Origin of the sequence: Stenotrophomonas sp. 57 (assembly GCF_030291075.1) — a bacterium.
Classification (GTDB): Bacteria; Pseudomonadota; Gammaproteobacteria; order Xanthomonadales; family Xanthomonadaceae; genus Stenotrophomonas.
In genome coordinates this window covers 1,846,290-1,903,481 of the sequence record NZ_CP127407.1, presented here as the reverse complement: position 1 = coordinate 1,903,481, position 57,192 = coordinate 1,846,290, and the positions used below count along the sequence as shown (strand labels likewise).

General features: G+C 64.2%; 53 protein-coding genes (2 of these 53 running past the window's edge). 20 read left to right on the top strand and 33 right to left on the bottom strand.

The window, feature by feature from the left end; translation table 11 throughout:
- From QP512_RS08840 to QP512_RS08805, 8 genes are all read right to left on the bottom strand, one after another.
- Positions 1-1,140, bottom strand: partial view of an amino acid ABC transporter permease/ATP-binding protein gene (locus QP512_RS08840; protein ID WP_286071754.1) — the 5' portion only. 606 nt of this gene lie to the left of the window's left edge; the window shows 1,140 of its 1,746 coding nt (coding positions 1-1,140); it begins with the start codon at positions 1,138-1,140; its stop codon lies off the left edge, out of view.
- Positions 1,137-1,688 carry a GNAT family N-acetyltransferase gene (locus QP512_RS08835; RefSeq protein ID WP_286071753.1) on the bottom strand — a complete coding sequence of 184 codons (552 nt, stop codon included), beginning with the start codon at positions 1,686-1,688 and terminating at the stop codon, positions 1,137-1,139. The genes QP512_RS08840 and QP512_RS08835 overlap by 4 nt, the downstream gene beginning before the upstream one ends.
- Positions 1,685-2,905: a M20 aminoacylase family protein gene (locus tag QP512_RS08830; protein ID WP_286071752.1), complete on the bottom strand. Its 1,221-nt coding sequence runs from the start codon at positions 2,903-2,905 to the stop codon at positions 1,685-1,687. Before QP512_RS08830 ends, QP512_RS08835 begins: the two co-directional genes overlap by 4 nt.
- A 4-nt stretch (positions 2,906-2,909) precedes the next feature.
- Positions 2,910-4,253 carry an LLM class flavin-dependent oxidoreductase gene (locus tag QP512_RS08825; RefSeq protein WP_286071751.1) on the bottom strand — a complete coding sequence of 448 codons (1,344 nt, stop codon included), beginning with the start codon at positions 4,251-4,253 and terminating at the stop codon, positions 2,910-2,912.
- A 19-nt stretch (positions 4,254-4,272) separates the two neighbouring features.
- Positions 4,273-5,250 (bottom strand): MsnO8 family LLM class oxidoreductase, encoded by a 978-nt coding sequence (locus QP512_RS08820; RefSeq protein WP_286071750.1) that lies wholly within the window; start codon positions 5,248-5,250, stop codon positions 4,273-4,275.
- Between the two features lie 14 nt (positions 5,251-5,264).
- Positions 5,265-5,627, bottom strand: a complete 363-nt coding sequence (locus QP512_RS08815; RefSeq protein WP_286071749.1) for a DUF3088 family protein — start codon at positions 5,625-5,627, stop codon at positions 5,265-5,267.
- A gap of 157 nt (positions 5,628-5,784) precedes the next feature.
- Entirely contained in the window at positions 5,785-6,366 is a 582-nt protein-coding gene (gene msuE / locus QP512_RS08810; RefSeq protein ID WP_286071748.1) for an FMN reductase, read from the bottom strand.
- Between the two features lie 116 nt (positions 6,367-6,482).
- Positions 6,483-9,059, bottom strand: a complete 2,577-nt coding sequence (locus QP512_RS08805; RefSeq protein WP_286071747.1) for a TonB-dependent receptor — start codon at positions 9,057-9,059, stop codon at positions 6,483-6,485.
- Positions 9,060-9,405: 346 nt separating this feature from the next.
- Between QP512_RS08805 and ftrA the strand changes: the two genes are divergently transcribed.
- The 3 genes from ftrA (at position 9,406) to QP512_RS08790 (ending at position 11,511) form a co-directional block, all read left to right on the top strand.
- Positions 9,406-10,407, top strand: a complete 1,002-nt coding sequence (gene ftrA / locus QP512_RS08800; RefSeq protein ID WP_286071746.1) for a transcriptional regulator FtrA — start codon at positions 9,406-9,408, stop codon at positions 10,405-10,407.
- Between the two features lie 95 nt (positions 10,408-10,502).
- Entirely contained in the window at positions 10,503-10,946 is a 444-nt protein-coding gene (locus QP512_RS08795; RefSeq protein ID WP_286071745.1) for a BLUF domain-containing protein, read from the top strand.
- Between the two features lie 97 nt (positions 10,947-11,043).
- On the top strand, positions 11,044-11,511 hold the full coding sequence (locus tag QP512_RS08790; protein ID WP_286071744.1) for a chemotaxis protein CheW: 468 nt from the start codon (positions 11,044-11,046) through the stop codon (positions 11,509-11,511).
- 11 nt (positions 11,512-11,522) lie between these two features.
- On the opposite strand, the gene QP512_RS08785 is transcribed toward QP512_RS08790, so the two are convergent.
- The 3 genes from QP512_RS08785 to QP512_RS08775 form a co-directional block, all read right to left on the bottom strand.
- The gene (locus QP512_RS08785) at positions 11,523-12,023 is read right to left on the bottom strand and encodes a hypothetical protein (protein WP_286071743.1); all 501 of its coding nucleotides are present in this window, start codon (positions 12,021-12,023) and stop codon (positions 11,523-11,525) included.
- Between the two features lie 92 nt (positions 12,024-12,115).
- On the bottom strand, positions 12,116-12,703 hold the full coding sequence (locus QP512_RS08780; RefSeq protein ID WP_286071742.1) for a TetR/AcrR family transcriptional regulator: 588 nt from the start codon (positions 12,701-12,703) through the stop codon (positions 12,116-12,118).
- 142 nt (positions 12,704-12,845) lie between these two features.
- Positions 12,846-13,943 carry an NAD(P)/FAD-dependent oxidoreductase gene (locus QP512_RS08775; RefSeq protein WP_286071741.1) on the bottom strand — a complete coding sequence of 366 codons (1,098 nt, stop codon included), beginning with the start codon at positions 13,941-13,943 and terminating at the stop codon, positions 12,846-12,848.
- Positions 13,944-14,080: 137 nt separating this feature from the next.
- Between QP512_RS08775 and QP512_RS08770 the strand changes: the two genes are divergently transcribed.
- From QP512_RS08770 to QP512_RS08740, 7 genes are all read left to right on the top strand, one after another.
- Positions 14,081-14,479: a MarR family transcriptional regulator gene (locus tag QP512_RS08770; RefSeq protein ID WP_286071740.1), complete on the top strand. Its 399-nt coding sequence runs from the start codon at positions 14,081-14,083 to the stop codon at positions 14,477-14,479.
- A gap of 184 nt (positions 14,480-14,663) precedes the next feature.
- Positions 14,664-15,119 carry an SRPBCC domain-containing protein gene (locus tag QP512_RS08765; protein WP_286071739.1) on the top strand — a complete coding sequence of 152 codons (456 nt, stop codon included), beginning with the start codon at positions 14,664-14,666 and terminating at the stop codon, positions 15,117-15,119.
- Positions 15,120-15,130: 11 nt separating this feature from the next.
- Complete coding sequence (locus QP512_RS08760) at positions 15,131-15,445, top strand: metalloregulator ArsR/SmtB family transcription factor (protein WP_286071738.1); 315 nt, start codon at positions 15,131-15,133, stop codon at positions 15,443-15,445.
- Positions 15,446-15,447: 2 nt separating this feature from the next.
- On the top strand, positions 15,448-15,906 hold the full coding sequence (locus QP512_RS08755; protein ID WP_286071737.1) for an SRPBCC family protein: 459 nt from the start codon (positions 15,448-15,450) through the stop codon (positions 15,904-15,906).
- A gap of 133 nt (positions 15,907-16,039) precedes the next feature.
- Positions 16,040-16,459 (top strand): helix-turn-helix domain-containing protein, encoded by a 420-nt coding sequence (locus tag QP512_RS08750; RefSeq protein WP_058982586.1) that lies wholly within the window; start codon positions 16,040-16,042, stop codon positions 16,457-16,459.
- Positions 16,456-17,322: an alpha/beta fold hydrolase gene (locus QP512_RS08745; protein ID WP_286071736.1), complete on the top strand. Its 867-nt coding sequence runs from the start codon at positions 16,456-16,458 to the stop codon at positions 17,320-17,322. Before QP512_RS08750 ends, QP512_RS08745 begins: the two co-directional genes overlap by 4 nt.
- Positions 17,315-17,686 (top strand): DUF4180 domain-containing protein, encoded by a 372-nt coding sequence (locus QP512_RS08740; protein ID WP_286071735.1) that lies wholly within the window; start codon positions 17,315-17,317, stop codon positions 17,684-17,686. The genes QP512_RS08745 and QP512_RS08740 overlap by 8 nt, the downstream gene beginning before the upstream one ends.
- On the opposite strand, the gene QP512_RS08735 is transcribed toward QP512_RS08740, so the two are convergent.
- The 5 genes from QP512_RS08735 to QP512_RS08715 all read right to left on the bottom strand — a co-directional run bounded on the left by QP512_RS08735 (position 17,683) and on the right by QP512_RS08715 (position 22,471).
- A complete protein-coding gene (locus QP512_RS08735) occupies positions 17,683-18,465 on the bottom strand; it encodes a 3-hydroxybutyrate dehydrogenase (protein ID WP_286071734.1) in 783 nt (260 codons plus the stop codon). The genes QP512_RS08740 and QP512_RS08735 overlap by 4 nt on opposite strands.
- Before the next feature lie 501 nt (positions 18,466-18,966).
- On the bottom strand, positions 18,967-19,509 hold the full coding sequence (locus QP512_RS08730) for a hypothetical protein (RefSeq protein WP_286071733.1): 543 nt from the start codon (positions 19,507-19,509) through the stop codon (positions 18,967-18,969).
- A gap of 221 nt (positions 19,510-19,730) precedes the next feature.
- Positions 19,731-20,210: a hypothetical protein gene (locus QP512_RS08725; RefSeq protein ID WP_286071732.1), complete on the bottom strand. Its 480-nt coding sequence runs from the start codon at positions 20,208-20,210 to the stop codon at positions 19,731-19,733.
- Between the two features lie 85 nt (positions 20,211-20,295).
- A complete protein-coding gene (locus tag QP512_RS08720) occupies positions 20,296-21,027 on the bottom strand; it encodes a hypothetical protein (protein WP_286071731.1) in 732 nt (243 codons plus the stop codon).
- Positions 21,028-21,118: 91 nt separating this feature from the next.
- On the bottom strand, positions 21,119-22,471 hold the full coding sequence (locus QP512_RS08715; protein ID WP_286071730.1) for a DUF1963 domain-containing protein: 1,353 nt from the start codon (positions 22,469-22,471) through the stop codon (positions 21,119-21,121).
- Positions 22,472-22,869: 398 nt separating this feature from the next.
- On the opposite strand from QP512_RS08715, the gene QP512_RS08710 reads away from it, so the two are divergent.
- Positions 22,870-23,445, top strand: a complete 576-nt coding sequence (locus tag QP512_RS08710) for a hypothetical protein (RefSeq protein ID WP_286071729.1) — start codon at positions 22,870-22,872, stop codon at positions 23,443-23,445.
- Positions 23,446-23,541: 96 nt separating this feature from the next.
- Here the strand turns inward: QP512_RS08710 and QP512_RS08705 are convergent, their stop codons facing one another.
- On the bottom strand, positions 23,542-24,381 hold the full coding sequence (locus QP512_RS08705; protein ID WP_286071728.1) for a type 1 glutamine amidotransferase domain-containing protein: 840 nt from the start codon (positions 24,379-24,381) through the stop codon (positions 23,542-23,544).
- A gap of 96 nt (positions 24,382-24,477) precedes the next feature.
- On the opposite strand from QP512_RS08705, the gene QP512_RS08700 reads away from it, so the two are divergent.
- The 6 genes from QP512_RS08700 (at position 24,478) to QP512_RS08675 (ending at position 32,160) form a co-directional block, all read left to right on the top strand.
- Complete coding sequence (locus QP512_RS08700; protein WP_286071727.1) at positions 24,478-25,395, top strand: LysR family transcriptional regulator; 918 nt, start codon at positions 24,478-24,480, stop codon at positions 25,393-25,395.
- 549 nt (positions 25,396-25,944) lie between these two features.
- Entirely contained in the window at positions 25,945-26,301 is a 357-nt protein-coding gene (locus tag QP512_RS08695; RefSeq protein ID WP_286071726.1) for a hypothetical protein, read from the top strand.
- 420 nt (positions 26,302-26,721) lie between these two features.
- Entirely contained in the window at positions 26,722-27,372 is a 651-nt protein-coding gene (locus QP512_RS08690; protein WP_144435377.1) for a hypothetical protein, read from the top strand.
- A gap of 52 nt (positions 27,373-27,424) precedes the next feature.
- On the top strand, positions 27,425-29,410 hold the full coding sequence (locus QP512_RS08685; RefSeq protein WP_286071725.1) for an AAA family ATPase: 1,986 nt from the start codon (positions 27,425-27,427) through the stop codon (positions 29,408-29,410).
- Positions 29,407-31,314 carry a UvrD-helicase domain-containing protein gene (locus QP512_RS08680; RefSeq protein WP_286071724.1) on the top strand — a complete coding sequence of 636 codons (1,908 nt, stop codon included), beginning with the start codon at positions 29,407-29,409 and terminating at the stop codon, positions 31,312-31,314. The genes QP512_RS08685 and QP512_RS08680 overlap by 4 nt, the downstream gene beginning before the upstream one ends.
- A 117-nt stretch (positions 31,315-31,431) precedes the next feature.
- Positions 31,432-32,160, top strand: coding sequence for a hypothetical protein (locus QP512_RS08675; RefSeq protein WP_144435376.1), 729 nt, complete (start codon positions 31,432-31,434; stop codon positions 32,158-32,160).
- 226 nt (positions 32,161-32,386) lie between these two features.
- On the opposite strand, the gene QP512_RS08670 is transcribed toward QP512_RS08675, so the two are convergent.
- The 14 genes from QP512_RS08670 to ndk form a co-directional block, all read right to left on the bottom strand.
- Complete coding sequence (locus QP512_RS08670) at positions 32,387-33,493, bottom strand: PIN domain-containing protein (protein ID WP_058982559.1); 1,107 nt, start codon at positions 33,491-33,493, stop codon at positions 32,387-32,389.
- A 1,272-nt stretch (positions 33,494-34,765) separates the two neighbouring features.
- On the bottom strand, positions 34,766-36,331 hold the full coding sequence (gene guaA / locus QP512_RS08665) for a glutamine-hydrolyzing GMP synthase (protein WP_130768165.1): 1,566 nt from the start codon (positions 36,329-36,331) through the stop codon (positions 34,766-34,768).
- The gene (locus QP512_RS08660) at positions 36,328-36,804 is read right to left on the bottom strand and encodes a hypothetical protein (protein ID WP_286071723.1); all 477 of its coding nucleotides are present in this window, start codon (positions 36,802-36,804) and stop codon (positions 36,328-36,330) included. The genes guaA and QP512_RS08660 overlap by 4 nt, the downstream gene beginning before the upstream one ends.
- 107 nt (positions 36,805-36,911) lie before the next feature.
- Positions 36,912-38,369, bottom strand: coding sequence for an IMP dehydrogenase (gene guaB / locus QP512_RS08655; RefSeq protein ID WP_005416248.1), 1,458 nt, complete (start codon positions 38,367-38,369; stop codon positions 36,912-36,914).
- Positions 38,370-38,602: 233 nt separating this feature from the next.
- Entirely contained in the window at positions 38,603-39,481 is an 879-nt protein-coding gene (gene folD / locus QP512_RS08650; protein WP_049402332.1) for a bifunctional methylenetetrahydrofolate dehydrogenase/methenyltetrahydrofolate cyclohydrolase FolD, read from the bottom strand.
- Positions 39,482-39,562: 81 nt separating this feature from the next.
- Positions 39,563-41,398, bottom strand: coding sequence for a monovalent cation:proton antiporter-2 (CPA2) family protein (locus QP512_RS08645; RefSeq protein ID WP_286071722.1), 1,836 nt, complete (start codon positions 41,396-41,398; stop codon positions 39,563-39,565).
- 324 nt (positions 41,399-41,722) lie between these two features.
- Positions 41,723-42,859 (bottom strand): molybdopterin-synthase adenylyltransferase MoeB, encoded by a 1,137-nt coding sequence (moeB, locus tag QP512_RS08640; protein WP_286071721.1) that lies wholly within the window; start codon positions 42,857-42,859, stop codon positions 41,723-41,725.
- A gap of 182 nt (positions 42,860-43,041) precedes the next feature.
- Positions 43,042-44,439 carry a ribosome biogenesis GTPase Der gene (gene der / locus QP512_RS08635; RefSeq protein ID WP_012479950.1) on the bottom strand — a complete coding sequence of 466 codons (1,398 nt, stop codon included), beginning with the start codon at positions 44,437-44,439 and terminating at the stop codon, positions 43,042-43,044.
- A gap of 17 nt (positions 44,440-44,456) precedes the next feature.
- Positions 44,457-45,665 (bottom strand): outer membrane protein assembly factor BamB, encoded by a 1,209-nt coding sequence (bamB, locus tag QP512_RS08630; protein ID WP_125432811.1) that lies wholly within the window; start codon positions 45,663-45,665, stop codon positions 44,457-44,459.
- Positions 45,665-46,303, bottom strand: coding sequence for a tetratricopeptide repeat protein (locus QP512_RS08625; protein ID WP_286071720.1), 639 nt, complete (start codon positions 46,301-46,303; stop codon positions 45,665-45,667). The genes bamB and QP512_RS08625 overlap by 1 nt, the downstream gene beginning before the upstream one ends.
- A gap of 65 nt (positions 46,304-46,368) precedes the next feature.
- A complete protein-coding gene (locus QP512_RS08620; protein ID WP_286071719.1) occupies positions 46,369-47,244 on the bottom strand; it encodes a RodZ domain-containing protein in 876 nt (291 codons plus the stop codon).
- An 18-nt stretch (positions 47,245-47,262) separates the two neighbouring features.
- On the bottom strand, positions 47,263-48,048 hold the full coding sequence (locus tag QP512_RS08615; protein ID WP_286071718.1) for a tetratricopeptide repeat protein: 786 nt from the start codon (positions 48,046-48,048) through the stop codon (positions 47,263-47,265).
- Positions 48,035-49,240: a 23S rRNA (adenine(2503)-C(2))-methyltransferase RlmN gene (rlmN, locus tag QP512_RS08610; RefSeq protein ID WP_286071717.1), complete on the bottom strand. Its 1,206-nt coding sequence runs from the start codon at positions 49,238-49,240 to the stop codon at positions 48,035-48,037. The genes QP512_RS08615 and rlmN overlap by 14 nt, the downstream gene beginning before the upstream one ends.
- A 10-nt stretch (positions 49,241-49,250) precedes the next feature.
- Positions 49,251-49,676, bottom strand: a complete 426-nt coding sequence (gene ndk / locus QP512_RS08605; protein ID WP_008265389.1) for a nucleoside-diphosphate kinase — start codon at positions 49,674-49,676, stop codon at positions 49,251-49,253.
- A 346-nt stretch (positions 49,677-50,022) separates the two neighbouring features.
- Here ndk and QP512_RS08600 point away from each other — a divergent pair, with 346 nt between their 5' ends.
- The 3 genes from QP512_RS08600 to QP512_RS08590 all read left to right on the top strand — a co-directional run bounded on the left by QP512_RS08600 (position 50,023) and on the right by QP512_RS08590 (position 54,394).
- Positions 50,023-50,676 carry a TetR family transcriptional regulator gene (locus QP512_RS08600; protein WP_005409294.1) on the top strand — a complete coding sequence of 218 codons (654 nt, stop codon included), beginning with the start codon at positions 50,023-50,025 and terminating at the stop codon, positions 50,674-50,676.
- 39 nt (positions 50,677-50,715) lie between these two features.
- Positions 50,716-53,088 carry a 3-hydroxyacyl-CoA dehydrogenase/enoyl-CoA hydratase family protein gene (locus tag QP512_RS08595; RefSeq protein WP_286071716.1) on the top strand — a complete coding sequence of 791 codons (2,373 nt, stop codon included), beginning with the start codon at positions 50,716-50,718 and terminating at the stop codon, positions 53,086-53,088.
- A 97-nt stretch (positions 53,089-53,185) separates the two neighbouring features.
- Positions 53,186-54,394 (top strand): acetyl-CoA C-acyltransferase, encoded by a 1,209-nt coding sequence (locus tag QP512_RS08590; protein WP_005416236.1) that lies wholly within the window; start codon positions 53,186-53,188, stop codon positions 54,392-54,394.
- Positions 54,395-54,942: 548 nt separating this feature from the next.
- Here the strand turns inward: QP512_RS08590 and galU are convergent.
- On the bottom strand, positions 54,943-55,821 hold the full coding sequence (galU, locus tag QP512_RS08585) for a UTP--glucose-1-phosphate uridylyltransferase GalU (protein WP_021204148.1): 879 nt from the start codon (positions 55,819-55,821) through the stop codon (positions 54,943-54,945).
- Positions 55,818-57,192, bottom strand: the 3' portion of a protein-coding gene (locus tag QP512_RS08580; RefSeq protein ID WP_286071715.1) for a nucleoside-diphosphate sugar epimerase/dehydratase. The gene runs 539 nt beyond the window's last position; the window shows 1,375 of its 1,914 coding nt (coding positions 540-1,914); its start codon lies off the right edge, out of view; its stop codon occupies positions 55,818-55,820. Before QP512_RS08580 ends, galU begins: the two co-directional genes overlap by 4 nt.

Sequence of the window (57,192 nt, the reverse complement as noted above, 5' to 3'; positions counted from 1 at the left end):
GTGGTTGATCAGCCGCAGCAGCGTGGACTTCCCTGCACCGGATGGACCGATCAGCACGGTCACGCTGCCGGCGCGCAGGTCCAGGTTCACGTCTTCCAGTACCGGCTGCTCGCCGAACGCCTTGCCCACGCCCTGCAGCGATACCGCAGCACCCTCGCCCGCTTCGACCTGGGTGGCGATGCGCGGGCGGTTGGCCATCCGCGGCGGAGCATCGCTGGATGTACGCACCGGCGATGACACCCGCGACACCGAGCGCTCACGCTGCAGCTGGCCGCGCGCGAAGCGCTGCTCCACGCGCCGCTGCAGCAGCGACAGCACGGTCAGGATCACCAGGTACCAGACCGTGGCCACCATCAGCAGCGGCACCACCTCCAGATTGCGGCGGTAGATCACCTGCACGGTGTAGAACAGTTCCGGCAGCGCCAGCACGTAGACCACCGACGTGCTCTTGGCCAGGCCGATCACATCGTTGAACGCAGCCGGCAGGATCGAGCGCATCGCCTGCGGCAGGATGATGCGCCGCACCTGGCGGCCACGCGGCAAGCCAAGCGCGGCGGCCGCCTCGTACTGCCCATGGTCGACCGAGAGAATGCCGCCACGAATCACCTCGGCCGAGAACGCCGCCTGGTTCAGAGTCAGACCCAATACAGCTGCCGTGAACACGCCGATCAGCTGCGTGGTCGGGTACGAGAACAAGCTGATGCCGGTGAACGGAAGGCCCAGCTCGATGGTGCTGTACAGGTAGCCCAGGTTGTTCAGCAGCAGCAACAGCACCAGCAGCGGAATCGAACGGAACAACCACACATAGCCCCACGACACCGCCGACAGCAGCGGCGAACCGGACACCCGGGCCAGCGCCAGCAAGGTACCCAATGCGAAACCGAGGCCGGTACCAAGCGCGGTCAGCAGCAACGTGCGGCCCAGGCCCTCGAGCACCGGGCGTGCGAAGAACCATTCGGCAAAGGTGCCCCAGCCCCAACGCGGATTGCCCAATACCGATTGAAGGCCGATCAGGATCAGCGCGAGCGCCAGGACCGTTCCGACCACCTGCAACGGATGGCGCGCCGGCACGATCTTCAGCGCCGTCGTCGGTGAAGGACGCGCAGTGATTCCCTCAAGCGCGGACGAAGGCGTACTCATGCGTGGGCTCCGTGCAGCACGGCCTGCGACGGCGAAAGTACCGCCGCCGGTTGTCCAAGATGCTTCTCGAAGGGCAGATGCGCGATGGTCTCCGGATCCGCGTCCAGGTCGAACAGCGCGGTGTAGCCATGGCTGAGGTACAGGCCGACCGCCTCGGGCTGGCGGAAGCCGGTGGTCAGGAACACCCGCCGATAGCCCTGGCGTGCCGCCTGGTCTTCCAGCTCCTGCAACACGCGCCGCGCGATGCCCTGCCGGCGCAGGCCCGGCAACGTCCAGATGCGCTTGAATTCGGCGGTATCCGGATCGCGGTGCGGCATGAAGGCGCCACCCGAGACGGCACTGCCATCACGCAGCAGCAGCACGAACGCCCCTACCGGCGCGGCGAAGGCCTGCGCCGGGTAGCGCTGCAGCTCCTCGCGGGCGCTACCGCCGATGCGGCGGCGCACGTCCGCGTAGCGGCTGTCGTACTCCTGCTCCAGGCCATCGAACAAAGGCCGCGCCAGCGCGTCATCCACCGAGGTATAGAGGAAGCGTTCGTTGCTGCTCATGCTGCGTCCTTCACCAGATAGTCCTCGGCCAGCCGCGCCCACAGGCTGGCAGCGGGTGCGATGGCGGCATCGTTGAACACATAGCGCGGGCTGTGCAGTGGTGCACTGTCGCCGTTGCCGACGAACACGAAGGTGCCGGGCCGCGCCTGCAGCAGGAAGGCGAAATCCTCGCTGGCGGTGCGCGGCGCAAATTCGGGAACGACCTGTTCGGCTCCGAAGCCCTGCACCGCCACCTCGCGGATGTAGGCGGTCTGCTGCGGGTGGTTGATCACGCTGGGGAAGCCACGTGGGAACTCGATCTCGGCGCGCGCCCCGAACGCCGCAGCGGTCTGCTCGGCAAGCTCGGTGACCCGGCGCCGCAGGGTGTCGCGCACTTCCGGCAGGTAGGCGCGCACGGTCAGCTTCAGCTCGACCACGTCCGGAATCACATTGGCCGCCTGCCCGCCATGGATCGAGCCCACGGTAACCACGCCCATCTGCCGCGGGTCGACATTGCGCGACACCACGCTCTGCAGCGCAGTGATGATGTGCGCGGCGACCAGGATTGGATCGACGCTGCCCTGTGGCTCGGCGCCGTGGCCGCCCTTGCCGATCACCTTCAAACGCGCCCAGTCCACCGAGGCCATTGCTGGGCCATCGACGAAGCCGAAATGGCCCACCGGCACGCCCGGCCAGTTGTGCAGGCCATAGATCGCATCCACCGGGAAGCGCTCGAACAGGCCGTCGGCCATCATCTTCGACGCCCCCGAGCCGGTTTCTTCGGCCGGCTGGAACACCAGCTGCAAGGTGCCATCGATATCGCCGTGATGGGCCAGATAGTGCGCCGCGGACAGAAGGATGGCGGTATGACCATCGTGGCCGCAGGCATGCATCAGGCCCTCGGTCTGGCTGGCATAGGCCAGGCCGGAGTCCTCATGGATCGGCAGTGCGTCGATGTCGGCACGCAGGCCGAGGCGACGGCTGCCCCGCCCGCGCTGCAGCGTGCCGACCACGCCGGTGCCGCCGAGCCCGGTGGTCACCTCATAACCCCAGTGCTGCAGCAGCTCGGCCACGCGGGCACTGGTGCGATGCTCCTCGAAGGCCAGCTCCGGGTGCCGGTGCAGGTCATGGCGGATCGCGATGGCGGCCTCGGCGCGTGCTGCAATTTCCGGCAGCACGCCGATGGACGCGGGATCCCGCCGGGCATGGCCCGGCGCGACCGAGTTCTCTCCGCTCATCGTCTTATCCCGCCTTTCGCGCCGGTTCGGCGTCGGTCGCATGGCGGCTGGCCTTGTACGGCAGGCCAAGGTGCTCGCGCAGGGTCTGCCCTTCCAGTTCACGCTGGTGGTAGCCACGCGCCTGCAGGATCGGCAACACCTGGGTCACGAAATCGTCCAGGCCCTCGCGCTGCGCGGCGAAGCCGAGGATGAAGCCATCGCTGGCACCGGCATCGAACCAGCGGATCAGCTCATCGGCCACATGCTCCGGTGTGCCGATGAAGTTCGGCCGCAGGCTCACCGCTTCCAGTGCCACCCGGCGCAGGCTCAGGCCCTTCTCTCGCGCATCCTGCTTGATGCGGTCGGTGGTGGAACGGAACGAATTGCTGCCGATGTCACCCAGCTCCGGGAACGGTGCGTCCGGGTCGTACTGGCTGAAATCGTGGTGATCGAAGAAGCGCCCGAGGTAGGCCAGCGCATCTTCCAGCGTGGCCAGCGCGGCAATCGCCTGGTACTTGGCCTCGGCCTCCTCGACGGTGCGGCCGACGATGGGGCCGATGCCCGGGAAGATCTTCACGTCGTTGCCGCTGCGGCCATGCGCGATCGCCGAATTCTTCACCTTCTGGGTGAACGCGCGGGTCTCCTCCAGCGACGGCGAATGGGTGAACACCGCATCGGCATACTTGCCGGCCAGCGCGATGCCATCGTCGGAAGAACCGGCCTGGAAGATCACCGGCTGTCCCTGCGGCGAGCGCTGGATGTTGAGTGGCCCTTCCACCTGGAAGAAGCGGCCCTTGTGATCGAGGCGGCGGAACTTCTCCGGTGCGAAGAAGGTGCCACTGTTACGCTCGCGCACGAAGGCATCGTCATCCCACGAATCCCACAGCCCCTGCACGACATCCAGATACTCATCGGCGATCTGGTAGCGCAGCGCGTGCTCCGGGTGCGGCCGGCCGTAGTTGCGGCCCGAACCTTCCAGTGGCGAGGTCACCACGTTCCAGCCGGCGCGGCCGCCGCTGAGTAGATCCAGCGAAGCGAACTGCCGTGCCACGGTGAACGGATCGCTGTAGGACGTCGACAGCGTGCCCGCCAGGCCGATCTTCTTCGTTGCCGTGGCCAGCGCCGACAGCAGCGAGATCGGCTCGAAGCGGTTGAGGAAGTGCGGGATCGACTTCTCGTTGATGTACAGGCCATCGGCCACGAAGCCGAAGGCGATGCCGTTGTCCTCGGCGGTGCGCGCGATGTCGATGTAGAACTGCAGGTTGACGCTGGCGTCAGCCGGATTGGACGGATGTTTCCAGGCATGCATGTGGCTGCCAGGACCCTGCAGCATGATGCCGAACGGAATGTGGCGCGGGGTGGTGCTCATTGGGAATCGCTCCTGCTGGTCAGGCCACCGCCGCGCGCGGCGCGGGCGACAGCAGCTCAAGGGAAGTCAGGCGTGCGTCGAGGTCGGCCACCGGCGCGTCGAGGATGAATTCGCCCACGCCGAAGCGCCGGTGCAGCACATCCAGTTCGTCACGCACATGCTGCGCATCACCCGACAGCACGCTCGGGCGCGTTTCCTCGATGCGGAAGTCGGCCACGCCCACCTGGCGCGCATATTCGGCGGCCGCCTCGGGGCTGGGCAGGTTCACCGCCTGGCCGGGGCCGAGGTGCAGCTTGTAGACCCGCAATGCGCCGATATGGCGGGCAGCCGCTTCGGCGGTCGGAGCTGCGAAGGCTACCGTCGCCAACAGCGGTAGCTGCGTGGAGACATCGCGGTAGGCGTCGAACGCCGCCTCGATGTGTTTCGGGTCGCCATCAAAGTGCGCGGCGTAGACGAAGCGCCAGCCCAGTTCGGCTGCCTGCCGCGCGCTCTGCGGGCTGGCACCGAGCAGGAAGCGCTCCGGTGCCTGCCGCGGGATCGGGCGTGCCACCGCCTCGGTGTCGGTGCTGGAAAGATAGTCCTCCAGGTCGCGCAGTTGCTGGTCGAAATCGGCAAACGCCGGTCGCCCCGCTGCCAATGCCGCCGTAGAGGCCGGCAGGCCACCGGGCGCCTTGCCCACGCCCAGATCCACGCGCCCCGGCGCCAGCGCGGCCAGCAGGTTGAAGTTCTCCGCCACCTTGTACGGCGCGTAGTGGCGCAGCATCACTCCGCCGCTTCCGATGCGGATGCGGCGGGTCTGTGCCAGCACCCAGGCCGCCAGCACTTCCGGCGCCGGGCTGGCCAGCGTCGGCGCGGCATGGTGCTCGGCAAACCAGTAGCGGTGATAGCCCAGCTGTTCGGCGCGCTGCGCCAGCTGCAGGCTGTTGCGCAGCGCCTGTTCCGGCGACGCGCCCTCGGCTACCGGGCTCTTGTCCAATACGCTGATCTGATAGCTCATCCTCGCGTCCTCGCTCAGGGGTGGGCCACGGGGATGCCGAGCAACCCGTTCAGCGCGGCCAGGATCGGTTCGGCACCGGAAACGTACTGGCGGTCCCGGTGCGCGCCGCTGGCCAGTTCGCTGCGCACGCCCTGCGGCAGCACCAGCTTCGGCAACGACTGGTCCTGCTCGCCGATCTCGGCGATCACCTCGCGGCGCGGCCGCGCGAAGCCGATGCGGCGCACGTCCAGCTGCGCATCCAGGCCGTCGATGCTCGACAGCGCCCCTTCCAGCAGCAGGCTGTGCCGGCAGAAGAAGCGCTGGCCGGGAATCTGTCCATCCTCGAACTCACGATCGAGCAGGAACAGGATGGGCTTATCGGTTGCGTCCAGACTCACGGGGTCGTCCTCATCGGGGGGCGGCAATGCGATGCCGCTTCGATATCGATGCTAGAGATGACCGCGACCGCGACAGCGATGCCAGGCGACAATCGACGGTCAGATCCGGCCACGCAGATGCGCCTTGGCCATAAGCAAAGCGCCGCCGGTTATGCCGTCAGGCGATGCGGCGCAGCGGCGCCGGTACCGCCAGCGTCCGTGCGGTCAGATGCGCGGCCGCACGCTCGGTCGCCAGCGCGATCCGCGCCTGCAAGGCCACACTGGTGATGTGCTCGCCCTCGAAGTCGGCCGGCGTGGCGTACACCCCGATTGGCAGCGTGTGCGCCTGCAGGAAACTGAACAATGGCCGCAGCTGGTGGTCGATCACCAGCGCGTGGCGCTCGCTGCCGCCGGTTGCCGCCAGCAGTACCGGCGTATCCACCAGCGCTTCAAGCCCGATGAAGTCGACCAGATGCTTGAACAGCCCCGGATACGATCCCCGATAGACGGGCGCAGCCACTACCAGCAGCCCGGCCGCCTCGATCGTCCGCAGCGCCTGCTCCACGGCGGGCTCCGCTTCATCGCGCGACAACGCCTGCCCCAGCAAGCGCGCGATCGGCGCCAGCTCCACCAGGTCCACACTGGCATGCACCCGCTGCTGCAACGACGCCAGCAGGTGCCGTACCAGCAGCAATGTGCGCGACGTCGCCGAACTGGTCGGCGACCCCACCACTGCAACCACCTTCAATGCAGAAGACATGAAATGCTCCTCGATGATGCCGAACTACCGCCGGCCGCCTTTCGCCTTGTGTAGAGCCGAGCCATGCTCGGCTGCTTTCGCCTTTGCAGAGTCGAGCCATGCTCGACTGCTCCAGATCAGAACCGGTAATTGATCCGCCCGTACCAGAACGCTCCGATCCGGCTCAGCACGTCGCCCGAATCCCACGTCGTCTCGATGCTGGCCACATCGGTGGCACTGCGCGCGTAGTCCAGCACCTTGCGCGTGCGCTTGTCGAACACGTTGTTGATACCCAGTGCCGCACTCCAGCCCGCACCCAGTTCCACCCCACCGGACAGGTTGGTCACCAGTACCGGCGGCTGCCTGTACTCCACGCCATTGTTCAAGCGCTTGATCTGGCCGTAATAGGTGAAATCGACGTTCGAGCGCCAGCGCCCGTTCTGCCAGCCCAGTCCGGCCACCTGCGTGTAGCTGGGCGTGCGGAAGCGCAGCGCGTACTCGCTGCTCCTGGTCAGCAGGTTGATGTTCGGCAACCCCTGCAGCGCCGCCGGAATGTCGCTGACCTTCTGGATGGTGGTGCGGCCCACGTTGGCCGCGTAGCTCCAGCGCAGCTTGCCCCACGCGGTTTCCTGGTTGGCCTCCAGGGTCAACTCGACACCGCGCGTACGCGTGTTGCCCACGTTGGTGAAGTAGCTGGCATAGAAGGCATCACCCGGCAGGATGCTGATACCCGCCGATCCCAGCAGTGCATCGATGGTGTTCTTCTGCGCCGCACTCAGCACCGTGCCGCTGTTGTCGGTGATGCGCGCCGGGTCCTGCGCGTTGTAGCCGATCTGGCTGGACTGGCCGAGCTGGCCACGGATATCGATCTGGTACGCATCCACGGCCAGGTGGAAGGCCGGGCTCGGGTCCCAGGTCACGCCGAGGCTGTAATTGGTGGCTTTCTCAGGCTTCAGCGGCGTGGCACCCAGTGCGATCGCCGCCGGCGACGACACCTGTGCCACCAGCGTGGTGCCGCAGGGGCAGCTGCCGGTGGCCTGGTAGAACTGCGCGCCCAGGCTGGGCGCATGGAAGCCGTTGCTGACTGTGGCCCGCACGCCCAGCGCATCGGTGACGTCGAAGCGCGTGGTCAAGCGCCCGGTGGACACGCTGCCAAAGTCGGAATGGTCTTCCCAGCGCGCGGCGGCATCCAGGTACCAGCGCGAGGTGATGTTGGTGGCGGCGCCCACATAGACCGCCTTGCTGTTGCGGGTGGCCTTGACCGCATCGGCGGTGGAGTAGCCCACGAAGGCGGCCGCGCCGAAGCCGGTATACGACTCCCACTGCCCTGCCCCGCGTTCGTACTGTTCGTGCTGATACTCCGCGCCCGCGCTCACTTCCAGCGGCGAAGCGAACGCCGCCACCTCGAAACCTCGGCGCAGGTCCAGGTTGGCGATGCCCTGCTGGTAGTCCAGCTTGCCGTCGTAGAAGTCAGTGGGCGATCCCGGGTAAGGCAGCGAATAGTTCACCGAGTTGCGGGTGTAGGTGCGCACTGTACTGCGGTTGCCGGTCAGGCTGGCGTCGTAGTCCCATCCCGCGACCTGGCCTTTCACGCCCGCGGTGCCGGTGTACTGCTTCTCCTTGGTTTCCAGCACCGGCAGGAACCCATCGGGAAACACACTCAGCACGCCGGGTGCCTTGTAGGTGGTGAAGATGGTCGCCGGCAGGCGGAAGTTCTGGATTGCCTGCGCAGTGCGGTCGCTGGCGGTGGCATTGGCGTAGAACTGTGCGCTCTCGCCCAGGCCATGGCCCACGTTCACCGCGAACGCCTTCAACGCATACGACGGCGAGCTGAGGATGGTGTTGGCCTCAGGATCACGCGTGGCCTCGGCCGGGCTCGGCGACGCACCGGCAGGCAGCCGGTTGTTCGGCCGCAGCGCCACCCGATTGCCGCTGGCATCCACCGCTGGATAACTCAGGTAGCCATCGATATAGCGCCGGGTGCGGATCGCGTGGTGCTGGCGCGTGGTCTCACCGGAGAGGTTGACGAAGCCATCGGCGCCCCACGGCAGACCCACATTCGCGCGCACGCTGGTGCGTGAACCATCGCCATCGATGCTCTGCCCGCTTTCCACGGCGAACTCGCCACCGTGCGCCTGGGACTTCAGGATCACGTTGACCACGCCGGTGATCGCGTCCGAACCATAGATGGCCGATGCACCGTCGCGCAGCACCTCCACATGGTCGATGGCCGAGACCGGAATCAGCGCCAGGTCGGCCCAGGCATGGCCCGGAAAGCCGCCACCGTTTGCGCCACTGACGTAGGCGCTGGCATTGCGGCGCTTGCCGTTCACCAGCACCAGCGTGTAGCCCGGCGACAGGTTACGCAGCTGGTAACCGCGGATCAGGCTCTCCTGGTCGCTCTGGTAGCCACCGATCTGGCTGAGCGACGGCAGCGCGCGTTGCAGTGCTTCGAGCAGGTTGGCCTGGCCGGTGGCGGTGAGGTCTTCGGCGGAGATCACATCGATCGGCGTGGAGCTGTTCTTCACTGTACGCGTGCTGGTACGCGAGCCCGTCACCACCACCGCATCCAGCGTGGATGCCGCCACATTGGCGGTTGCCGCCGTGGTGGCAGGATCCGCATCGGCTTCAGCGGCATGGCTGGGCGACGGGGCCAGGGTGGCCGCGATCAGGACAGCAAGAGAGCTCAGGACAGGAGTATGGGCGGCAGGCATGGGGGCTCGTGGGGGTGGGCCGGAGACACGCTTCCATTCAAGGGCCTGTTCACCCACCGCGACAGGCGCGATCGCGTCACCCAGGCGTAACATCCGGCCACCCACATGACTGCTGGTAATGAGGTTAGGCAGCCCGCGCCGGTGCACTGCTGTCTGTAGAGCCGAGCCCACGCTCGGCTGCTCTTCGCGACGGCGTCAGATGCATCCACTTCTGCCAGTTTTGAGCCGAGCGTGGGCTCGGCTCTACAGGAAGGGATCCGCCGCCGGGGCCGCACATGCTCCACAGGCATCACCTCATGCCCGCGCACCTCTCCGCACCGCGCATCACCGCCCGTAGCATCACGCCATGCCCAGCCCACCTGCCGATCCCACCGCGCCGCTCGTCGCCATCGTCGCCTGCCACGGCCAGGGGCTGTTCGAGTTCGGCTGTGCGGTCGGCCTGTTCGCGCCTGTGCGGCCGGAACTCGGCGTGGCCTGGTACCGCACCCAACTGTGTGCGGGCGAACCGGGTGCGCTACGCATGCTGGGTGGCACGCAGGTACAACTGCCCTACGCGCTGGATACCGTCGACGACGCCGACATCATCGTCATTCCCGGCTGGCGCGAACCCAGCGAGCGTCCACCGCAGGCGCTGCTCGATACGCTTATCCGCGCGCACGGCCGCGGCGCACGCATCGCTTCGATCTGCTCCGGTGCGTTCGTGCTGGCGTGGGCCGGGCTGCTCGATGGGCGCCAGGCCACCACCCACTGGCGCCTCACCGAAGCGCTGGCACGCGACTTCCCGCGCATCGACGTACGCGAGGATGTGCTGTACGTGGACACCGGCAGCATCATCACCTCCGCAGGTTCGGCCACCGGCATGGACATGATGCTGCACATGGTGCGCAAGGATTACGGCGCACGGGTAGCCAACCTCGTCGCCGAACGGCTGGTGCTGGCGCCGTGGCGCGATGCCGGGCGCAGCCAGCGCGTCAGCCGGGCCATTCCCAACGGCGAGCCCACGCGGTTGGCGAAGTTGATGGAGTGGATGCGCCGCAATCTGCGTGAACCGCACTCGCTCGGTAGTCTCGCCGAGCAGGCTGCACTCAGCCAACGCACCCTGCAACGGCAGTTCCTGGAAGCCACCGGCCTGTCACCCATCGACTGGCTGATCCGCGAGCGCGTGGCGTTTGCGCGCGAGCTGCTGGAAACCACGGACCGGCCGCTGCAGTGGATCGCCGAACAGGCCGGCTTCGGCTCGCAGGAGTCGTTCCGCCGCCATTTCCGCAGCCAGGCCGACGCCAGCCCGACCGCGTACCGCAACCAGCACCGCGGCGGTGTCGGCGCGGATCGGTTGCTGGGCTGCTGAGCCAACGCACTGCTTGCCAGCACCACGTGAGGAAAGGCTCACGGCGGGCTGCGGCGCCGCACGTATAGTGATGAGCGTCACAAGAAGCCCCTTCCATGCTCCACGCATTTGCTTACGCCAGCCATATGTCGGCTGGGCTTTCCGATGAATTCCTCCAGCAGATCGTTTCCCGATCTGCCGCGTTCAACCGCCGGGTGGACGTGACCGGTGCATTGCTCGTTGATGGGCAGCGGTTTTTCCAGTACGTCGAAGGTCCTCCCGACGGGCTGGAGGCGGTCAAGCGACGCATCCATGACAGCCGAGCACATGCTGCCATCGTGCCGGTCCTGGACATGGCGATCAGCACGCGTGCTGTCCCCTATTGGGCCATGACCCGCATCGAGACCGGGCAGATCATGGTGTCCGGCCTGGTCAATGCGCGATGGGACGAATTTGGCCATTCCGTTCCGGGCATGGATCAGCTCGTCGGCCTGCTGCGTCCGCACTTCCCGCGCATCGGCACCGTCGGCGCTCAACGTGCGTGCGCTGGATACAGCTGAACCACCGCCTTGCGCGCGCGCGCCCGCGCAACCGCGTCTTCCCTGCACGCGTCATCATTCAAGCCGCGCAGTCCATCGTCTTTGCCACCTACACCGCATGCCTGTACCTGCTCAACCTTCAACGGAAACACGCACCTCGCCCGCCGAGCTGTTCGAGGTCGTCGTCATGCGCGCAGGCACGGCCCTGTTCGCGATCGATGTCCAGACCGCCCTGGAAATACGCGGCCCCGAGACCTTCGGCCCCGCAGATCATCAGGGCCGGCGGACCCTGGAGGTACGTGGGCAGCCGTTGCCGGTGGCCGACCTGCGCAAGCTGAGCGGTCAACCGGCATTCGATGGCGGCAGCCCGGCCATGCTGTTGATCAACGCCGGTACTGCAACCTTGGCGCTGGGCGTGGATGAAGTGCTGGAGATTGAGACACCGGACGCGACCACACGCGTCCCCGAGCGTGCCACAGGCCGATCGTTCGGCTTCTGCAGCCGGCACATTCAACTTGACCCGGCGCGCTCGGCTGCACTGATCGAACCGCTGGCACTGCTGGGCGCACTTGCGACGCGGGGGTGACTGGCGGCGTCTCAGGATCGTCCTGCCAAGGCATGGTTTCGCAGCCTCCAGCACTGCGCGGCAAAGCCGATCACGAATACCACCAGGCAGGCCAGCAGCGTGTGCAGCACCACCGGTGCCATCGGCGCCGCGGCAATCGGGTGCGCAGCCGGCAACCGCGTCAGCGTTTCATTCACGCCTGGCACCAGCGACAGCAGGAAGCTGAAAGACAGTGCAAATGGCGACACGTAGCGCGCTGCGCGACCCAGCCAGCGCAGCCGCGCGGCCAGCACGCCGCCGAACGCCACCAGCAGCACGATCACGCCGAACGCGTGGCCTGGATTGAGGCCACCCGTGCTGGAGACGGTGAATGACGTCGCCACCGACAGCACCAGTCCCGTCAGGTACACCTTGCCCGAGCGTGTGGCAGGGTCGATGGCGCGATGGCGAATGAAGGCATACAGACCGCTGAGAACCGGGATCAGGCTGACAACGGTATGGAACACACCAAGCGTGGATAGAGGATGCGACATGAAACATCTCCAGGGAGTGATTGAACCTACTAGTAGGTAGGTGTCGAGTTCAGAAAAAGGGCCTGCGTTGCCGCAGGCCCACCACACGCCGCTCAGGCAGTCGCGCTCACCCGCGCGATGGCCAACCGCGCCAGTGCAGCGAAGGTCGCCGCATCGCCGAATCCGCGCGCGGCCAACATCGCGCCATGCACCGATGACATGAACGCCCTGGCTTCGTCCGCAGCCGAACCCTGCAGTCGCAACTGGCCCTGCGCTGCGCCCTTCTCCAGCGTCACGGTCAGCCAGCCGCTCAGATCCTCGAAATGCCCGCGCACTTCTTCGGCAATCTCGGCAGGAATCATCGGTGCCTCTGCCGCCAGCATCGCGCAGATGCAGAACGAGGACGTGCCGCCGGCAATACAGCTGGACCAGTAGTCCACATAGGCGTTGAGCTCCTGCAGCGGGTCGGCCAGCTGCCGGTCCAGCAGCGCCAAGCCTTCGCGCGCCTCGGCCCGGTACAGCTCAACCACCGTGCGCACCAGATCCGCCTTGCTGGGGAAGTGGTGATGGATGCTGGCCTTGCTGATGTTCACCCGCGCCGACACGTCGGCGTAGCTGAAGCCGTTGTAGCCGCCGGCCTCCAGCAGCGAACGGGCGTGGGCCAGGATCTCCTGGGCCTTGGGGGACAACGATTCCTTCATGCTACCAATCTACTAGTCGGTAGACTCGCCCGTCAACCCCCGGAAGCTTACGCGGAAAGACCGACGCTGCAACCGCTCGACTTCGGCGCCGGGCGTCGCCCCCGCACGGCGTCGGGCAACCGGTCGATTGCCAGGCGAGCGATCATCGACCACCGTCAGCAGCGCCTTCCGTAATGAACCAGCGCTGGAACCCCTCGATCGCATCCGGCATCAGCGCGCGGGCGCGTTCGCACACCAGCGCTTCGGCTTCGTGGATGGCGCTGATCGCATCCGGCTGCGCGCACAACGCCATCGCCACATCCGACGCGTCCAGCATCGCCAGGTTCACGCCCACGCCCACCGGCGGCATCAGATGCGCCGCATCGCCGATCAGGGTCACGCCATCGCGCGGGGTCCAGCGGAAATCCGCCGGCAGGCTGTAGATCGGCCGCCGCACGAAGTCCGTGCAGGCCACCAGCACGCGCCGAAGGTTCGGGGCCCACCCGGCAAAGCTGCCTGCCACCAGCGTCCGCATGCCGTGCTGTGCAATCCGTGCATCGAGCCACTCGGAGGAGCGCTTCAGCGCCGCATACACGCAGAGCCGATCGCCGCTGTTGCGTTGCACGAACAGGGCTTCCTCGCCGCCAAAGCAGAACAGGCTGCCCTGCCCGACCATCGCTGCGATGTCCGCTGCTGGCCGCTCGATCCAGCCCTCGAAAAACGTAATGCCGGTTGGCAGCGGCTGGCTGGCACTCAAAGCCGCGCGCACTTTCGACCATGCACCATCGGCACCGATCACGATGTCAGCCTCCCGCTGCACGCCGTTGGCGAAGCGCAGGCGGTGGCCGCCCGTCTGTGCAGGGACCAGTTCGGCCAGGCGGTGGCCCCACTGCACCGTGTCCGCCGGCAGCGCGTCCAACAGCAACTGGCGCAGATCGCCGCGGTCGATCTCCGGCTTGTCCTTGCTCCCCTCCGGCCCGAACCCACCGGGGGTGATCTCCCCTGACCACGGGTCGCCCATCCGCGCCTCCTGCCCCTCATGCCGTGCGATCGCACGGAAGGCCTCAAGCAGGCCCGCGCGTTGCAGCGCCACCTGGCCGGAATCGTCGTGCAGATCCAGGGTTCCTCCCTGTGTGCGCTGCTGCCCGGACGATTCACCCTCGTACACGCTCAAGCGGTAGCCACCGCGATGGAGGATCAGCGCAGCGGTCAGGCCAGCGGGGCCTGCGCCGATGACGGCGATGCGGGGAGGGTGCTGCATGGCGCGATCCACGTGAGTTGATATGTCAACCGTAGAACGAGCAAGTTGACATGTCAACCATGTCCCGGCAACGTGCAGCCATGACCTCCCCCAGCATCACACCCGACGAATGGGCCGCTTGGCGCGGCTTCCGGCGCATGGCCGAGATCACCTCCGGCCGCATCGTTCAGGACATCACCCGCAGTACCGGGCTGTCCAAAGCCGACTTCATCGTGCTGATGGAGCTGAGCCAGGCCGAGGATCGTTGTCGCCGCCAGCGCGAGCTGCTGGACTACCTGGAATGGGACAAGACGCGGCTCTCGCATCAGCTGACGCGCATGGCCGCCCGTGGGCTGATCGAGCGCGATACCAACAGCGACAAGGTCGTAGTGATCCGCATGACCGCAGAAGGTCACGCGCAGCTGAGCGCAGCACGGCCGCTACACATAGCCGGCATCCGCCAGTATTTCCTCGACCATCTCTCTGCCGATGACCTGGCCGCTCTGCAGCGGATCACCGACAAACTGCATGCAGCACTGCAGGACGCGGAAAACTGACGCATCACCCGGGTAGTGCCGCCGCTGGCCGGCAACTGCAGTCACCCAGCGCCATGGGTATGCCGGCCAGCGGCCGGCACTACCACGGCCGTAGCTCCATGGGCCGGATTTTACATGCAGGCATTTACCTGCATATAGTTCATCCCAAGGGCGGCGCCCGCCTGCCCATCGCGAGGAACCTGCAATGGTGGATATCGCACACAGGGTCGGCATCAAGGCCCCTGCAAGCCAGGTGTACCAAGCCCTCGCCACCCCCGAAGGCGTCGCCGCCTGGTGGGCCGAAGACACCCACGGCGAACGCGAGACCGGTGGCACGGTCAAGGTCCGTTTCACCAACAACGGCCAGGAAATCGGCGCCATGGAAATGCAGCTCGAACAGCTCATTCCCGGCGAGCTGGTGCTCTGGAAGTTCCTGGCGGGCCCCGCCGAATGGATCGGCACGCATGCGCGTTTTGCACTGAAACAGGAAGGCGACTACTGCATCGTGCTGTTCAGCCACGAAGGCTGGAAGGAACGCGTCGAGTTCACCTCCCACTGCAGCACCAAGTGGGCGGTGTTCCTGATGAGCCTCAAAGCCCTGCTGGAAACCGGCAAGGGCCAGCCCAACCCACACGACATCAGGATCGACAACTGGAACTGAAGACGCCCCGCATGAATGCAGACAAGGTGTTCAAGGCACTGGCCGACCCCACGCGCAGAACGCTGCTGGACCTACTCTGCGAAACCAACGGCCAGACCCTGGGCCAGCTGTGCGAACACCTGGACATGGCCCGGCAATCGGTCACCCAGCACCTGGGCCTGCTGGAAGACGCGAACCTGATCAGCACCGTGCGCCGTGGCCGCGAGAAGCTGCACTTCATCAACCCGGTGCCGCTGCATGAAGTCTATGAGCGGTGGGTACGCAAGTTCGAGCAGCAGCGCCTGAGCCTGCTGCATGACCTGAAACGCGAGCTGGAAGGAGAATGACGATGTCCGTTGAATCGACCCGCTTCATCCACGTGATCTACATCGCCTCCACGCCACAGAAGGTGTTCGAGGCCATCACCCGCCCCGAGATCGCCCGCCGCTACTGGGGCCACGAGAACGTCTCGGACTGGAAACCCGGCTCGCGCTGGCAGCACGTGCGCGCCAACGAAACGCGCTCGGTCGAACTGGTCGGCGAGGTGGTGGAAAGCACCCCGCCCTCGCGGCTGGTCATCACCTGGGCCGCCGCCTCGCAGGCCGACAATCCCGCTGCCTACAGCCGGGTGACCTTCGAGATCGTGCCCTACCAGGACATGGTGCGGCTGACGGTTACCCACGACGAGCTTGAACCCGGCAGCGGCATGGATACCGGCATCCGCCAGGGCTGGCCGATCGTGCTGTCGAGCCTGAAGTCGCTGCTGGAAACGGGCAAGGGGTTGGATGTGTTTGCCAAGCCGGCGTAGTCATCGGGATGGTTGGCCCGCGCGAGCGGCACCGGGCAGATGGCCCCTGTCGCCGCCGCCGCGCAATCCCCAATTGCTCTCTAAAACTACACTTCATGTAACAATAGGGAGCACATGGTTCTCGAGTTCCGATATGTCCCCCGCGTTGCTGACCGTCGATCAGGCTGCCCAGCAGCTCAGCCTGCACCCCAAAACCGTCCTGCGGCATATCCGTAGCGGCCAACTGCGCGCGACCCGCATCGGCAAGTCCTATCGCATCACCGCTGAAGACCTCGACGTGTTCACCGGCACCGTGCGTGAGCCCTCCGCTGCGCGCCCACAGCTGACCACGGTGGTGGATATTCCCGGATGCGGTGCGGCACGTGCCGCCGACCTGGTCCGTGCCCTGCATGCGCGCGTCACCGGCCGCGAGGCCGACGATGAGCCGCTGCGCATGGAGACGATCTATTCGCCTGAGCACGATGTGCTCAAGCTGATCGTGATCGGTGGCCTGGCGGGTTCCACGGCGCTGCTGGTCAGCCTGCAGCGTCTGCTGCAGGACCGCAGCGCATGAAGCGGCAGCGCCCCGGCATTCCCACGCAGCACGTACTTGCCGCCTACCGCCAGGTGCTTTCGGACTGGCCGGGACCCCACGAATCGCACCATCTCGCCACCCGCGCCGGCTCGACATTCGTGGTCAGCTGCGGCCCGGAACACGGCCCTGCCCTGGTGCTGCTGCATGGCACCCTCAGCAATGCCGCCAGCTGGATGTTCGATGCCGAACGTTGGAGCGAGTACTACCGCGTGCATGCCGTCGACATCATTGGCGAACCGGGCCTCAGCGAAGGCACGCAACCTGCGCTGGACAGCGATGCGCATGCGCAATGGCTGGATGATGTTCTCGACGCACTCGGCATGGAAAGTGCAGCATTCGTGGGCCTGTCGTTCGGCGGCTTCCTGGCACTGGACTACGCGCTGCGAAGGCCTGCCCGGGTCAACGCACTGGTCCTGGTCAGCCCCTCGGGTATCGGGCGCCAGCGTGCATTCCTGCTCAAGGCGCTGCCACTGTTGCTGCTTGGCCGATGGGGACGCGAGCGCCTGCGCCGCGCGGTCATGGGTCCCGCGCCACTGCATGCACCTGCACGTGCGCAGCCGCTGCTCGACCTGTTGGCATTGATCCGTGCCGAGGTTCGGCCACGTCCGCTGCGCATTCCCCGCATCAGCGACGAGCGCCTGGCTGCGTTGCATCCGCCGGTAGCCCTTGTCATGGGCGCGCGTGATGCCCTCATCGACACCCCTGCCGCCGCCGAACGCATGAAGCGGCTCGTCCCGACGGCGGACGTCACCCTGCTCGCAGACGCCTATCACTACATCCCCGGCCTGCGCGAAGACATCCTCGCCCGGCTGCGTCAACTGCAGAACCTCCAGCATGAATGATTCCATTGAACACTTCGGCACCACCCGCCTCCTGCGCATCGCGCCGCAGGGCCCCGCACTCCATGCCAACGGCCTGCGCCATCTGGTCGGCGACGCCCTTGGGCATCAGGCCGAGTGGATTGCCGTGCCGGTGCAGCGCCTTTCGGCAGACTTCTTCGAGCTTCGCTCCGGCATGGCCGGGCAATGGCTGCAGATGCTGGTGAACTACCGCCTGCGTTTCGCCGTGCTGGGCGATGTCAGCGCCTACCGCGCACAGAGCGAATCACTGGACGCGTGGATCACCGAATGCAACCGCGGCCACAACGGCTGCTTCGTGTCCGACTGGGATGCCCTGCTGGCACGTCTTCCCGTGTCGGCCAGCTAGCGCGCCGTCCAGCCCCCATCCACGGGCAGTGCCGTGCCGGTGATCTGCGCTGCTGCGTCCGAGGCCAGGAACACCACCATCTCGCCCAGCTGCTCGGGCGTCACGAACTGCAACGAGGGCTGCTTCTCGGCCAGCAGCGCGCGGGCGGCGGTCTCCTGATCTGTGCCCTCGCGGTCGGCCAGCGCAGTGATCTGCTGCTCGACCAGCGCCGTTCGCACCCAGCCCGGGCAGATGGCGTTGGCGGTGATGCCGCTGCCCGCATTCTCCAGCGCGGTCACCTTGGTGAACCCCACCACGCCATGCTTGGCCGCCACATAGGCGGACTTGTTCACCGAGCCCACCAGGCCGTGAACCGACGCGATGTTGATGATGCGGCCGGCGCCCTGCTGCTTCATGTGCGGCAAGGCCGCCGCCGTTGCATGGAACACCGCCGACAGGTTCAGCGCCAGGATCGCATCCCACTTCTCAACAGGAAACTCCTCGATCGATGCGGTGTGCTGGATGCCAGCATTGTTCACCAGAATGTCGATGCGCCCCATCGTCGCGACGGCGTGGTCGATCATCCCTCGCACCGCCTCGCCCTTGGACAGGTCGGCACCGTCATGCACCACCCGTACGCCGAACTCGGCTTCCAGGCGGGCACTGGTGCGTTCGATCGCCGCCGCATCGCCGAAGCCATTCAACACGATGTCGGCCCCTTGCCCGGCCAGCGCGGAGGCAATGCCAAGACCGATACCACTGGTGGAGCCGGTAACCACCGCAACCTTTCCACTGAACATGGGTGAGCTTCCATTGGGCGTAGGTGGTCAGTGTAGCTTTGCCGGCGCCCCGCTTCAGCGACGCTACATTGGTCAATTAACGGTCAGAACGCGTTGGGTAGCCGCCGAGGGAAGTGTCCAGCGTTCTTTCAAAACGGACGGTACGCCTCAGAGGGGACGCATCCGTGGCCCGCTGGCGATGCTGTCCGACTCCCACAAGGGCAATGCATCCATGCTTTGCCCGGCGGATCGAACACGTCCGAAAATAGCTTCTGCGGCCGTTCTACTCCCCCCACCGCCAACCGGGCGGGGCGCCTTTCATCCAGCAGATAAGGACAAGCACCAACACCACGGCCCACGTGTAGAGCTGAAACGCGATGGGCTCGCGAAATGGAGAGAACAGAAACGGACCCGACAGTAGCAGGCCGAATGCGACTGCGTACACAAGCCAGCCTTGCCACGCGCACGGCATCCCCCAGCCCCATCCGTACTTCTTCCTGGTAAACCAGTACTTCCTGCTGATCATTGCAGTGTTCCTCGATGGCCGCCGGTCTCACTCACCTGATCCAAGCATGCTTTGAGCTGTTCGTAAAGACGCCGGTCCAGAATCAAGTCAATATCCCCTCTGGCTGTGACGAGAACAGAGATACGATCCGTGCGCAGCACGAAGACGTTGCGACCGTTCTGCATGCCGAACTTGCCAAGTTCAACGCCCCCGGTGCTGGTCCCACGTTGCCGGTGAGGCAGCGTGATCCTTGAAGCATCGGAAGCGTCCTGCCACGCGACACTGGAAAGCGGGAGCTGCAGTCGGACAAACGCTGCTGACCCAATCAGCTGGCCATCTGTAATGGCGATGTACGCTGTCCGCGCTTGATATACGAGGCCAAAGGCAACTACGACAACAACGGCCAGCGCCGAGCCGAGCGCAATATTCCTGGCTGGCACCCCGCCAGAGCGGGATGCAAGCCATATTGCGATCAGAACCACGGCTGCTGCCACGCATATGCCGAGAGGAAGCGCATAGGCGTGAATCAGGGATACGTCCAGCGTCGATCGGCACATCATCAGGAACTACTCCGCAGAGATTGGCCGCATGCCATAAACGTAAGTCGTCTCGACAATTATCTCAAATGCGTCTTCGTCACAGGTACCAAGGCCCACGCTTTGCGTCGCGCGCAGGAACGAGCGGACAACGCCCATTTCTCATCGATCACATCGGTCAAACAGTGGCTGCGCCCTGTGATGCCATTGCAGTGACACTGTTCATACCGAAGTTCAAACACGCTCTAGAAGAGGATGCCCGCCCGATCAACGGTCGCCAGCGGATTGGCCTTCCGCACCGCCTCCAGGAACAGCAGGAAATCCCGGTTGAACAGCGTCAGGTTGTTGGTGAACGTCACGCACTTTCTACCCGATGCTCTGCTGAAGCACACCTGCCAGACATAGCGTGAATAGATGACGTCGGACGTTCGTGTGACTGAGGTGATCTGCGAGAGCGGAACCGCCGTAGGCACCGGCCCACGTCGCAGGTAGAAGGACTCCGCATCAAAGAAGTAGTGCTCGCGATCCTCTTTGCCATCCACCATCACCAAGGTCATGGATGTTCCGGAGATCCGACGAGGAGGATCCAAACGCAGCCCCGATTTCACGGACGAGCGAGCAGTTGCCGACATTCGCCGAAGGGTAAACCAGAGGATCACCAATGGAAGCGCCGCAAGGACAATGAAACCTACGGTCTTCAAAGCAGTTTCCAGCGTGCTGGGCACACAGATCTCCAGGATGAACGTTCAGGCACTTGCAAGGCCCGACTAGATCCACGGCACGCGTGGATGCTCTGGCTTCAACGCCCCATCACTTCCAATGATCCGGCCCCAGGAACGGCAGGCTCAACACAAACACCGGCACCGCCACAGGGATCAACGCCGCGCCGAGCACCTTGCCAGCCGCCGAACCCACACCCGGCTTGTCCTCCCTCTCCGGCAGGATCCGCTGCGCCCGCGCACTGATCGGCTGTGCCAGCTTCCCCTTCTCTACCAGCGCCGCAGCATCCGGCAACTGCACCTGCTCGCCGTCGCCCTCGAACAGCACGCTGTAATAGCTGCCGCCCTTCCTTGAAAGATTGCAGGCCCGGTCAAACGCCAGCGCGTAGCGGGTCCGGTCCATCGGCAGGTAGTAGCGCGCCCGCTCCTCCACGGCCTTGGCCTCACGCGGGGCGACCTCAATCCGCTCCAGCTTGAACTGCGCGGCCTGCTCCGCCGTTACCTGCTCCTGCCGCAGCAGCAGCGCATAGCTGCCATGCACCTTGGCCTTGTTGGCCGGGTCGCGCCAGTCCTCGTGGAAGTACATCTGCGCGCAGGCCACCGCTTCGCGCAGCGGGCTGTCCATCAGCGCCCGGTACTCGCGGAACGGTGCGGCATTGAAGCGCATCGGCTCGTCATAGCGCGGCAACAGGTACAGCTGGCCGTCGTCGGCGACGAACGCACTGGTGATCTCGCGGCTTGAGGCGTGCTCTTCCGGGCCACTGGCACAGCCGGACAGCAGGCCAAGGCACAGGGCGGAGAGAATGAAAAAAGACGTTGGCATGTCGTGTTCGAGGGCTTCCCTGGGAAAACGGCCCCTCCCGAAGGGACGAGGCAAGCCCGCCATGGTGCCATGCCGGCCTTGCCATGCCCAATCAGTGCGACTCCACCACACCCACGACGCGGTCAAACCTGCAGTTGCGCAGATCCTCACGACTCAACCAGAACGTGGCCTGGCCACAGTCACCAAAGACCAGATCAATCGCCGGGTCACACGCCAACTGCAGCAGGCAGACCGCGTCGCCCTCGCCTTCCACGTCGGGCACGATGCCGTGCAAGCGCGGCACGTGCCCCAGCATCTGGTGCACGCGCGCCTCGGCGCAGCGCTTGCGGCCATCAGGCAACATGCCCAGGCTTTCATCAAACGGTAGATGTTCGTCCTGCAAGTGGCGGTACATCAGTGCAGGAATGCGTGCGGCCGCAACGGGTGACCCTGCCGCGTAGGCAACCGCCGCCAGCAGTCCCTTGGTGAACGCCCGGCCCATGCCCAGGTCGGTCAGCGTCATACGCTCGAAGTCGTCGCTGATCTGTCCGATAATCCATTCACGGAATGCCTCCCGCGTTGCATCATCCGGGGCTTCATCCAGACCAATGGCGGCGGCGCGCTTCACCCACGCGCGTACGTCGGCGTAATCGATTTTCCCGCGCTTGCCTGCACGCCGTTCATTGCCGATCACCCGTGAAAGGCGGTCAATGATGATGCCTACTTGGGGAAAATCGGTCTGGTAACGCAACCATTGCACCGGAAAGGTCCACGCAGGTGACTGCGGGCGCTCCCATTCCGTGGCGGCGTCCGCGCGCGGAAACAGGCCCGTCGCTGCCACCACCGCGCCCAGCCGCATTTCGTGCAGTCGCGAGGGGTAGATCTCGTAGTACGGCCGATCCTCCTCACCCGGCGGCAGCTCCAGCTCGTCCGGCCAAGTATCCATGTGCCGCGCCACCAAGGGCCATTGAACATGCACGCATGGGCCATCTTCGTCAGGCAGCAGCCATGCAGGATTGCGGTGCGCATGGTCCGAAGGACCCTCCTCCAGAATCGGGCGCACGCCGTCCGGCAGCGCACGCACGTGCTGATCGACCGCGACCTCGGGCGCGTACAGCACACGCACGCGTTGCTGCGGTTCGTCCGTGTCCCATATCTGCTCTTCGTCGTTCATGGCGAAGAAGAACAGCATGCCTTGCGAGGGCATATCGGGATCCACGCGTGGCAGCTCGGCGCAATCGATCTGCGCCAGGAAGTGCATCGGCGCCACTTTGCCGTAACTCTCGCCAACCGGCCAATCCATCCCATCGGGCAATTGCGGCAGACCGCCTAGACGGCTGCGAACCCTGGGGAATGCCGCCGGCGGGTAGAAACGCTGCAGCACCAGGGCCGGGGTGCGGTGCTTGGCGAAGAAGGCCTCAAGCACGGCTTCAGCATGGTGGTCGCGCTGGTCGGCGTGGTACATTGAATCTGCCTGAGCATCCATTTCGATGACGTCCTTTTGAGTCTGGATCGAGCACCACAGGTATATCACCACCCGGTCTGCCAGTAGCGCCCGGCGATGATCCACTCACCAGCGCGCCAGACTGCGTGTTGGTTGGCGAAATGAGCCAGCCGCTGCGGGCCGTGCGTCTTGGTCAAGGGCCAGGTCAGCCACCCGGCAGGCCTTTGAAGAAGCGCCGCGACATAAGCCGCATTTCCAGCATGCCGATTGCGGCATCCGTGGGTCGCCGGCCCCTTCAGCCGTGCCGGCGCAGTCGGCATCGCGATTGCTGCCATATCTGTCGCAATCGCCAAACACTTTGCCCCGCTACTGGGGAACCGATGAAGAAGAAAGCCCACTCTTGAAAGGAGAGCGCGTAAATGAACGCTGATGATGTGAAGTCAGTACCGATGATGGACCCGCTCGCGAACCAGCACACCGGTGGATCGAGTGCATCCAGACGCACCATCTACGTAGATCTTGATGGCGTAATGGCCGACTTCGACGCGGCATTTCCCGCCCTGTTTGGCCTGGACCACCGCGTGCTTGCCGACGACGAGATGTGGACGCACATCAACAACCACCCGTCATTCTTCCGCGACCTTCCGCCGATGCACGGTGCAGTGGAGTTCTTCCACAGCATCCACCACTTGAACCCGGTGATTCTCACGGCCTGCCCGAAATCGAACTATCCACTCGCTGCCATGCAGAAGCGGCAGTGGGTCCGCGAGCACCTGTCAGCAACCTGCCTGGTGTTGCCTGTGCTCGGCGGCAGGCACAAGCCTCTCTTCATGCACCAGCCGGGCGATGTTCTGATCGACGATTTCGAAGCGAACTGTGATGCCTGGACAGCGGCCGGAGGCGTGGCGATCAGGCACGCCGGCGATTGGACCGCGACGCGTCACGCCCTTTCCCAGATTGAAGATCTGTCAGGAGCAGCGCTCGCGAAGGGCTGATGCCCTCTCTGCCGACCACGCTGGCACTTCCACAGACAGGCCGAGGTGCTGGCCCCTCGGCCCACAAGGCTGGCAGCCTGCTGTGCAGACCCCGCCCTACTTCAACCGCTCCACCAACCGCTGCCCCACCTCCAGCGCCGAAGCCGGGTTCTGCCCGGTAATCAGCTCGCGATCCACCACCACATGCCCGGTCCACGGCGTGGTGTTGCTGCTGAACGTCGCACCCGCCTGCTGCAACGCAGTCTGCGGGTAGAACTTCATCTCACCGCCACCCAGCAGCGGCTTGGCCTGCTCTTCTTCCTGGTTGCTGATCACCGTCATCCGGTAGCCGCTGTAGATCCACTTCTGCGTGGCCGGCGTCGCGCCCGCTTCCAGCTTTGCCACGAAACCCGCCGCTTCCGGCAGCGTGGACAGCAGCGCGATCGGCCCGTGGCAGACCAGCGCGGTGGTCTTGTTGCGCTGGTGGAAGTCGGCCAGCAACCGGCCCAGCGCCGGGCTCTTCAGCAGGTCCTGCATCGGCGCGTGGCCACCGGGAATGTAGACCGCATCGAAACGCGCGTAGCCCTGCTGCTCCACGCGCGCCAGGCTCACCACCGGCGAGGCCGTCGGCGAGGTCAGCGCCAGCTTCTCCATCAGGTCCTTGTGCAGTTTCAGCTGCGCGGCATCGTTGCCGAAGTACGCCGGCGTCACCGAGGACGCATCCACCGTCGGCGCCCGCCCCTGTGGCGTGGCGAAGGTCACCTCGTGGCCCGCGTCCAGCAGCAGCTTGACCGGCTGCATCAGCTCGTTGAGATAGAAGCCGGTGGACAGCACCTTGCCGTCCTTCAGGTCCAAGTGGTTTTCGTCGGACAGCACCACCAGCACGTTGGCGGCATGTGCGCCGGTCGCGGCCAGGGTCAGGGCCAGCGCTGCGGCCAGCCGGGTCATCAGGTTCATGGGGAGCTCCTATCGGGGTATGGCCGCCACTTTATTCATCGCTCCAGCGGCGATAAATTGGCCCCATCGCAAAACATCTGTTCCCCGGAGAGCCAAATGAGCCGCAAGTTCGACTACCTGGGCGATGTAGAGGTGTTCCTGGCGGTGGTCGAGCACGGCTCGTTCACGGCTGGCGCGGTGGCGCTGTCCACCACGCCCTCGGTGCTGAGCCGCGCGGTGACCCGCCTGGAAGCGCGGCTGGGCCGGCAGCTGCTGCAGCGGACCACCCGCCGCGTGGGCCTGACCGACGCCGGGCGGCTCTATCTGGAACAGGTGCGCACCGCCTTCGGCCTGCTGGACGATGCCGAGCGAGATGTACTGGCTCAGGACGGTGCGCTGGCCGGCCGCGTGCGCCTGAGCGTGCCCACCACCTATGGCCACTACCGGCTGCCGCCCGTGCTGGCGCGCTTTGCGCAGCAGTACCCGCAGGTGCAGGTGGAACTGAACATCACCAACCGCAACGTGGACCTGGTGGCCGAAGGCTTCGACCTGGCCATCCGCCTGGGCCAGCTGCCGGACAGCGGGCTGGTGGGGCGAAAGCTGGAAGACGCCCCGCTGCTGCTGGTGGCCGCGCCCGACTATCTGAAACGCCGTGGCATGCCGCAGACGTTGAACGACCTGCAGCAGCATCTGTGCCTGCCGTTTGTGATGCCGCGCACTGGGCGGCTGGCGCCGTGGATCTTCCGCGACGGCGGGCGCGACGTGGACTGGCTGCCGCGTTCGTCCATCGAGACCTCCGACGATGTACTGGGCGTGGTGTCGCTGGCCGAACAGGGCATCGGCATCTGCCAGAGCTATGCGTTCATCGTGCGCGAGCGGTTGCAGCGGGGGGAGCTGGTGGAGGTATTGCCGCAGCTGCGTGGGCGGTCGCGGCCGTTCTCGGTGATCTATGCGCCGCATCGGCGGCAGTCGGCCGCGGCACGGGCGATGATTGAGTTGCTGGTGGGGAATGCGGCTGAGGCTGGCGTTGGTTGAAGCCGCGAGGCTCGCTGGTGGTGTCGGGTTTGAACCGCTTTTCGGGATATGTGGCTGATTCGACGCCGTTACTTGGAGAGCCGGATTAAGAACTGTTGCAAAGCAGGCTGTCGCGCTATTCCCATGTGGCGTGGGCGATTGCGCCACGTTGATTCGCTATCAGCAGAACAGCTGCGCGAATGCGTCCGGCGGTGTCGCGCGCTGCACGAATGGTGCGTGCAACAATAGTTCTTCGCTCTCGGATTCCGCGATTCCTTCACGAATTTCTATTGGCATTCGAAGCTACGGCGTTAACACCATGGCGCGCCACCGAAAACGGATGGCTCGGGTCTGCAAACCCGAAGAAAGCGATGTCTGTAGTTTGCGCTTGCCCGTCGGCACCGTCCTTAACCGGTGCCGGCGGGCAATCCGTCGGCCTTTCTGGCGGGCGGTGCGTGGGGGCTTTCGGGCCCACCGGTTTATGACATTGCTTCTTCCGGTTTGCAGCCACGCATCGTCCGCCACCTCTTCGCGGTGGCGCTGTTAAGCACAGCCACGGAAGCCGACGCCATGAACGAATCCGACACCTTCTCCTCGTACACCGTTGTTGAACCCATCAACGACGACACTCCCCTGCCCGATCTGAACTCCCTGCTCGGCATCCTCAAACGCATGCGCGGCTGCGAGGGTGCTGATGGGCACCCCTGGCCAGAAACCGACGTGTCACCCGGCCGCCGCGTGAGCTTGGCGAGGACCGAGCGCGCGTTGGTGGGGGCGCTGACGGTGCTGGAGCTACTGCACGCGGCAGACCGCTGCCGGGTAGCAGCGGACCCGGAACGGCATTTGGATGAGGGGGTGGTTGATGGGTTGTTTCTGGCTTGCCGGGGACTGGTTGAGTGGGCCTGTCGGGAGGTTAGGCCGGAGTGAGTGAGGCTGAGCGAGAACACGTTCAGCAGATTTGATCGAGTCGGGTATTAGCTAACCCCACTTCCGACCATAAGCGGATAACTAGATGGACAGTACGTGTCTACAGTTCCCTCGGCGGTCCACCCTTGGATTGCCAAGGGCTTGTTCGACATTCTGGCTGAGCTTAGTATTGAACAGGCATGTGAACTGGGTCACGGTATCGATGGCGAACTATGAGCCCTTGCATGGGCGAAAAGCAATTGCGCACTACCACACTCGACCTTCTAAGGTCGGCCCAAGATATAGCTCCTGCAAGCTGAGTGTTGAAGACGCTTGATCTGAGCGCATCTTTCCACACGACGCAAGGGGCATGGAAAAGCATAGCGCTTTAGACTTAGTTCGGCGATACGAAGCCAGATTGCGCAGATGAGGGAGCATCAAGTGCAGCAGTTCATTGAACGCGTGAGGGACAACATCGTCCCGCTTTCTGTAGCGAATACTCTTCCAGAAGCTTTCTCTGAGTGGAGGTTCACCGAGACAACGATCGATCACGAGCAGCCGACAGTTTGCTGCGAGTTGTGTGAGCAAGAGCAGCTTCGGTACCAGTTCGAGATTGCGAATCAGCTGACCCAGAACACGATGCTCGTCGGCTCGACCTGCATACTTAGATTCAAGGTCGCCGTCTATGAAGATGGCCGGAAGCTAAGCGAGGTCGACGCGCGCGCTAAGCTCTCTAGGCTTACGGAAAGGATGCGCCAAGACAGCTGCATCGAACGGCTGCAGAGAGTTAGTGACGCCGAGGCAAGGGAGGGAACCGGAAAGGGAGACATCCTGCCTAATGCGCTCGCCTACTACAGAAAGAACGGAAAGCTGACGCCGAAGTACGCGTTCGTTGTGCTTTGGCGCCTCAAGAAGCACCAGATCGATCACAACCCCAGCTTCTTCAAGGTATCCCTATCAAATGATAAACATAGGGACGACCTCAAAGCCATGCCCGCCAGTCGAGTGCACCTCATCTGGCCGGCGCTGACGTCTCAGCAGCGGAAAATTGCAGAGCGACTTGGGCACGCTCCGCCACCTCACCTACCGTAGGGATTAGTCGGTATTGCAGTTACGTAACTTAGAGCCAATAGGGAAATGGATCATGTACCTGCATAGCATCAAAGCGAGCGGTTTCAGAGGCTTTGGAGACACAAAGTCATCACCGAAGTTGGACCTCACGCTCAACAACGGCTTGAACGTCCTTATCGGGGAGAACGACGCCGGCAAGACGACTATCATCGATGCCATCCGGCTCCTCCTTTGGACCACGAGCTATGAGAGCGTTCGAATCCAAGAGTCGGACTTTCATGTGCATGGTGCAGCGCAGGCTGAGACACTGACAATCCAGGCATGCTTGAAGGAACTGTCCGTCTCCCAAGAGGCAGCTGTTCTGGAATGGCTTACCTACGAGAAGGACGGCACTAGATCGCTGATCCTTCATCTGCAAGCGACACGCCTACCGGCCACTCCAGGCAGGCGGTCAAGAGTGTTCTCGGTTACCCGATGTGGGGCGGATGGCTCAGGCCCCGAGGTCGGTGCTGCTGTGCGAGAACTGGTCAGGGCGACTTATCTACGCCCTCTGCGAGATGCAGAGGCTGAGCTTCGGCCCGGCAGGCTGTCGCGACTTTCGCAGATACTCGGCGCTCACAAGTCAATGGTCTCTCAAGACAAAAATGACTTCGATCCTGAAGGCGGCACTCCGCCGGCGACGCTTGTGGGGATGATGAGTCGCGCGCAGTATGACATTCAGCGCCATGAGACCATCGGCACAGTCCAAGATGAAATCAATAACAACTACCTTTCCCGAATGTCGTTCGAAGGGGAGGCACTCTCCTCCCGGATCCGCATCGCTGGGTCCAGTAGTCTTACTCAGATTCTTGAAAGATTCGAGCTGTCGCTAACTCCACCGGAAGCCGTTGATCAGGATGCGAAATGCGCTCGCGGGCTTGGATACAACAACGCACTGTTCATGGCAACTGAATTGGTTCTGTTGAGTGGTGACGAAGAGGGACTTCCGCTGCTACTCATTGAAGAACCCGAGGCGCACTTGCATCCTCAGCTTCAGGACCGAGTGCTCCGACTGATGGAGAGCAAGAGCGCGGACGATCAATCCCCAGTGCAGGTGATCCTTTCAACTCATAGCCCTTCCCTTGCGACCACCGCTCCTTTGCAGTCACTTATCCTGGTCAGGAAATCTAGGACATACCCGCTCCGGCAGGCGGACACCCGTCTGGATAAGCTTGATTTCGAGTACCTGGAGCGCTTTCTTGATGCAACAAAGGCGAACCTGTTCTTCGCGCGAGGCATCTTGGTAGTAGAAGCACCAGGTGAAGCCTTGCTACTTCCGGCGCTCGCTGAGGCAGCCGGGCTGTCTCTTTCAGCCCACGGCGTGTCGATCGTCAACGTCGGTGATGTCGGGCTGTACCACTACGCACGAATCTTCCAACGCGCGGGCGGGTCCGATTCGGTTGGCATCCCAGTAGGTTGCGTTACTGACAGAGATATCGTTCCAACGCAGGCGACTTACGTCGATCCGCCAAAGAAGAAGGGCCAGAAGCGATTTGAAAAGGACTACACCACAGCGGAGGTTGCTGCAGTGGTACAGAGGAAGAAGGACAGGGTCGAGGTGGAGGATGAAAAGTCTGTCCGTGTCTTTGTCTCAGATCAATGGACGCTTGAGTATGATCTCGCACTGAGCGGCTGCTCCCAACTTATCTTCATCGCAGTAAGCCTAGCTTGCGCTAAGAAGTCTCAGGGGCTTAAGTTCGACGAATCCAAAATTCCCGATCTGGAGGTCGAGGCGGCTGCAACGTGGGCGATCCTCCAAGGCAAACATGCCGGCGACAAAGTTGCTATGGCATGTGAGATCTATAAGCCACTCTACGAAGGCGATGCCTCCAAGGCAGTCGCCGCGCAGTTCGCGGCTCGACTTCTCGCCAGTGGAAACTATGGCGGTGGACAGGATCTCTTGGACATGCTGCCCCGCTATCTTCGCGAAGCTCTGCTTCACGTTACCACTGGTGCACCAAGGGCATGCGCCTCAGCGGGGAATGATGACGCTGAGCCCGCGCAAGAGGAGATCGCATGACCCTGCCTACAATCACTGATGAAGACTTGGCGCTACTAGCTGATCTGATGCCTGGCTTGGACTTCACTGACCCTGAACGAGCCACAGTTCTTCAAGCGATGACTTCCTGTGACGTACAGGCCGCTCCGGGAAGCGGGAAAACTACGCTCCTTGCTGCCAAACTGATACTGCTGTCGTCTAAGTGGAAGCACGCTAACAGAGGTATCTGTGTAATAAGCCACACAAACGTAGCAGCCACGGAGATTTCGAAGCGCCTGGCATCGAATGCTCATGGCGCATCACTACTGTCGTATCCACACTTCATAGGAACTATTCACTCATTTATCAACACGCATCTTGCTCTGCCCCTGCTTCGGTCTGAGGGTATTGAGATCGACTCCATCGACAATGACGTGTTTGAAAGAAATGCTCTCTACTTAATGCAAAGGAAGTGGACTCTCAGGGGTTGGGCGAAAAGGCAGCCTAATGGCGACGATGTCGTCGGGACGCTCATCCACGTCGGCGAAGACCTCAAGCTCGGCACGGAGATCGGAAGTCTTCCTGGCGAGAGCTCACCTACATGGAAGCAAGCCGAAGAGATCAAACATCAACTGACTTCCGAAGGAATTTTCCGCCACGCGGATATGCTTGCTTTCGCGAGTCACCTACTGAAGAGGCAACCCTCTGTAACCCGCGCGGCGTCATGGAGATATCCACTGGTTCTCATTGATGAAATGCAGGATACCGACTCTGAGCAAGAACATCTTCTGAACTCAATCTTCGGAGACTCAGTGACTATGCAGAGATTCGGCGACCGCAACCAGAGGATACTCAACAATGGAAAGGATGAAGGGCAACTCACCTTTCCGAAAGAAGGGGCTCTCACCGTAAGTTCTACTAAACGTTTTCCAAAGGACATTGCGGCAATCGTTTCCTCTGTTCAAGACTATCCTGCGCAAGTTGTATCCGAGCGACAGGGCGAGCACGCGCCGGTAGTGATTCTGTATGACGACGGAAACGTTGGTGACGTTATCGGTCGATTCGGTCAAATAGTCATCGATACTTTGAGTGACCAGGATCGTGCTGGGCTGCCCATCAAGGCGATCTGCTCAAGAAAGACCGGCTCATCAAAATTGGGACTCGGCCGCCATGTCGTTGACTACTACCCTCTGTTCTCGATGACTGCATCTGGCGCAAGCGGAAAGGAGTCTGTCAGATCACTTCTGGCAGCCCCTCCGGGATGGGGGGTCGCTCCCGTCGACCTGTCCAAGCGCACTCGCGACATCTCCCGCGCCCTCCTGCTCTGTTTGCGAGCAGGAGGGAGCAAAATCGTTCGTGACGTGCGAGACGCGAGCGGGCTTCTACGAGCGCTTGAGGGAAAGGGTATTGACGTTGCGCCGATCCGTAGCCTTCGATACAGGCTAGCGGTAACTGGAGATTTGATTGGGACGAGCACCTGGCCACAGACGATCTCTCAGATATTTGATGTACTGAAACCTCTTCTGAAAGATGAGATCGATGAGAGTGAATTCGCAGCGGCGCTGGAGACGGATGATGATGCCAGCTCCGATTCCTGCCTATTGAACAACTCAGTCGTTGTCTCTCATAGCGGAAGAACGGTGTCAGTTGAGGTTGGAACCACTGCATCCGTAAAGGGGGAGACGCACCTAGCCACTTTAGTTCTTGATGGAATAGTTCATCACCTGAAACGGCATGACATTGGGGCGGCCATGGAGAGCATTGCCAATGGATCCCCGATGCCCAGCGGTCCTAAATCGATCAAGGGGGCATATCGAGGTCTCTACGTTGGCATGTCCCGTCCCACTGAGCTGTTAGCTATCGCAACTCACAAAGATCGCGTGACTGCTCCACAGTTGGCTGCACTGCAATCTAATGGGTGGAGGGTGGTTGACATGTCAGCCTAAGCTTCGTTGCAATCAGATATTCTTGAGATTGACCGAGTTAAGCTCCGCCTAGCCGGCGATATCTCAATCGTCACGGCAGTGAAGCCAGTGCATAGCCGCCTTTAGCAGGAGAAGTGGATGTACGGAGACAACCCCGCAGGTCGCCTACTGTCAATCGTTGAAGCTGGAAGAGACATAGACCCTACAATCGTTGCGCATGACGCATGGTGTGTAATTCTCGGCGTCCAACGCGATCACACACCTACGCTCTTGGACAGGGTGGGGCGTGTGATGGCGCTTCCTGGTCAAGTTGTAGCTCAGCTGGAGTCCAATCATCCTCGGCAGTTTGCTCGAAACACTCACCAGCATATGGTTGGATGTTTCTTTTCTGCATTCAGCCGCAACATATTTGGAACCCGCTGGGCTGACTACATGTCGCCTATCGATACGCACACCATTCAGTTCCTCAGTAGTATGGATGAGCTTTTTGAGTCCAAGCAGCCCGGAAAGGCCCTGACCTCTGAGCAGTTGCAAGAGATTCGTAGTAGTACCAACGAACTGATTGACTTTGTACTGCAGTCCTCATTCCCTGACGATCTGAAGAAGGTTCTGTTGGATCGACTCAAGGTGGTAGTAAACACGATCGACACATACTTCATCACGGGCGCCGCACCGATTCTGGATGCAGTGCTGTGTTCGGTTGCGCACGCCAACCTCAGCGAGAGTGGCAAGATCAGCATGTCCACTGCTGAGGGAAAGTCCTTTATGGATCGTCTCGCTACTCTTGCGAACCTAGTAACGGTGGTGACAGGAATCGTTGCGATCGGGCAAGCGTCAGCGCCTATGTTGGCCTACGTTACTAAGTGATCACCCCGCACGATGCGCTTTTGTGAGGGGAGTTCTAAGTTCACATCTCGATTCCGCGCTTACCCGGCTCTACCGCGTGACGGGCACAGTGTGCGACGGTCTTCTCCCGCCATCTGGTGGCGTCGTAGCGTGTGAACACCGAGCCTCCGAGAGCATTGTCTAGACGACCCCACGGCACGTCACCTCCAAGGATCTTCATCGATCAGGAATCCGAACTCCTCAATCATCAAAATGGATCGTCATCGGTCAGGAGTCCGAGCTCCTCAATCATCAAGTTGACCAGCTCATCTTCCGCGTGTAGTGAGTGCTTGTTCAGCAGGTCGAGGTAGAAGCCATTGACATCCGAATCCGTTAGGATCCATTTAATCTGGTGGTTCTCCAAGGCGGCCTCGAAAAGCTTGTTCGCTTCCGCCACATTGATCCAGTTCATTAGCGAACTAAGCGTAGCGATCGCCTGATGGGTTTGCGCGAAGCTCTCACTCTTAACCAGGGCGCTTATCGCCTCTTGCTTGGCCTGCTGGACCATCAGATCGGCGGCATTAGGCACCGGCGTGACAGAAAGCTGAGGCACCACCTCCGGCACTGGAACTGGAGCGGGTACCGCAGTCTCCACAGGCACCTGGGGTTCCTGAGGTTGGGCTGCAAGCTTCTCGTAGTGACTCAAAAGCGCCTGGATAGAAGTATGGACATACAAATTACGCCCAGGCGCTTTCTCCGCCCACTCCTTGGCCAAGAACGCCATCGGGCGAGGATTCTTGTCCAAAGTTCCAAGCAAAGAACTGAAATCACCGTCTTTCGTAATGATATAGAGATCCTCATTAGGCGCCTGCTCCAGCAACATCTCCCAGTTGTAACGATCCCCGATGTTTCCAACCTTACCCGGGGGGTTTCCTTTATGCATTCTGGCCACAGCCCTAGCCAATACCTGGTCCGAATCAGGGTATCTTACTGCCCGTGCGAACACTTCCGTGACTTGCGTGTCGATCTCAAGCTTTCCTAGAACGGCCAAGCCCAACACGTGCGCGACAAGCTTCTTCCGAGCGCTCTCTGCTGCGTCGATTGCGTCCTTGTAATGAGTGGCAGTTTCGGCACCTCGCATATGGTTCGGAACCGCTGTGGGAAGGTTGGCATTTCTGAACTCGAGTACCGCCGCGTGAATCTTCGACTCCCGGTTCCTCCAGAATTCATCCTCCACCTGCTTAGGCAAGTGAAGATTGATCTTGCTCGGCCCGAGGACCTTGATAAGGGCTTCAAGTACAGAGGATTTGTCCTCTGGGAATGAGTAGAAGTTCAGAAATACATTGGTGTCGATGAAGATATGAAGTGCGGGCATTGCGATTCCATAGGGTTCTGTGGTCTGAGGTGTATCGCTAAACGCGCCCGAAGCGCGGTATCCGGTGCTCCTTATTAGTCCCGACGTATCGGTTGCCGCTTGTTGACTGGCATGCCGATTGAGCAGACTCGACCGGCCAGAGTTCCACAGACACTCAGGAACCGCTTTGCGCGTTACGCAGATCAAACTCTACAACTGACAGAGCATAAGCAGAACTAAGCAGATGGACTGGGTTGTAAAGCACCACAATGTAGTCAAAGACATCTGATCCGGTGGCCTGTCGGCTTGCACAGCCGTTAGAGTCACTCCTTCTTCATTGCGCTGAAGAAGCTCTCCGCCACCGGGCCCCACCGCAAGCTCGCTCCGGTAGACTTACAGATGTCCGCTTTGGGTCGAGAGGGAACACTACCACCAGGTTTTTCGCTAGCCCTGCTGCACTGGATAAACTAGAAGCTGCCACCTGATCTGACCGTTGGCGGGATCGTGCTGCTGATGGTTTTGAGGCGGAAGTGTGTGGCCACCTGCGATTGCAATCTCATCTCCACAGGATGTGCAGCGGTATATTCCTGGGTGCGGTGCGCTCGTACCCGGCGTATGCGTTGCATCGAACGCAGCATGCTGCGACTGGGCCAAACGGTTCGCGTATTTGTAGAGAGCCATATCACACCTCCTGTGTTGAAAGATCCCAGCCGCCTACCTCATTGTCACATGGTTTCCGCTGTATCCCCCATTTATATCCCGCATTCAAAACGCACCTCATAGCGGGATCGGTCTTTGACGCGGGTTGATCTTAGGGCCTTAGTGTCAGACTAACAACTCGGCATGTAACAGGATCCGGAGAGGCTCGGCCACCGAGCAACGCTCCAGACGACATCCGTTCGGCTCAAAAGAAGGCCACGGCCTCGCATCCAAGCATCTTGGTGATTCGATGCGTAGGCGCCGCTCATCCAGTAGGCGCCTCTTCCAAGAACCCCATCAAGAAATCGACTGAGTACCAGATCAGCTAGCCCGTCTAGGTGAGTCGTAGTTTCTATCCGTTCGGTGAGGTGTCGCCAGGAACTGGTAGAGTGCCGGGTCATGATTGTGCCCCTGAGAAGGGTCAACTCATTGAGTAGTGCATATTCGATGCGTTATCAATGCATGTGTACAAACTCCACCTCACGAACGATGAGACCATTGGGAGAACAGCTGCCCCACTACCTGCCATTTGCCTGATGGATAGCGGACACCTTAAACAACAAGGGCGCCTCTCGGCGCCCTCGTTCTTTCAACTCATTCCCACTCAATAGTCGCCGGCGGCTTCCCCGAGATGTCATAGACAACCCGCGAAACCCCCCGCAACTCATTGATGATCCGGTTGCTCACCGTCCCCAGGAAGTCATACGGCAGATGCGCCCAATGCGCCGTCATGAAGTCGATCGTCTCCACAGCCCGCAGCGCAATCACCCACTCATAAGCCCGCGCGTCACCCACCACGCCCACCGACTTCACCGGCAGGAACACGGCAAACGCCTGGCTGGTCTTGTCGTACAGGTCGGCCTTGCGCAGCTCGTCGATGAAGATGGCATCGGCCTTGGCCAGCAGTTCGGCGTATTCGCGCTTCACTTCGCCCAGGATACGCACGCCCAGGCCCGGGCCCGGGAACGGATGGCGATAGACCATGGTGCGCGGCAGGCCCAGCTCGACGCCCAGGCGGCGCACTTCGTCCTTGAACAGCTCGCGCAGCGGCTCCACCAGGCCCAGCTTCATGTGCTCCGGCAGGCCGCCCACGTTGTGGTGGCTCTTGATCACATGCGCCTTGCCGGTCTTGCTGCCGGCCGACTCGATCACGTCCGGGTAGATGGTGCCCTGCGCCAGCCACTTGGCGTTCTTCAGCTTGTTCGACTCTTCGTCGAAGATCTCAACGAACAGGTTGCCGATGATCTTGCGCTTGGCTTCCGGGTCGCTCACGCCTTCCAGCGCGGCGAAGTAACGGTCGGCGGCGTTCACACGAACGACCTTTACGCCCATGTGCTCGGCGAACATCGCCATCACCTGGTCGCCTTCCTGCCAGCGCAGCAGGCCGGTATCCACGAACACGCAGGTCAGCTTCTCGCCGATGGCCTTGTGCAGCAGCGCAGCCACCACGGACGAATCGACGCCGCCGGACAGGCCCAGGATCACTTCGTCATCGCCCACCTGCTCGCGAACGCGGGCGATCTGGTCGTCGATGATGTTGGCGGCGGTCCACAGGGTCTGGCAGCCGCACACGTCCACCACGAAGCGGCGCAGCAGCGCCTGGCCCTGCAGGGTGTGGGTCACTTCCGGGTGGAACTGCACGCCGTACCAGCGCTTCTCTTCGTTGGCCATGGCGGCCACCGGAATGCGGTCGGTGGTGGCAGTGATGGTGAAGCCCGGCGGCGCAACGGAGACGTGGTCGCCGTGGCTCATCCAGACATTCAGCTTCGGCTCGCCGCCGTGGTCGCTCAGGCCCTTGAACAGTGCATCGGGGTTGATGACGTTCACTTCGGCGTGGCCGAACTCGCGCTGGTCAGCGGCTTCGGTAGCGCCACCCAGCTGCGCGGCCAGGGTCTGCATGCCGTAGCAGATGCCGAAGATCGGCAGGCCGCTGTCGAACACTTCCTGCGGCGCGGCCGGCGCACCCGGCAGCGTGGTCGATTCCGGACCACCGGACAGGATGATGCCCTTGGCGCCAAACGCCGCGATCTCGGCCGGGTTGTGGTCCCACGCCCAGATTTCGCAGTAGACGCCCAGCTCGCGGATGCGGCGGGCGATCAGCTGCGTGTACTGCGCGCCGAAATCGAGGATGAGGATCTTGTCGTTATGGATGTTGGTCATGGTGCCGTTCCAGTGGTGTTTTTCGCAGCGCCCGGCGCTTCAAGGCTCTGCGTCAGCGTGGCGATGAACGCCTCGCGTTGTTGAATATGTGAGGGGTCTTCCTCGTCCCAGCGCAGCATCAGCAGGCCGTGCGGTGCGTTGGGGTTGGCGCGGTCGGCGCGCGGCAGCTCGGCGATTTCCTGCACTTCGGTGCCGGGCACGATGCGCCGTTGCAGCGCCGCCATCGAGACGCCCGCATCCGCAGCGCCCCAGGACGCCCAGCGCACGCTCATCCGTGCGGGCTCCAGCGCGCCCAGTACCGGCGTCAGCACCGGATCATCCGGCCCGTGCAGCAGCTCGGTAATGCATTGCAGGGTGACCTGCAGCGGGCGCTCGCCGGTACCTTTAAGCAGCCAGCGCTGCTCGCCAGCGGCCTGCACCTGCCAGCCCTTCGGCAGCGAGAACGCGTTCTGGCAGGCCTGTACGTCCTGCAATTGCGAAACCGCCGCGCCCGGAGACCCGGAGCGCGGCGGCGGTTCGGACAACGAACAGCCTGCCATCAGCAGGCTGCCCGTAATCGCAAGAGCAGTTCGCAAGCGCATCAGGCGCGGTAGTTCGGCGGCTCTTTGGTGATGGTCACGTCGTGGACGTGGCTCTCACGCTGGCCGGCGCCGCTGATCTTCACGAACTTGGGCTTGCTGCGCATGTCTTCGATGGTGGCGCAGCCCACGTAGCCCATGGTGGCACGCAGGCCGCCCATCAGCTGGTGGATGATGCCGCCCACCGGGCCGCGGTACGGCACGCGGCCTTCGATGCCTTCCGGCACCAGCTTGTCGGCGGTGGCGGCGTCCTGGAAGTAGCGGTCCTTCGACCCCTTCTCCATGGCAGCCAGCGAACCCATGCCGCGGTAGCTCTTGTACGAACGGCCCTGGTACAGCTCGGTCTCGCCCGGCGATTCCTCGGTACCGGCCAGCAGGCCGCCGACCATGATGGTCGAGGCACCGGCGGCCAGCGCCTTGCCGATGTCGCCCGAGTAACGAATGCCACCGTCGGCGATCAGCGGGATGCGGTCCTGCAGCGCTTCGGCCACCAGGTCGATGGCGGTGACCTGCGGCACGCCGACACCGGCGACAACGCGCGTGGTGCAGATCGAGCCCGGGCCGATGCCGACCTTCACGGCGTCCGCGCCGCTGTCCAGCAGCGCCAGTGCGGCTTCGCCGGTGCAGATGTTGCCACCGATGACCTGCACGTTCGGGAAGTTCTTCTTGACCCAGCTGACGCGGTCCAGCACGCCCTGCGAGTGGCCGTGCGCGGTATCGACCACGATCACGTCCACGCCGGCGGCAACCAGCGCTTCCACGCGGCGATCGGTATCGCCACCCACGCCGACGGCAGCGCCGACCAGCAGGCGGGTCGACAGGTCCTTGGCAGCGTTGGGGAAGTCGGTGTTCTTCTGGATGTCCTTGACGGTGATCAGGCCACGCAGTTCGAACGAATCGTTGACCACCAGCACCTTCTCGATGCGGTTGCGGTGCAGCAGCTGCAGCACTTCATCAGACGCGGCGCCTTCCTTGACCGTGATCAGGCGATCCTTCTTGGTCATGATGTGGCGGACCGGGTCGTCCAGCTCGGTCTCGAAGCGCATGTCGCGGTGGGTCACGATGCCGGCCAGCTGGCCGTCGCTGCCCACCACCGGCACGCCGGAGATGTTGTGTGCCTGGGTCAGGGCCAGCACGTCGCGGATGGTGGTTTCCGGGCCGACGGTGATCGGGTCGCGGATGACACCGGCCTCGAACTTCTTGACCTTGGCCACTTCCGCGGCCTGCTGTTCCAGGCTGAGATTCTTGTGGATGATGCCCATGCCGCCGAGCTGGGCCATGGCGATGGCCAGGCGGGCTTCGGTGACGGTGTCCATCGCGGCGGACAGGATCGGAAGCTTCAGCTTCAGGTCTCGGGTCAACCGCGTTTCGAGGTTGACGTCCTTGGGCAGGATGGTCGAGTGGGCGGGGACGAGCGAGACGTCGTCGTAAGTGAGTGCTTCAGCCTGGATGCGCAGCATCGGCATACCCGAGATGTGGGGAAGCGCGACATTTTACCCCTTTTGAGAGGCCAAGAACAGCATTTTTGGTAGCCAGAATTGGAACTTCGCGCGACACAGTGTCGCACCCGCTCACCTGTAGAGCCGAGCCCATGCTCGGCTGCTTTCCGCCAGACCGCGATGAGCCGAGCATAGGCTCGGCTCTACAGGAGGCCCGAGGCGCGGTGCCGCCCTTGGTAGGTGCCAACAGTAGGTCAGCTCAGCGCTTCCGCCGCCTCCAGGGTGTTCTGCATCAACGTGGCCACGGTCATCGGGCCCACGCCACCCGGCACCGGGGTGATCCAGCTCGCCCGCTGGGCGGCCGCCTCAAACCCAACGTCGCCCACCAGGCGGCCGTCGTCCAACCGGTTGATGCCGACGTCAATCACCACCGCGCCCGGCTTCACCCATTCGCCCGGCACGATGCCCGGGCGGCCCACCGCCACCACCAGGATGTCGGCGTTGCGCACGGCCTGTTCCAGCACGTCCTTGGGGGTGAACTTGTGGCAGCTTGTCACGGTGCAGCCGGCGATCAGCAGCTCCAGGCCCATCGGGCGGCCGACGTGGTTGCTCACGCCGACGATGGTGGCGTTGCGGCCACGCACCGGCTGGTCGGTGTGGCCCAGCAGCGTGGTGATGCCGCGCGGAGTGCACGGGCGCAGGCCGAACTCGCGCAGGGCCAGGTGGCCGACGTTTTCCGGGTGGAAGCCGTCCACGTCCTTGCGCGGGTCGATGCGCTGGATCAGCCGGCGCGCGTCGGGGATGCCCGGCAGCGGCAGCTGGATCAGGATGCCGTTGATCTTCGGATCGGCGTTGAGCTGGTCGATCAGGTCGAGCAGCTCGGCCTCGGTGGTGCCGGCCGGCAGGTCGTAGTCATGCGCTTCGATGCCGACCTTCTCGGCGGCGCGGCGCTTGTTGCGCACGTACACGGTCGAGGCCGGGTCGCCACCCACCAGCACCACGGCCAGGCCCGGACGGCTGCCGCCGGCGGCCACGCGGGCGTCGACGCGCACCTTCAGGCTGTCGAGCAGGTCCTCGGCGATACGGCGGCCATCGAGGATGCGGGCAGGATGCTGGGGGGCGGAATCGGTCATCGGGAGCGGGGGAACGGCGGCGGCGGGGACGCTATTGTCCCTGATTCAGGCCCCCTCGCCCACCGGCCTTACCAGAACGGGTCAATCCTCTTCCTCTTCCGGCACCTGGTCGGCATTCAACGTGCGCGCCTTGCGCTTTGGCGCGGTGAACGGGGTCGGCGTGGGCACGCCTGGCAGCGCGCTGCCAAACACCATATGCGCACCGGCGCGCAGGCTGCCACCGGCCATTTCCAGCTCGAAACGCTCGGCGTCGCGCTCGCGGATCTGCTCCGCGATCTCCTGCGCGTCATCTTCGTCCGCACCCAGTTCCATCAGCGCGGCCTGGCCGAACAGCAGCGCCGATTCAAACGTCTCGCGGATCTGGAAATCGACGCCGGCATGGATCAACCGCAGCGAGTGCTCGCGGTCGAACGAGCGCACCAGCAGCTTGGCCTGCGGGAACTCATGCGCCACCAGTTCAACGATGCGGTCGGCATCCTCGGCGTTGTTCACGCACACCGCGATGGCCCGCGCGGTAGCGGCGCCGGAAGCATGCAGCACGTCCAGGCGGGTGCCATCGCCGTAATAGATCTTGAAACCAAAACGCTCGGCGTTGTGGATCATCTCCACATCGTTGTCGATGATGGTCACGTCCACGTCGCGCGCCAGCAGCGACTGGCTGGCGACCTGGCCGAAGCGGCCGAAACCGATCATCAGCACGCTGCCGGAAAGGCCATCGGCCTCGTCCACGCCGTCCATGTTCACCGTCGGCTTCGGCGCGATGCGCTTGTAGACCAGCACCACCAGCGGGGTCAGCGCCATCGACAGCACCACCACGGCGGTGAAGTTGGCATTGATCTCCAGGTTGATCACGCCGGCCGAAGCCGCAGCAGAGAACAGTACGAAGGCGAACTCGCCGCCCTGCGCCATCAGGACACCGCGATCCAGCGCCTGTGCGTGATCACTGCCCATGATGCGCGCGACCACGTAGATGCACAGCGCCTTGGCCGCCATCAGCGCCAGCACCAGGCCCAGGATCAGCGGCCAGTTTCCCGCCACCACGCCCAGGTCCAGCGCCATGCCCACGCTGAGGAAGAACAGGCCGAGCAGGATGCCGCGGAACGGCTCGATGTCCGCTTCGATCTGGTGGCGGAAGGTCGACTCGCTCAGCAGCACGCCGGCCAGGAACGCGCCCATCGCCATCGACAGGCCGGACAGCTGCATCAGCAGCGCCGCGCCCAGCACCACCAGCAACGCGGCAGCAGTCATCACCTCGCGCGCCTTCGATTCGGCCAGCACGCGGAACAGGGGGTTGAGCAGGAAGCGGCCGACCAGCACCAGGCCGACGATGGCACCGACGCCAATCGCCACCGACAGCCAGCGCGAACCCTCGCCATCGGCACTGCCCGCGCTCGGCGCCATCCACGCCACCAGGGCCAGCAACGGCACGATCAACAGGTCTTCGAACAGCAGGATCGAAACGATCTTCTGCCCCGACGGCAGCGCGATATCACCGCGCTCGGCCAGCAACTGCATCACCACCGCGGTGGAGGTGAGCACGAAGCCAGTGGCGCCGATGAAGGCGACCTGCCACGGGAAGCCGAACAGTTTGGCGATGCTGGTCAGCACCAGCGCACAGGTGGCGATCTGCAGCGTGCCCAGCCCGAAGATTTCCTTGCGCAGGCTCCACAGGTGCGAAGGCCGCATTTCCAGGCCGATCACGAACAGGAACATCACCACGCCGAGCTCGGCGGTATGCAGGATCGCCTGCGGGTCGGAGAACCAGCCCAGCCCGAACGGTCCGATCGCCAGGCCAGCGGCGAAGTATCCCAGCACCGAGCCCAGGCCGGCCCGGCGGAACAGGGGCACCATCACCACCGCCGCGCCCAACAGGGCGACGACCTTGACCAGCTCGCTGGTCGCTGCTTCTACCGCCATGCGGTGTGTTCCCCAAGATCCAGAATCGGGGTCAACAATAGAGCAATGCCGATGACGGCAATAGCACGCATGTTGCGTCGGATTGTCTTGGCGATGGAACGATGCAGCGGGTGAGCCCCGGCATCATCCCGAAACCATGCACATGCTTCGGTGGGCGCCATTACCTGTAGAGCCGAGCCCATGCTCGGCTGCTTCTGGCCTCGGCACGAAGAGCAGCCGAGCGTGGGCTCGGCTCTACAGTAGATCTACGCCATGCGTGGATGGACGCCCAGCCGTCATGCCCCGGTAGATCCACGCCATGCGTGGATGAATCCCCGGTCGGATTCACCCGCCCCGGCAGAAGGCGGCGTAATCGATATACCCCGGGAACGGCACGCCCGGCGCGCACACCGGGCACTGCGGGTCGGGCCGGATGCCGGTCTCGCGGAAGCGCATGCCCAGCGCATCGAAGCGCAGCAGGCGGCCGACCAGCGGCTCGCCGATGCCGAGCAGCAGCTTCAGCACCTCGGTGGCCTGCAGCACCCCAGCCAGGCCGGGCAACACGCCGAGCACACCGGCCTCGGAACAGTTCGGCGCAAACTCCGGCGGCGGCGGTTCGGGGAACAGGCAGCGGTAGCACGGCGCCACGCCACGCTGGCGGCCAGCGTCAAACACGCTTACCTGGCCGTCAAAGCGCTCGATGGCGGCATACACCAGCGGCTTGGCGTGCTTGATGCAGGCATCGTTGAGCAGGTAGCGCAGCGGGAAGTTGTCCGAGCCGTCCAGCACCACGTCCACGCCGTACAGCAGCACATCCACGTTCTCGGATGTGACCCGCTCAGGCACGGCCTCGACCTCGATCGACGGGTTGAGTGCCAGCAACCGCTCGCGCGCCGAATCGACCTTGAGCTGGCCGACGCTGGCCTCGGTATGCACGATCTGCCGGTGCAGGTTGCTGCGCTCCACGCGGTCATGGTCGGCAAAACGCAGATGCCCTACCCCGGCTGCGGCCAGATAGAAGCCGGCCGGCGCACCCAGGCCGCCCGCGCCCAGCACCAGCACGCGTGATTGCTGCAACCGGCGCTGCCCGGCTTCGCCGACCTGCGGCAGCAGCAGGTGGCGTGAATAACGATCAAAGAAATCACGGTCGGCGGCGCTGGACAGCGGCTGCACCAACGGCAGCGACTGTTCGCGCCAGGCCACGGTGCCGCCGGTCACGGAAGCGACATTTGTGTAGCCTGCCTCCAGCAGGAACTGCGCGGCATCGGCCGAGCGCTTGCCGCTCTGGCAGATCAACAGGATGTGCTGGTCCTGCCGTGGCAGATGCGCGGCCGGGTCGGCCTGCAGCTCGGCCTTGGCCACGCCACGCGCGCCTTCGGCCATGCCGCCGGCCCGTTCGTGCGCCTCGCGCACATCGATCAGCACGGCGCCGTGGGCGAGGCGTTCATGCGCCTGCTGCGGGGAAAGCTCGGGAATGCTCATGCGCCCATTGTAGAGCCCGAGCCCCTGCTGAGCCGAGCGTAGGCTCGGCTCTACCCGGGTAGCGTCCGGCCCGATTGTAGAGCCGAGCCCACGGTCGGCTGCCTTTCTGCCGACCTCCGAGGAACCGAGCATGGGCTCGGCGCTACACGAAAAAGGCGGCCCTGCGGCCGCCTTCTCGTGAATCACTTGCCCTTGACGTGCTTCATCAAGCGCCGCTTGGCCTTGACCTGCCGCTCGGTGAGGACGTTCTTCTTGCCCTCGTACGGGTTGGTACCCTCGCGGAAGATGAAGCTCACCGGCGTGCCGATCAGCTTGAAACGCTTGCGGAAGAAGTTCTCCAGGTAGCGCTTGTACGACTCCTGCAGTTCCTTCAGGCGCGTGCCGTGCACGATGAAGGTCGGCGGGTTGGCGCCGGCCGGGTGCACGTAGCGCAGCTTGGAGACGTGGCCGCGGATGGTCGGCGGCGGGTTGGTCTCGTAGGCCACTTCCAGCGCCTTGTTCACTTCGCTGGTGGTGAAGGTCTTGTTCGCCGATTCGTGCGCGCGGTGCACCGCACGGAACAGCTCGCGCAGGCCCGAGCCGTGCTTGGCCGAGATGCGCACCGATTCGGCCCACGGCACGAAGCCCAGCTTCAGCGACAGCATGGTTTCAGCCTGCTCGCGCTGGTACTCGGTCAGGCCATCCCACTTGTTGATGGCGATCACCAGCGCACGGCCGGCGTCGAGCACCGCACCGAGCACAGTGGCGTCCTGGTCGGTCACGCCTTCGGTGGCATCCAGCATCAGCACGGCCACCTGGCACTGCTCGATCGACTGCATGGTCTTGACCACCGAGAATTTCTCGACGACCTCGTCCACGCGCGAACGGCGGCGCAGGCCGGCGGTGTCGATCAGGCGGTATTCGCGACCGTCGCGCTCGAGGTCCACTGCAATCGAGTCGCGGGTGGTGCCCGGCACGTCGGAGGCGATCATGCGCTCCTCGCCGAGGATGCGGTTGACCAGAGTCGACTTGCCCACGTTCGGGCGGCCGACGAAGGCAATGCGGATCCGGTTCGGATCGTTGTCCAGTTCTTCGCCGCTGCCTTCTTCCGGCAGGCGCTGGATCACTTCGTCCAGCAGATCGTCCAGGCCCTGGCGATGCGCGGCCGAGACGGTCAGCATTTCGCCGAAGCCGTAACGGGCGAACTCGGACCGCACGCTGTCCTCGTCGGTGCCGTCGATCTTGTTGATCAGCAGCAGCGTCGGGCGCGACAACTTGCGCAGCCAGGCCAGGATCTCGTCGTCCAGCGCCGAGGTGCCCTCGCGGGCGTCGACGACGAACAGGATCAGATCGGCTTCGGCCGCGGCAGCACGCGCCTGGCGCGTGGTGGCGCCCGCCAGGCCTTCGTCCTCGCCGGCGATACCGCCGGTATCCACGACGAGGAAATGGTTGTCCTCGTCGAGGCGGCAGACGCCGTAGTTGCGGTCACGGGTAACGCCGGGCTGGTCATGGACCAGCGCGTCGCGGGTGCGCGTAAGCGCATTGAAAATAGTCGACTTGCCGACATTCGGCCGTCCAACCAGGGCGACCAAAGGCAGCATCGCGATTACTCCAATTTTTAATTTGCCAACCGGAAGGCGGTCAGCTTGCCATCCACGTTCTGCACCAGCAGCACCCCGTCGACGACGACCGGCTGGGCCAGGAGAGCGTCACCGCCGCTCTTCGCCCGTGCCGCCATCGCACCATCGGAGGTCTTCAACCAGTGCACGTATCCCTTGTAGTCGCCAACGACCACGTAATCACCGTGCAGCGCCGGACCGGTCAGCGAACGACGCGCCAGCTCGGTCTGCGACCACATGGCAGCGCCGGTCGCCTTGTCCAGGCCGAACACGCCACCCTTGTTGTCGGTGACGAACACATTGCCCGACGACACCGCCACGCCACCTGCACCGCCATGGTCACGCGCCCACAGCGGGCGACCGGTCGGGCCCTCGATGGCCATGGTCTGGTTCTTGAAGCTGCTCACGAAGAGGGTGTTGCCGTCCAGCACGGGGGCGCCGTCCACGTCGGCCATGCGCTCCAGCTCGGTACGGCCTTCGCCGTTGCCGATGTTCTGCTCCCACAGGGTGCGGCCATCCTGCATGGCGAGCGCGGCAACCGCGCCTTCGTCCTTGCCGATGAACAGCACGCCCGGGCCGGTCACCACCGGCGCGTTGCCGCGCACGGTCAGCGCCGGCAGCTCGCTCGGGTTGAACCACTTCTGGGTGCCGTTGCCGGCATCGAAAGCGGTCACGCGGCCGTCGTTGCTGCGCACGAACACCAGGCCCTGGGCCACGGCCGGCGCGGCAATCACTTCACCCGGAACACGGGCGCGCCACTTTTCGCTGCCGTCGTTGATGTCCAGGGCAATGACCTGGCCATCGAGCGTGCCGATCACGACCAGGTTCTCACCCACACCCGGGCCACCGGACAGGCGCAGCTTCGGCTTCTTCTTTTCCTTGGTCGGTTCCCAGGTCCAGACCTTCTTGCCGGTCTGCAGGTCGATGGCGTGCACGCCACCGGTGATCGCCGCAGCGAACACATGGCCATTGGCAACGGCCGGGCCCTGGCGCACGCCGATGCGGCGCTCGCCCTTGCCGAGGTTGACCGACCAGGCCTTGTTGACCTTGACGCTCGGCTCGAACTTGACCAGCTCAGCCGGCTCCTGGGCCTTCTTCGCTGCTGCGTCCTTGCCGGCGAACCAGCCCTTCATGGTGCTGCAGCCGGTCAGGGCCATGCCCATCAGGAGCACGGTGGCGACGCGGGTGATCATGACCTTCTGACTCATCAAACCGACTCCGCAGGGGCGGCGACCGTGCCGCCGGCATCCATAACCTTGGTTTCCAGCAGGCGCCGCTGCGGCGCTGCCACGTCCAGCGACTTCAGCGCCTTCTCGTACTGTTCACGGGCACCATCGCGCTTGCCCTGCGCCATCAGCGCGTCGCCATGGATTTCCAGGCTGCTGCTGTCGGTGGCGCTGCCCAGCAGCTTGATGGCTTCGTCGCTCTTGCCGGTGGCCACCAGCAGGCGGGCCACACGCTGGTCGACCACGCGCTGCAGGTCGCCTTCGACCTTCACGCCGCGCAGGGTGGCCAGCGCTTCTTCATTCTTGCCGGCGTCGACCTGGGCCTTGGCCAGCTGCAGCGCCGCGAGGTCGCCGTAGATGCTGGACGGACCGGCTTCGAGCGCCTTCACTGCCTTGGCAGCGTCGTCGAGCTTGTTCTGCTGCAGGCCGACCAGGGCCTTCTGGTACTCGGCGTTGGCCGAGGCCAGCTTGCCGCCCTGATCCTTCTGGTACCACTGCCAGCCGGCAATGGCACCGATGGCGATGACCACGCCACCGAGGATGCTGGCGCCATTCTTCCGCAGCCAGCTGCGGACGCGTTCACTTTGTTCGTGCTCGTCGAGCAGATCGTCGATCGCCATGCGTACTCTCGCCCCGCCCATCGGGAGGGACCATTGGGTTTAATCGAAGGTGGTGAAACCGCGCCTCAGTGCGAAACCGGGACTACGGAGCCTTCAGAGGATACCTGAAAGCGTGCCACGTTGGCTCGCTGGTAGGGGGTCAGATCGACGATAGCGCCGTTCTGCTGAACCTGGACCGCCGAAGCGTTGCCCAGGGTCACCCGGGTCACCTGGCCCGGGGTGAAGCTGCGGCTCTCGCCGGACTTGATCAGCGCCTTTTCGACGGTGGCGCCGTCCGGACCACCGATATCGACCCAGCTGTCGCCGCTGAACTGCATCTCCAGCGTATTGCCGACAGCGGCCGGGGCGGCCGGGGCCGAACGCGGCACCGGGGCCAGCGAGGCCACGTACGGGGTCGCTGCCGGCTTGCTGGCCGGGGCACTCGCGACTTCAGCCGGTGCCGAGGGCTCGACACCCGCAGCCGACGGGGTTACCGGCACGGCAGCCGGGATGGCGTCCAGTGAGGCGGTATTCGGCGACGGGGTGGCGCTGCCATCGAAATGGCCGCGGGTGGCGAACCACACCGGCACGGCCAGCACCGCGGTGATGCCGACATACAGCATGCGACGGCCGAGGTTCTCGGCAATGCGGCGTGCACGCGGGGTATGGGTATGGCTGACCAGCGTGGGCGGCACTACGGGCCCGACCTGGGCCTGTTCCAGCAGCTGGCTGATATCCACGCCCAGCAGGCGCGCGTAGCTGCGCAGCTGGCCGCGCACGAACACCGGCGCCCCCAGCTTCTGCCACTGTTCCTCTTCCAGCGACTTGACCACCTGGACCGGCATGCGCAGGCGCGAGCCGACATCCTCAAGGGTCAGTCCGGCCGCTTCACGGGCCTGGCGCAGGCGGGTGCCGCAGCCGGCCGCAGTCTCGAGAGCGCTCACAGTCTGGTCATCAATCACAATGCATCAACCCTGGAGTTAGGAGCCCGCTTCCTGCGGAAATTCCTGTCGAATCCGCTGGAGATAGCGGTCAGATGCCGCCCTATCCCCAAGCCGCGCTTCGATTTGAGACGCAAGTTGTAACACGGAACGCGTTGCGGGTGCAGCCGCAATCCTACGTTCGGCGAAGGCCCGGGCCTCCATGTAGCGGCCCTGGCGGAAGCTGAGCTGGGCCATGGCCTCCAATGCGACCGGGTTGCCGGGCAGGGTCGCCAGCGCCGCGCGCAGGTCGCGCTCGGCACGCTCGAACTGCCCTGCATCCAGCGCACAGCCGCCGGCGTTGGCCTGTGCTTCGGCCGCAGCGGCGTTGCCCGGCGCCCTCTGGGCACGATCGAACCAGATCAGCGATTCGGCCGCCTGGCCCTGCTGGCAAAGCCAGGCACCATAGTTGTTGAGCACGTCGCCGCGTTGCGGCGCCAGTTCCGCGGCCTTGCGGAAGTTCTCGCCAGCCTGCTGGCTGCGACCGCGACGCTCGTCGATGCCGGCAAGCAGCACCAGAGCGTCGGGGGACGCGGGCATCAGCTTCTGGGCTTCGCGCGCCTTGCGCTCGGCAGCATCGAGATTACCGGCCTGGATGTCGCGGCCAGCCAGGGACAGCAACTCCTGCCAGCGCACCTGCTGCCGTACCCCGTCCGGGTCACGGACGGAGTAGACCGGCGCCTCACTGGGGCCCAGCTTGGCTTTTGGATGGGATTTGCAGCCGCCGACCGCAAGAGCCAGCGTGCCTGCGAGCAGAACCAGCCAGAGGCGGTCAGGCCGCGGCATCGCTCCCCTTCCCCGCCTGCAGCGTCTTGTTGAATTCGGCCTGGCGGCGGGTACGGTCCATCACCTGGCCCTTGAGCTGGCCACAGGCGGCGTCAATGTCGTCGCCACGGGTGCGGCGGACCATGGTCAGCACGTTGCTGTCGAGCAGGATCTTCTGGAAAGCGCGGATTTGCGCCTCGTCGGAGCGCTCGTAGCGGGTGCCCGGGAACGGGTTGAAGGGGATCAGGTTGACCTTGCCCGAGTCCCTGGCCTGCACCGCGTTGTCGAACTGGTGCATCAGGCGGGCCAGTTCGCGGGCATGCTCGGGCTTGTCGTTGATGCCCTTCATCAGGGTGTACTCGAAGGTGACCGATTCGCGGCGCTTGTTGGCGCGCAGGTAACGGGCACACGAGGCCATCAGCTCGGCGATCGGGTACTTCTTGTTCAACGGCACCAGCGTTTCGCGCAGTGCGTCATTCGGCGCATGCAGGGAAACGGCCAGCGACACGTCGCTTTCGGCGGACAGGCGGTCGATCTGCGGCACCAGGCCGGAGGTCGACAGGGTCACGCGCTTGTTGGCCAGGCCGTAGCCCAGATCGTCACGCATCACGCTCATGGCGCGCACGACGTTGTCGAAATTCATCAGCGGCTCGCCCATGCCCATCATCACCACGTTGGTGAGACGGCGCATCTGGTGCGGCACGTTACCCAGGTGGCGCGCGGCAACCCACACCTGGCCGATGATCTCGGCGGTGGTCAGGTTGCGGTTGAAGCCCTGGGTGGCGGTGGAGCAGAACGTGCAGTTCAGGCCGCAACCGACCTGCGAGGACACGCACAGCGTGCCGCGGGTCTTGTCCGGGATGTACACGGTCTCGATGGCGTTCTTGCCATCCACACCCATCGCCAGCAGCCACTTGTGGGTGCCGTCGGCGGAGGGCTTGTCGAACACGATGTTGGGGACAACGACCTCGGCATGGGCCTGCAGCTTGGCGCGCAGGACCTTGCCGAGATCGGTCATTTCATCGAAGTCGGTGACGTAGCGATGGTGGATCCACTTCATCACCTGATGGGCACGGAACTTCTTCTCGCCGAGCTTTTCGACGAAAAACTGTTCCAGGCCCGCGCGATCGAGGTCGAGCAGGTTCTGCTTGCCAGCCGTGGGTGCCGACTTCGGCAGCGGCTGGATGGCGGGGGACTGTACGACCTCGTTCACGGCATTACTCTCAGCGCGAAACGACTTCGGTGGCGGCGAAGAAGTAGGCGATTTCAATCGCGGCATTCTCGACCGAGTCCGAGCCGTGGGCGGCGTTGGCATCGATGGATTCGGCGAAGTCGGCGCGGATGGTACCGGCGGCGGCTTCCTTCGGGTTGGTGGCGCCCAGCAGGTCGCGGTGGGCCAGGACGGCGTTCTCGCCTTCCAGGGCCTGGATCATCACCGGGCCGGAGATCATGAACTCGACCAGCGCGTTGAAGAACGGACGCTCGCGGTGGACGGCGTAGAAGCCTTCGGCTTCACGGCGCGACAGCTGCTTGTACTTGGCGGCCACGACCTTCAGGCCGGCCTTCTCGAAGCGGGCGTAGATTTCGCCGATGACGTTCTTGGCAACGGCGTCCGGCTTGATGATCGAAAGGGTGCGCTCCAGCGCCATGGGATGTCTCCAATGGAATCGGGCCGCTGATGGCCCGAAGGGTAACATGAAAAAAACCCGCGTCGGGACGCGGGCTTAGCCTGATAAACGTAGGCGAATTGTAAAAGATAACGTGGCCGGGTGGTAGAGGGCCGTGCGGCCCCGTTGTAGAGGCGAGCCCATGCTCGGCTGGCCTTTGCGCCGAAGAGCAGCCGAGCGCGGGCTCGGCTCTACAGTTTCACGCCCACCCATTCACCCACCTGAGCGGATTCTGACCACCCTGCACAGTTTTGCTGCACTGCAAAATGCCATACGGTACCGTCTGGTTCTAGTATCAAACAATCGTTTGATTAAGGTCCGCCCACCGATGGCCAAGCCCGCCCACTTCTCGACCAAGGACCGGATCCTCGGTGCCGCCGAGGAGCTGTTCGCCCAGCACGGCTTCGCCGGCACCTCGCTGCGTCAGGTCACCAGCCAGGCCGACGTCAACATCGCGGCGGTCAACTACCACTTCGGCTCCAAGGAAAACCTGGTCAACGAGGTCTTCCGCCGCCGCATGGACGAGATGACCGGCGCCCGCCTGTCACAGCTCGAGCGCGCCCGCGCGGAGCATCCGGGCGAACTGCGCCCGGTGCTGGCCGCCTTCGTCGAGCCCGCTCTGGCGCTGGCCCAGGACCGCCAGAACGGCGGCGCCTTCGTGCGCGTGATCGCCCGCGCCTACGCCGAGAAGAACGACAACCTGCGCAAGTTCCTGTCCGACCACTACGGCCACGTGTTGCGTGCGTTCGGCAAGGCCATCGGCGAATGCGTGCCGGACCTGAGCAAGGAGGAGCTGTACTGGCGCCTCGACTTCCTGGCCGGCTCGCTGACCTATGCGATGGCCGACTTCGGGCTGATCAAGCGTCCCGCCGGTGTCACCGAAGCGGCGCATCGTGCCCATGCCGCCCACGAACTGATCCATTTCGCCGAAGCCGGGTTCCGCGCCGCCGCACGCGCCAGCGCCCTGCCCGCTTCCCTTTGATTCCACCCAGTAACTGCTGACCAACAAAGGCCCTACACCATGTCCAATTCCCTGCTAGTCCGCCGCGCCGCCGTGCTGGGTGCCGGCGTCATGGGTGCCCAGATCGCCGCTCACCTCACCAACGCGGGCGTCGACACCGTGCTGTTCGACCTGCCTGCCAAGGAAGGCCCGGCCGACGGCATCGTGCTGAAGGCGATCGCCAACCTGGGCAAGCTGAGCCCGGCACCGCTGGCCAGCAAGTCGCTGGCCGAAGCCATCACCCCGGCCAACTACGAGTCCGGCCTGGAGCAGCTGAAGGACTGCGACCTGATCATCGAGGCCATCGCCGAGCGCATGGACTGGAAGCAGGACCTGTACAAGAAGATCGCCCCGTTCGTGGCCGACCACGCGGTGCTGGCCTCCAACACCTCCGGCCTGGGCATCAACAAGCTCGCCGACGTGCTGCCGGAGCAGCTGCGCCACCGCTTCTGCGGCGTGCACTTCTTCAACCCGCCGCGCTACATGCACCTGGCCGAGCTGATCCCGGCCACCACCACCGATGCCGCCGTGCTGGAAGGCCTGGAAGCCTTCCTGGTCACTACCCTGGGCAAGGGCGTGGTGTACGCCAAGGACACCCCGAACTTCATCGGCAACCGCATCGGTGTGTTCTCGATCCTGTCCACCATCCACCACACCCAGGAATTCGGCCTGGGCTTCGATGAAGTGGACGGCCTGACCGGCCCGCTGGTCGGCCGCCCGAAGTCGGCCACCTACCGCACCTCCGACGTGGTCGGCCTGGACACCATGGCCCACGTCATCAAGACCATGGGTGACACCCTGCCGAATGATCCGTGGCATGAATTCTTCAAGTCGCCGAAGTGGCTGGACGCGCTGATTTCCAAGGGCGCGCTGGGCCAGAAGACCGGCGCCGGCATCTTCCGCAAGGTCGGCAAGGACATCGTTGTTCTCGACCTGGAAAAGCAGGACTACCGCCCAGCCGACCGCACCGCCGCACCGGAAGTGGTCGAAATCCTCAAGATCAAGAACCCGGCCGAGAAGTTCGCCAAGCTGCGCGAGAGCCAACACCCGCAGGCGCAGTTCCTGTGGGCGACCTTCCGCGACCTGTTCCACTACAGCGCCTACCACCTGGCTGATATCGCCGAAACCGCACGCGACGTCGATCTGGCCATCCGCTGGGGCTACGGCTGGTCGCTGGGCCCGTTCGAAACCTGGCAGGCGGCCGGCTGGAAGCAGGTTGCGCAGTGGATTGCCGATGACATCGTCGCCGGCAAGAGCATGAGCAACGCCCCGCTGCCGGACTGGGTGTTCGATGGCCGCGACGGCGTGCACGCCGCCGAGGGCAGCTACAGCCCGTCGCGCAACGCCAAGCTGCCGCGCTCGTCGCTGCCGGTGTACCAGCGCCAGCGTTTCCCGGATCCGCTGCTGGGCGAGAAGTTCGCGCCGGGCGAGACCGTGTTCGAGAACGACGGGCTGCGCATGTGGCACGACGGCGACGGCATCGCCGTGGTCAGCTTCAAGACCAAGATGAACACCGTGTCCGACCAGGTGCTCGATGGCCTGCAGGAATGCGTCAGCCGCGCCGAGAAGGACTTCCAGGGCCTGGTGATCTGGCAGCAGAAGGAACCCTTCTCTGCCGGTGCCGACCTGGCCGGTGCCCTTGGCCTGCTGCAGGCCGGCAAGGTCGACCAGTTCGAAGAGATGGTCGCCAACTTCCAGCGCACCAGCCAGCGCATCAAGTACTCGCTGGTGCCGGTGGTTGCGGCCGTGCGCGGCCTGGCCCTGGGTGGCGGCTGCGAATTCCAGATGCACAGCGCCAAGACCGTGGCCTTCCTGGAAAGCTACATCGGCCTGGTCGAGGCCGGCGTCGGCCTGCTGCCGGCCGGTGGTGGCCTGAAGGAACTGGCCGTGCGTGCCTCGCAGGCCGCAGGTCCGGGCGGCGATGTGTTCGCCGAACTGAAGAAGACCTTCGAGACCGTGGCGATGGCCAAGGTGTCCAACTCGGCGGTCAACGCCAAGGAACTGGGCCTGCTGCGCAGCACCGACAAGGTGGTGTTCAACAGCTACGAAGCGCTTTACATCGCCAAGGCCGAAGCACGCGCGCTGGCCGAAGCGGGCTATCGTCCGCCGCTGCCGGCACGCCGCATCCAGGTGGCCGGCGACGTGGGCATCGCCACCTTCAAGATGATGCTGGTAAACATGCTGGAAGGCCGTTTCATCAGCCCGTACGACTACGAGATCGCCGAGCGCATCGCCACCGTGCTGTGCGGCGGCAAGGTCGATCGCGGCACCCTGGTGGACGAAGAGTGGCTGCTGACGCTGGAGCGCAAGCACTTCGTCGAACTGGCCCAGCAGGAAAAGACCCAGGCCCGCATCGCGCACATGCTGAAGACCGGCAAGCCGCTGCGTAACTGATTGATGGCGGGTGCCGGCCGTTGGCCGGCACTCCTCCGCCTCTGGTAGTTGCCCACCCTGGTGGGCACACCGGCAAAAACTTCGAGAGATCACTGCAATGACCAAGCAAATCCAAGACGCCTACATCGTCGCCGCCACCCGTACCCCGGTCGGCAAGGCGCCCAAGGGCATGTTCCGCAACACCCGCCCCGACGACATGCTTGCGCACGTGCTGCGCAGCGTCGTCGCGCAGGCCCCGGGCGTGGACGTCAACCGCATCGATGACGCGATCATCGGCTGCGCCATGCCGGAAGCCGAGCAGGGCATGAACGTGGCGCGCATCGGCGTGCTGCTGGCTGGCCTGCCCAACACCATCGCCGCGCAGACCGTGAACCGCTTCTGCTCCTCCGGCCTGCAGGCCGTGGCGCAGGCCGCCGATGCGATCCGCCTGGGCAACGCCGACCTGATGCTGGCCGGCGGCACCGAATCGATGTCGATGGTGCCGATGATGGGCAACAAGATCGCGATGGCCCCCAGCGTGTTCGACAACGACCACGTGGCCATCGCCTACGGCATGGGCATCACCGCCGAGAAGGTGGCCGAAGAGTGGAAGGTCTCGCGCGAAGACCAGGACGCCTTCGCCTTGGCCTCGCACCAGAAGGCCATGGCCGCGATCCAGAACGGCGAGTTCAAGGACGAGATCAGCCCGTACGAGATCGTCTCGCACCTGCCGGACCTGGCCGATGGCCAGCGCATCATCACCCGCAACAAGGTCGCCGACACCGACGAAGGTCCGCGCCCGGATTCCTCGGCTGAAGGTCTGGCCAAGCTGCGCCCGGTGTTCCGCAACGGCCAGTTCGGCGGCACCGTCACCGCCGGCAACTCCTCGCAGATGAGCGATGGCGCCGGTGCCGTGCTGCTGGCGTCGGAGCAGGCGATCAAGGATTACGGCCTGACCCCGCTGGCCCGTTTCGTCAGCTTCTCGGTGGCCGGCGTGCGTCCGGAAGTGATGGGCATCGGCCCGATCGCCGCGATCCCGAAGGCCCTGAAGCAGGCCGGCCTGACCCAGGACCAGCTGGACTGGATCGAGCTCAACGAAGCCTTCGCCGCGCAGTCGCTGGCGGTGATCCGCGATTGCGGCCTGGACCCGAGCAAGGTCAACCCGCTGGGCGGCGCGATCGCCCTGGGCCACCCGCTGGGCGCGACCGGCGCGATCCGCACCGCGACCCTGCTGCATGGCCTGCGTCGTCGCCAGCAGAAGTACGGCATGGTGACGATGTGCATCGGCACCGGCATGGGCGCAGCGGGTATTTTCGAGGCGCTGTAAGGTTCAAAGCGTTGCCGGCTGGAGTGTCGGTTGGCTGTGGGGCCCGGGTGGGTGAGACTGCCCGGGACACGCCGTAAACCCGTCCCTGGGGGCTTGGCAGCGGCATCCATGCCGCTGACAGTCCCGGTCAGCCTCACCCACCCGCGCCATCCAGCATTCCGCGCGGCGGAGGGTGAGCAAAGGCAAGAGCAGTAGATCCACGCCGTGCGTGGATGCTTTTGATCCTGCTCTGGAAACGAAAAAGGCAGCCATCGGCTGCCTTTTTTGTTTCTGCCCTTGATTCCGCCCTTCGCGTCCGCGCCGCACGGAAAACGGTCGAGAGGGGGCGGATGGCCCTCTCCAAAACCGTTGGCGCCATGGGCCCGAGGCATGCCTCGGGCGGGTTGGGCAGGACGCCCAACCCCGGTCTTGCCGTGTGCGCAGGACAGCGCACACGAGCAAGGCGCCATCGAGCACCATGGAAGGGCTTTGGCGTGTTTTGGAGAGGGCCATCCGCCCCCTCCCCCACGTATCAATCAAGGCGCCGCGAACGGAGCGCTCGATAAACCTTATTCCGCCAACATCGCCGCCAGCTTCTCCCGCGCCGGCCCTGCCAGCTTCGGGTTGTCCAGCGCGAAACGGATCGTCGCTTCGACCAGCCCCAGGTGCGTGCCGCAGTCGAAGCGCGTGCCCTCGAAACGATAGGCATCGACTTCTTCGGTCTTCAGCAGCTGCGCGATCGCATCGGTCAGCTGGATCTCACCGCCGGCGCCGCTGCCGGTATTTTCCAGCAGCTCGAAGATCTTCGGGCTCAGCACGTAGCGGCCGACCACGGCCAGGTCGCTCGGCGCGTCCTCCGGCTTCGGCTTCTCCACGATCTGCGAAATGCGCCCCTTGCGGCCATCGAAGGCCTCGGTTGCGACGATGCCATAGCTGGCGGTCTTGTCGTGCGGCACATCTTCAACGGCGATGACGCTGGCGCCACTGGCTTCGTTCAGATCGGCCATCTGCTTCAGCGCGCCGTCGCCGCGGTTCCAGATCAGGTCGTCCGGCAGCAGCACTGCAAACGGCTCGTCACCGATCACGGCCTTCGCACACAGCACCGCATGGCCCAGGCCCAGGGCCTCGGCCTGGGTCACGAAGATCGCGCGCACGCCGTTGGGCAGCACGTGGCGGATCATCTCCAGCTGTTCCTGCTTGCCGGCGCGCTCGAGCTTCTGCTCCAGCTCGTAGGCCTTGTCGAAGTAGTCGGCGACCGCGTGCTTGTAGCGGTTGGTGATGAACACCAGCGTGTCACAGCCCGCTTCGATCGCCTCATCGACCGCGTACTGGATCAGCGGCCGATCAATGATCGGCAGCATCTCCTTCGGTACGGTCTTGGTTGCTGGCAAAAAACGCGTCCCGAGTCCTGCCACCGGGAAAACCGCTTTGCGAATTCGCTTGCTCATTGGTGCCTGTTGGCCTCACGTGCCGGAAAAGGCACGACTTTAGCGGATGAGATGTAAGCATCCTGTTCGATCGGAGAGAACTCCGGCATCGTCGCAAACAGGACTTCCTTGATGGTGTCGGTGTCATAGCTGCACACCGCGTCGCGCAGGCGCGGGACGTTGCCCAGCACCAGATCGCGCGAGAACGTGCGCACGCCGGCTTCGAGGATCTTCGGATGCGCGGTGGCGCGGTAGTCCTCGTCCGAGTAGAACAGCGTCTCGTGCAGCTTCTCGCCCGGGCGCAGGCCGGTATAGATGATCTGCACATCCTTGTACGGCTGCTTGCCCGCCAGGCGGATCATCTGCTCGGCCAGGAGGCGGATCGGTACCGGCTCACCCATGTCGAGCGTGTAGATCGCACCATGCGATGCCGACGCCGCTGCCTGCAGGATCAGCTGGCAGGCCTCGGGGATGGTCATGAAGTAGCGGCTGACTTCCGGGTCGGTGACCGTGACCGGGCCGCCGCGCAGGATCTGTTCGCGGAACAGCGGCACCACACTGCCGGCCGAGGCCAGCACGTTGCCGAAACGTACCGTGACGAAACGGGTGTGCGTGGACTTCTGGTCCAGGCTCTGGCAGATCATCTCTGCGTAGCGCTTGCTCGCACCCAGCGCGTTGACTGGATCGACCGCCTTGTCGGTGGAGATGAACACGAAATGCTCGACGCGTGCTTCAAGGCAGGCACGGGCCACGTTCTCGGTCGCCAGAATGTTGTTGCGCACCGCTTCGCGCAGCTGCCGTTCCAGCACCGGCACATGCTTGTAGGCAGCGGCATGGAATGCGGTGTCGACCGGATGCAGCGAGAGTGCATGGCGGATCACCGCGGGGTCGCCACAGTCGCCCAGCACCGCTTCGATCTCGATATCGGGGAAGCTGCGGCGCAGCTCACCTTCGATGGTCAGCAGCAGCAGCTCGCTGATCTCCAGCAGGACGATGCGGCCGGCACCGTGGCGTGCGCACTGGCGGCACAGCTCCGAGCCGATCGAACCACCGGCACCGGTGACCATCACGGTGCGCCCGCCCAACCAGCCACGGATCAGGTTCCAGTCCGGGGTGATCGGCTTGCGGCCAAGCAGGTCCTCGATCGCCACTTCCTTCAGCTGGCCTGGCAGCGACTGGCCCTGCAGGATGTCGCTGAGCTTGGGCACCGTGCGGAACGGCACGCCGGTGCTTTCACAGATGGCGACCACACGCTGCATGCCCGCGGCATCCAGCGAAGGCATGGCGATCACCAGCAGCTTGGCCGCCGTCTCGCGGACCACCGTCGGGGCATCATCCAGACTGCCGAGGATCGGCAGACCCTGCAGATTGGCGCCACGCAGGTGGGGTGCA

Coding starts and splice junctions, on each gene's coding strand:
- QP512_RS08835 (WP_286071753.1), bottom strand. CDS start 1,688: ATGAGCAGCAACGAACGCTTCCTCTATACCTCGGTGGATGACGCGCTG.
- QP512_RS08830 (WP_286071752.1), bottom strand. CDS start 2,905: ATGAGCGGAGAGAACTCGGTCGCGCCGGGCCATGCCCGGCGGGATCCC.
- QP512_RS08825 (WP_286071751.1), bottom strand. CDS start 4,253: ATGAGCACCACCCCGCGCCACATTCCGTTCGGCATCATGCTGCAGGGT.
- QP512_RS08820 (WP_286071750.1), bottom strand. CDS start 5,250: ATGAGCTATCAGATCAGCGTATTGGACAAGAGCCCGGTAGCCGAGGGC.
- msuE (WP_286071748.1), bottom strand. CDS start 6,366: ATGTCTTCTGCATTGAAGGTGGTTGCAGTGGTGGGGTCGCCGACCAGT.
- QP512_RS08805 (WP_286071747.1), bottom strand. CDS start 9,059: ATGCCTGCCGCCCATACTCCTGTCCTGAGCTCTCTTGCTGTCCTGATC.
- ftrA (WP_286071746.1), top strand. CDS start 9,406: ATGCCCAGCCCACCTGCCGATCCCACCGCGCCGCTCGTCGCCATCGTC.
- QP512_RS08795 (WP_286071745.1), top strand. CDS start 10,503: ATGCTCCACGCATTTGCTTACGCCAGCCATATGTCGGCTGGGCTTTCC.
- QP512_RS08790 (WP_286071744.1), top strand. CDS start 11,044: ATGCCTGTACCTGCTCAACCTTCAACGGAAACACGCACCTCGCCCGCC.
- QP512_RS08785 (WP_286071743.1), bottom strand. CDS start 12,023: ATGTCGCATCCTCTATCCACGCTTGGTGTGTTCCATACCGTTGTCAGC.
- QP512_RS08780 (WP_286071742.1), bottom strand. CDS start 12,703: ATGAAGGAATCGTTGTCCCCCAAGGCCCAGGAGATCCTGGCCCACGCC.
- QP512_RS08775 (WP_286071741.1), bottom strand. CDS start 13,943: ATGCAGCACCCTCCCCGCATCGCCGTCATCGGCGCAGGCCCCGCTGGC.
- QP512_RS08770 (WP_286071740.1), top strand. CDS start 14,081: ATGGCCGAGATCACCTCCGGCCGCATCGTTCAGGACATCACCCGCAGT.
- QP512_RS08765 (WP_286071739.1), top strand. CDS start 14,664: ATGGTGGATATCGCACACAGGGTCGGCATCAAGGCCCCTGCAAGCCAG.
- QP512_RS08760 (WP_286071738.1), top strand. CDS start 15,131: ATGAATGCAGACAAGGTGTTCAAGGCACTGGCCGACCCCACGCGCAGA.
- QP512_RS08755 (WP_286071737.1), top strand. CDS start 15,448: ATGTCCGTTGAATCGACCCGCTTCATCCACGTGATCTACATCGCCTCC.
- QP512_RS08750 (WP_058982586.1), top strand. CDS start 16,040: ATGTCCCCCGCGTTGCTGACCGTCGATCAGGCTGCCCAGCAGCTCAGC.
- QP512_RS08745 (WP_286071736.1), top strand. CDS start 16,456: ATGAAGCGGCAGCGCCCCGGCATTCCCACGCAGCACGTACTTGCCGCC.
- QP512_RS08740 (WP_286071735.1), top strand. CDS start 17,315: ATGAATGATTCCATTGAACACTTCGGCACCACCCGCCTCCTGCGCATC.
- QP512_RS08735 (WP_286071734.1), bottom strand. CDS start 18,465: ATGTTCAGTGGAAAGGTTGCGGTGGTTACCGGCTCCACCAGTGGTATC.
- QP512_RS08730 (WP_286071733.1), bottom strand. CDS start 19,509: ATGATGTGCCGATCGACGCTGGACGTATCCCTGATTCACGCCTATGCG.
- QP512_RS08720 (WP_286071731.1), bottom strand. CDS start 21,027: ATGCCAACGTCTTTTTTCATTCTCTCCGCCCTGTGCCTTGGCCTGCTG.
- QP512_RS08715 (WP_286071730.1), bottom strand. CDS start 22,471: ATGTACCACGCCGACCAGCGCGACCACCATGCTGAAGCCGTGCTTGAG.
- QP512_RS08710 (WP_286071729.1), top strand. CDS start 22,870: ATGAACGCTGATGATGTGAAGTCAGTACCGATGATGGACCCGCTCGCG.
- QP512_RS08705 (WP_286071728.1), bottom strand. CDS start 24,381: ATGAACCTGATGACCCGGCTGGCCGCAGCGCTGGCCCTGACCCTGGCC.
- QP512_RS08700 (WP_286071727.1), top strand. CDS start 24,478: ATGAGCCGCAAGTTCGACTACCTGGGCGATGTAGAGGTGTTCCTGGCG.
- QP512_RS08695 (WP_286071726.1), top strand. CDS start 25,945: ATGAACGAATCCGACACCTTCTCCTCGTACACCGTTGTTGAACCCATC.
- QP512_RS08685 (WP_286071725.1), top strand. CDS start 27,425: ATGTACCTGCATAGCATCAAAGCGAGCGGTTTCAGAGGCTTTGGAGAC.
- QP512_RS08680 (WP_286071724.1), top strand. CDS start 29,407: ATGACCCTGCCTACAATCACTGATGAAGACTTGGCGCTACTAGCTGAT.
- QP512_RS08675 (WP_144435376.1), top strand. CDS start 31,432: ATGTACGGAGACAACCCCGCAGGTCGCCTACTGTCAATCGTTGAAGCT.
- QP512_RS08670 (WP_058982559.1), bottom strand. CDS start 33,493: ATGCCCGCACTTCATATCTTCATCGACACCAATGTATTTCTGAACTTC.
- guaA (WP_130768165.1), bottom strand. CDS start 36,331: ATGACCAACATCCATAACGACAAGATCCTCATCCTCGATTTCGGCGCG.
- guaB (WP_005416248.1), bottom strand. CDS start 38,369: ATGCTGCGCATCCAGGCTGAAGCACTCACTTACGACGACGTCTCGCTC.
- folD (WP_049402332.1), bottom strand. CDS start 39,481: ATGACCGATTCCGCCCCCCAGCATCCTGCCCGCATCCTCGATGGCCGC.
- QP512_RS08645 (WP_286071722.1), bottom strand. CDS start 41,398: ATGGCGGTAGAAGCAGCGACCAGCGAGCTGGTCAAGGTCGTCGCCCTG.
- moeB (WP_286071721.1), bottom strand. CDS start 42,859: ATGAGCATTCCCGAGCTTTCCCCGCAGCAGGCGCATGAACGCCTCGCC.
- der (WP_012479950.1), bottom strand. CDS start 44,439: ATGCTGCCTTTGGTCGCCCTGGTTGGACGGCCGAATGTCGGCAAGTCG.
- bamB (WP_125432811.1), bottom strand. CDS start 45,665: ATGAGTCAGAAGGTCATGATCACCCGCGTCGCCACCGTGCTCCTGATG.
- QP512_RS08625 (WP_286071720.1), bottom strand. CDS start 46,303: ATGGCGATCGACGATCTGCTCGACGAGCACGAACAAAGTGAACGCGTC.
- QP512_RS08615 (WP_286071718.1), bottom strand. CDS start 48,048: ATGCCGCGGCCTGACCGCCTCTGGCTGGTTCTGCTCGCAGGCACGCTG.
- ndk (WP_008265389.1), bottom strand. CDS start 49,676: ATGGCGCTGGAGCGCACCCTTTCGATCATCAAGCCGGACGCCGTTGCC.
- QP512_RS08600 (WP_005409294.1), top strand. CDS start 50,023: ATGGCCAAGCCCGCCCACTTCTCGACCAAGGACCGGATCCTCGGTGCC.
- QP512_RS08595 (WP_286071716.1), top strand. CDS start 50,716: ATGTCCAATTCCCTGCTAGTCCGCCGCGCCGCCGTGCTGGGTGCCGGC.
- QP512_RS08590 (WP_005416236.1), top strand. CDS start 53,186: ATGACCAAGCAAATCCAAGACGCCTACATCGTCGCCGCCACCCGTACC.
- galU (WP_021204148.1), bottom strand. CDS start 55,821: ATGAGCAAGCGAATTCGCAAAGCGGTTTTCCCGGTGGCAGGACTCGGG.